The sequence below is a fragment of the Pragia fontium genome, assembly GCF_900638655.1.
Taxonomy (GTDB): Bacteria; Pseudomonadota; Gammaproteobacteria; order Enterobacterales; family Enterobacteriaceae; genus Pragia; species Pragia fontium.
Map to the genome: position 1 here is coordinate 173,015 of NZ_LR134531.1, position 57,671 is coordinate 230,685.

The following is a 57,671-nucleotide window of genomic DNA, read 5'->3' on the forward strand; positions in this document are numbered from 1 at the left end:
TCAATTTATTACATTCATCACTGTTACCTCTGCAAGGCGGCATCAACTTTCGCGATCAGGGGGGAAACCTCGCTCAGGATGGTCGTAAAGTTAAACCGGGCCTGTTATTGAGAGCGGGTGCTCTGGATCGATTAACCGTCGATGACTGCCATTATCTTAGTCAAATACCGCTAACCAATATTATTGATTACCGCGATGCCGACGAAGTAAAAGCAAAACCAGACGTAGTTTGGCAAGGGGTACAATATGACAATATTCCGGCTAATCCATTAACGGATGAAGTGAATGCTAACTTTGCCAAATTGACCGATGAGGCTCTGGCTTCATTTAACGCCGTTGATTTTATGAGTCGCTTATACAACCAGCTTCCTTTCAATAATCAGGCCTATCGTCATCTTACCCAAGTGATGCAGCAGCCGGGAGAAGGGGCACTGGTTCAGCACTGTGCGGTCGGTAAAGATAGAACCGGAATTGGTTCAGCCATTGCGCTGTTAGCTTTAGGGGCAAGTCGTGACACGGTGATTGAAGATTATATGCTGACGGAGACCACGCTGGCGCCTTATCGCACCGAGATCCTCAACCATATGTCAGCCCAACTGAGTGAACAGCACGGTATTGATAGCTTAAGCTATGTGATGTCGGCCAAAGAAACCTTTATCGGCACGGCGTTGAAGGCCATTGAACAACGTTACGGTAATACGGATAACTGGTTGGAACAAGAGTTTGGGCTAACGCCGGTGATTCGACAGCAAATGCAGAATAAGTATTTGGAAGGGTAGTTGGTTCTCATTAATCCTGTCTATTTAAAATCCGGCTAATGCCGGATTTTTTGTTATAGGAATGGCGGCATCGTGATGGGTGAATTTGATGGGAATATGGTGAAATAACTTAGCGAGACTAATTATCCTTGGAGTTTTGATGTAAAAATAACATAGTGACAGGCGTGGATATTACTATTATTAATGAAGAGTAAAAAGCGATAATTATTTTTATTAACGCGTTGTATTACTAACGTGTTAAATATGTGATTCAAGCGTTATTAATAACTGATTTTATTTGATCGAGTAAGTTATATAAGCTGGTTATGTTTTCTAGTTACATTATTTAATGAATTATATTCAATAGCTTGCTATTAATGTTAAATTTACCATTTCTTATAATTATATTGATTATTAAAATGTTACTTATCTTGTCTTTTCCACTTTTTCTAGTAAATATACGAGCTGTAATATATTAAGAATTAATATTAAATGTTCCTTGATTAATATTATTCATAATTTTTTAAAATCTTGAAGTTAATTATTGTGAAATAGGGATGTTGGGTATGGAAACGGGACTGTATTTTTCGTGCAAAGTTGGCGAATTATTGGAATCATCGGTTGATGTTATTAATTTTACTTTAGAAGAAGCCCTTTCAACCCTGTTTACTCTGCAAATTAAAGTGTCCAGCTTTGATGCGGATATCGATTTGGATGCCTTACTGCTACAACCCGCCTCTCTTACCGTCAGTGCTGATGGTGTTGGTCTGCGAATTATTAATGGAGTTATCTCAGAAGCCTTTCGAGGTGGCAGTGGCTTTAAGCGAACATATTATACCTTCACTATTCGCCCGGAGTTATGGTTATTAACCCTAACGCAGGATAACCGAATATTCCATCACAAGACCATTCCCGCCATTCTGGATGAACTACTGCAAAAACATCATATCCGAGCTGAGTCCAAATTAATTGATAGCCATAAATCTTGGGAGTACACCACCCAGCGCAATGAAACCGATTATGCCTTTTTTTGCCGTTTAGCCGCAGAAGAGGGAATTGTATTCTGGTTTGAAGAAGAGCAGTTATTCTACAGTGATAGTCGTACCGGCATGCTCGGTGGTGAAAAGTTGTTGTATAACGCCCATATTCAAAGCGCCAGCCGAGAGTCGGTGATTCACAATTTGGAATATGGCGCCAAAATGCAACCCAATGCGGTGCATTTGAAAGACTACAAATACTCACACCCGGCAGTGGGGCTGGATGCAAAAGTGAAGAGTCAGGGGGCTCGTCCATCTTATGCCATGTATGAGGGTTATGGCCGTTATGATGATGACGGTGTGGCGCAACAGTACGCCAAATACCGTTTGCAGGCGTATCAGGCTGACAGTTTATCTGGTTCGGCAGAAAGTAATTGTATTCAGTTAATGCCAGGTAAGATGTTTACGCTTTCTGAACATCCTACTCCATCCATGAACAGCAACTGGCAGGTAATTCGTATTGTTCATCATGGTAGTTTGCCGCAGGCAGTGGCCGATGAATCCCATGAGGGGGTACGAGTGGCCGTGCTGAGTAATCACTTCAGCTTTATTCCCGGTTCGGTGGACTGGCGCCCTCCGTTTATTGCTAAACCCATGGTATTTGGTAATGAGACAGCCACGGTAGTCGGCCCTGCTGGAGAAGAAATCTTTGTTAATGAACACGGTGAGGTAAAAGTCCACTTTCACTGGAATCAGTATGATCCTAAAGATGAAAATGCTTCTCTGTGGGTACGAGCGGGGCAGGCCTGGAACGGTGATGGTTTTGGGGTAATGGCCATTCCGCGTATTGGTCAGGAAGTTATTATTGCCTATCTGAACGGCGATATTGACCAGCCAATCATCGTCGGTACGGTATACAACGGCAAGAATGCCACTCCAATATCGCTGCCGGCGAAAAAGACGCAAACCACCATTAGGACTCGCACCCATAAAGGGGAAGGATTTAACGAATTGCGTTTTGAAGATGAGGCCAGTCAGGAAGAGATATACATCCATGCCCAAAAAGATATGAATACTGACGTGCTGAATAATCGAAGCACGCACGTGATCAACAATCACACCGAAAATGTGGATAACAATCAGTCGATGGCCGTCGGGGTTAATCAATTATTGCTGGTGGGTAACAACCAAACCAATGATATCGGCAGTAACCGCAAGACCACCATCGGCCATAACGACTCCCTAACAGTGAAAGCTAATCAGGCTGAAACTATAGCGCTGACTAAGGCCGAAAATATAGGCATAGCCAAAGCATTGAGTATTGGTGGCGCCTATCAGATTACCACTGGTGGAGCGATGAATACCTCGGTAGGGGGGATGCAGGCTTCCGAAATTGGCTTAACCAAATCTTTACTGGTCGGACAGAAGTACACGGCGGATATCGGTCAGGAAGTGAAGTGGACCATTGGTAACCGCAAAACCGAAACGGTGGGCAAGGTCTCCATTTATAACGCCGGAGAGCATCTGGAACTGGTCTGTGGTAAAGCCAAAATAGTGCTGACCAGCGACGGGGGTATTTACCTGAAGGGTGAACATATTGAACTGCAGGCCAATAGTGGTCTGAAAGGAGATGCCAATCTGGTGCAGTGGAATTGCAGTGCAACACAAAGCCCACCGGAAGCGTCTACAGAGAGTGACAGCAAGGATGCATAACAGCAAGGAGTTGCAAAGATGAGTGGTAAGCCAGCGGCCCGTCAAGGTGATGCAACACTAACAGGTGGCCCTATTGTTCAGGGTTCTGCCAGTGTATTAATTGGTACCCCCAGTGGTGTGGCCTGCTCTACCTGTCCCGGTGGTATGGCGGTAGGTAACCCGGTCAACCCATCTCTGGGAGCTAAGATACTGAGCGGCGAAACCGATATCGCCTTACTTTGCCCGATGCCGTTTGTGCTGTCGCGCAGTTATAGCAGTTATCAAACCGATACGCCGGGACCGGTAGGCATGTTTGGCCCTGGCTGGCAGGCGGCTTCCAACGTAAGCTTGCTGGTTATGGATGACGCATTGATACTCAATGATAATGGCGGTCGCAGTCTGCATTTCGAGCCTCTGGCTCCCGGTGAAGTCAGCTACAGTCGTAGTGAAGACCTGTGGCTAGTTCGTGGTGGGATAGAGTGCTTGCCCAACGACCATCCGTTAGCCACCTTATGGCTGGCATTACCTCTGACCTCACGCCTTTGTACTCATACTTATTTCGTTAGTAACAATGCTATTGGGCCGTGGTGGATACTGAATTATGTTATGACAGCTCCTCAAGAAGGGGATGTTTTACCCCCAATGCTACCGGCTCGCCGTTATCTGTTGGCTATTGTCGACCGCTTTGGTCAGCAGTTAACTTATAGGCGAGACTCTGAAGGGCTGTTTGCTGGTGAGATAACCGAAGTGATGGATGGTGCTGGTCGTCATTATCACCTTGAGCTCATAGATTTAATCAAAGATGATGAACACTTTTCTGATATGACAGCGGTTGGTTGGGGAACCGATAAATATATTCGCCTTAGCGCGGTTTATCTGACCAAAGACCCGCTCTATCCAGATGTCCCAGTCACACCGCTGGTTCGCTATGAATATACCTCCCGCGGTGAACTGGCTGCTGTCTACGACCGGGCGGGTTGTTTAACGCGTCGATTTGAATACCATCCTGAGCTGTTAGGGAGAATAACTTCCCATCAATACATCGGACGTCCTGCCAGTTTTTATGAGTATGATAATCAAGGCCGGGTAATTACCCAGACCAACCTTCAGGGGCTTAACTATCAGTTTAGCTATCAGCCAAACCAGACGATAGTGACCGACAGTTTAGAACGTCAGCAGGTTTACCATTTTGAGGGGGAGCGGGGGCTCAGACGTCTGGTGAAACTGGAGCAGGCCGACGGTAGTATCACTTCCAGCGAATATGACGGCAGCGGCAGACTGAAAGCGCAAATCGATGCGCTGGGGCGTAAAACTGAATTTGATATAGATGTGGCCAGCGGCAGGCTTCTGGGTCTAACCGCTCCAGACGGGGCGGTAACTCGCTTTAGCTATAACCGACAGAGGCAGTTAACCTCGACGATTCACCCTAATAGCAGTCGCACCACCAGTGAATATGATGTATTTGGCAGACTGGTATCCGCCACTGACTTATTGGGCAATACTTCTCGCTATCACTATCAGGATGAGAGTAGTGAATTGCTGGAGATGACTGAAGATGCGCGGGGTGGGCAACAATGGTTAAGCTGGACACCTCATGGGCAGGTTTCGGCCTATATCGACTGTTCGGGCTATCAGATTAAATACCATTATGACCGTTGGGGGCAGATAACGGAGATAGCGCGGGAAGAAGGGATGGTTAGCTGGCGTCATTACAATGCACGCGGCTGGCTGATAGCCAGCGAAAACGCTAATCATGAACAGACACGTTATGAGTATAATGCAGCGGGTGATCTGATTACCATCGTCCATCCGGATGGTAGTCATGAAACCATGGTACGGAGTGAACTTGGTCAGCCGCTGGAAACGGTAAAAGGCGGACTGATGCAGCAGTACCGTTACGATGCGGCAGGAAGGCTGGAATTGCTGGTCAATGAAAACGGTGCTGAAACCCACTTTAGTTATGATGTGATGAATCGTTTGACTACCGAAAAGGGTTTTGACGGACGAACTCAGCACTATCACTACAATGCTGTTGGTGAGCTGGTTCAGAGCAAGGATGAAGGACTCGCTACTCACTGGTACTATGACCTAGCCGGGCGACTGATACGTCGCCAGCATCCTCACTCTGTCAGTGAAATACCGAATGATGAGCAGTGGGATTATGATCAAAGTGGTCAACTGCTTTCTGCTCGCCATATCAGTGAAGGCTACTCGGTCAGCATCAATTATCTGAGGGATAAAGCCGGTAACATTATCGAAGAGCTTCAGCAGGTTCAAAAGCCAGATGGTAAAACTCTCTGGCAGTATAAAGTGAACCATCAGTATGACCCTCGGGGATTCAGGCATGAGACGCTGTTGGAAGGTTTACCGTCGTTACGTTGGCAAACTTACGGGCCAGGACATTTGTTGGGAGTTGCACTGGGCGATCGGCATCTGATTGAATTTAGCCGTGACCGGCTACACCGGGAGAGCGAGCGCCGGTTCGGAGAGGTTCAGCTTCATACTGACTATGACACACTGGGGAGGTTGGCTCGCTTTGAGATGAATGAGCAGCCTCTGCATCCGATGAATCGGGAGCATCATTATGACCTGCGCGGTCAAATGACCGGTATCACTCTGCCGGAGGGGGCATTGCATTATCGCTATGATGAGGTCGGGCGGTTAACTGAAGCACAACGAAGTGGCCCAGAAGGTTTCGCCTATCGCCAGAACTGGCGGTTTGATCTAGCTGGTAACCGTTTATCATCAGAACTGCCGGAGTCTACTGAGACGGATATGGGCCATAATATCAGCCGGATGGGTAACCGTATTACACAAGATGAGCACTATCATTATCACTATGACCGCTACGGCAATCTGATTGAGAAGCACCATAAATTGAATTCGGGCGAAGTGCATCACTTTGCCTACGATCGCCAACATCGGCTGGTTCGCTACACCCGTCTTCAGGATAATCAGAGTATATGTCAGGCTCACTATTTATATGACCCAATGGGGCGTCGAGTGGGTAAACAGGTTATCCGACAACATGAGGAACCGGAAACCGTTTGGTACGGTTGGGACGGTGATCGGATAGTCTTGACAGAAAGTAACGACAAGCGGGTTTATACCGTGTATTACCCGCAAAGCTTTGTGCCATTGCTACGAATTGAAGGTGACAGTCCATCTCCAGTGATATCACTGGCACAAAAGCTGGAGCAGCAGTCTGATATTGTTTTCCCAACAGAATTGAATACCCAATTTAATCAGATAGAGCAGCAACTGAGAGCAAGTGCATTAACAGCGGATAATCAGCGCTGGCTGCAACAGTTGTCCTTTGAACCAGAATATTTAACCTCATTACTTGATCCGTTACCTGTGGTGCCTGATACCGTGCATTTATATCACTGTGACCATCTGGGAACACCAATTGCATTAATGACGCCTAAGGGGGAAGTTGAGTGGCAGGCTGAGTTGGATGCTTGGGGAAATATGCTGAGTCAGCATAGTATTCGGAAGCTGAATCAACCCATTCGCTTACAGGGGCAGCAGCAGGATGAAGAGTCGGGATTATACTATAACCGTTACCGATATTATGACCCGCGGATGGGGCGATATATTAGTCAGGACCCGATTGGGTTGATGGGTGGGATGCATAAATATAATTATCCATTGAATCCTATTCAGTTTATTGATCCTATGGGGCTTGTAGGTATTATTAGTGGACCCTATAAGGCGGCTATAGATAGTTATCAAACTGGAGTGGCTTTCAAAATATTAAGTGATACTGAAAGCGATATGAAAAGATTGAATTTAAAAAGTACGGATAACTTTTTTCACTGTATGGGATTTTGTCGGGTATCTAAAAATATAGACGCAAAAAATAGTGGAGCGCGAGGTTTAGGTGTAATGAAAGAAACTCGCGATTATATATTAGGTAGGGTAGGGCTTTACGGTGATAAACGAAAACGCTCTCATGAGGAAATGATACAGGATAATATTAGCGATTTAGCTGTAAATGAGTTTGGGCTCTCTTGTCCTCAAGATATAAAATGTTCCGATCGTTGTAAAAGCTATATCAATGAAAACCATACTGAAACAATAAAGATCTTAGAAAAAGAAGGATATCTATAATGATTAAGTGGTTATTTTTCAGCATGTCAATAATGCTATTGAGTGGATGCGATAATACGGAAAAGGTATATTCTTCGTTTTCAGAAATTTTGCCGGAAGATAGTATAAGAAGCTGGTTGCCAGACTTTTTTCCTAAAAGCTCAACGGATATAATTTTTGCATCTAATATAGATTTAAATACTTTCCATATTTATTTTTCTTCAACCGATCAAAGTATGATTGAGTTACATAAAGTTTCAAAAGAAACGGTAATTTCTGAAGATGGTATTCTTTTTTTGAAGCAACAGGATGGGAATATTGTTTCAGCAGTGTGTATGATGACTGACCATAATCTCTTTGGCGATAAGAGTTTGGAATATTACTTAATGGGTAAGTTAAATAGTAAAGATAGATATTATTTGATGAATATTAATATTAAACAATACGAAAGATTCTGTTAGTGATAATTAAATAAAAAGCCCGCTATAAAACGCAGGCTTGTCCTAACTTTATCGTATGTTATTTGGCAAGAAACACTAGGCCTGTAACAAAATACGCAGCATACGGCGCAGCGGTTCTGCGGCACCCCACAGCAACTGATCGCCGACGGTGAAGGCTGACAGGTATTCCGGGCCCATATTGAGCTTACGTAAACGGCCTACCGGCGTAGACAGGGTGCCGGTTACCGCGGCTGGAGTCAGTTCACGCATTGAGATTTCGCGGTCGTTTGGTACCACTTTCACCCATTCGTTGTTTTCAGCCAGCATGCTTTCAATATCGGCCAACGGTATGTCTTTCTTCAGCTTCAGGGTAAATGCTTGGCTGTGGCAGCGCAGGGCCCCAACGCGTACGCATAAACCATCAACCGGAATTGGGCTGGAGGTATTCAGAATCTTGTTGGTTTCTGCCTGACCTTTCCACTCTTCGCGGCTTTGGCCATTTTCCAGCTGCTTATCAATCCATGGAATTAAACTGCCGGCTAACGGTACACCGAAGTTATCTGTTGGTAATGTGCCGCTGCGCATTAGCGAAGTGACTTTACGTTCGATATCCAGAATGGCTGACGCTGGATCTTGCAGCTCTTTAGCAACATTGGCATGTAGCATGCCCATTTGAACCAGCAGCTCACGCATATGACGAGCACCGCCGCCGGAAGCCGCCTGATAAGTAGAAACGGAAGCCCACTCAATCAGATCGTTAGCGAACAGTCCGCCAAGGGACATCAGCATCAGGCTAACGGTACAGTTACCGCCGACAAAGGTTTTGATTCCCTTATTCAGGCCTTGATGAATAACGTTATGGTTAACCGGATCGAGAATAATGATCGCATCATCTTTCATGCGTAAAGTCGATGCCGCATCAATCCAGTAGCCATTCCAGCCGGTTGCACGCAGTTTAGGATAGACTTCACTGGTATAGTCCCCGCCCTGGCAGGTGATAATGATATCCAACGCTCGCAGAGCATCGATATCATTAGCATCCTGTAGCGTGCCGCTTTGGCCGGCAAATGAAGGCGCAGCCTGACCTGTTTGTGAAGTAGAAAAAAATACCGGGCGAATGGCGTCAAAATCACGTTCTTCAATCATTCTTTGCATCAGAACGGAGCCGACCATACCGCGCCAGCCAACAAAACCGACGTTTTTCATATTGCTATCCTAACTTTGCAGTAATCAATGTGAATGCTTTTATCGATATTCATTATCGATATGAGTGTAAGCGTATTTGCTGTCTTGCCTTTTTACTGAATTATCATGAGCACGACTCCCTCCACATTACAAAATGTATCAGAGGGTGCAAGTAAAATTATTCGATATATAAAAATTATTCAGCAGTAAAACTTATAATCGCTCAATTGCTGGGGGAAGAAGCCCGTTTAATTACTGGCTCTGCGGGCAAATAACAGCAGTGTGCCCACCATAATAAACATCGAACCAAAGATACGGTTAAGCAGCTTCATTTGATGAGGCTGGCGTATCCATTTGGCAATACTGCTGGCTAGCGTGGCGTAACCAATCATCACAATAATATCGACCACAATGCTGGTGGTGCCCAGTATCAGGTACTGAATGGCCTGTGGTTGATGGGGCACGATAAACTGTGGGAATAACGCTGCCAGAAACACAATGCTTTTAGGATTGGTCAGATTTACCAACACCGCGCGTTTAAAGCGTCCACTGCTTGGTAAAGCCTTGGATACCGCATTCAGATCCAGCGCGCCAGCCACCCGCCATTGCTGAATCCCCAGCCAGATCAGATAGGCCGCACCCAGCCATTTTAGAATATCAAATGCCAAAACCGAGCTGGAAAGTAACGTCCCCAAACCAATACCGACCAGAACAATATGTGCTGCCAGCCCCACCTGTAAACCGGCGATTGCCGGAATTGTGCCGCGAAAGCCATAAGTGATACCGGTACTCATCGTATTAATGGCCCCGGAACCGGGAGACAGGCTAAGAATAATCGTTGTCACTAAATAGGTTAGCCACCATTCAATGGTCAAAATAATTCTCCCTGAGCTTGGCCGTTCGGCGGTAAGATTTAGCGATATAGATATCTCGCCTGCCACTATTTTTATCTGATGTATTGGCTTAAGTCACTAGGGGCAAGGGATTATATTTTCTGCGGCAGATTCTGGACGTATCCGGCCAGTATTGATGATGGCAGAGGCTTTTTCAGCGCTGGATTCATTATTCCGCAATATTTTATTGATAAATTTTGCTCAATAGGTGATAAACAGCTATCGGCATAGGATGTGTGAGTCCATGACAATAGATTGTTCATCATTTAAAAACGACTGGTTAAGCCGCGAGAAACATTTCTCCTCTTTTACAAATGGACCTTTATTGAATTTCTGGCAACAGCGTCAGGAATGTCACTTTGAAGGTGCTGATGGTGTACCCATAAAATATGTCAAGTTCACCTCATCGGCGCATCAGCGCGCCATTGTGGTGGTTACCGGCCGCACTGAAGGGTATATCAAGTATCAGGAGTTGGCCTACGATCTGTTCCGCTGTGGCTACGATATTTGGATTTTGGATCACCGCGGCCAAGGGTTTTCAGGGCGCATACTGGAAGACAGCCAGCGTGGTCACGTTGAGAAGTTTGATGATTACGTTGATGATTTTGAATTCTTTTGGCTGAATATCTTCGTTCAGCAAAACTACCAGAAAGCCTTTTTGCTGGCCCATTCAATGGGTGGGGCGATTGCGGCGTTGTTTTTGGCCAGACATCCTCAGTCGGTTTTGGCGGCAGCGCTTTGTTCACCCATGCTGGGCATTGCCTTGCCTATGCCAACTTGGCTAGCCAGAAAAATTACCGATTTGACCGAACGCTGGCAAAGTGCCAGAGAGTATTATGCCGTCGGCACCGGGCGTTGGCTGCCGTTGCCTTATGCGGTGAATTTATTGACTCACAGTAAAGCACGCTATCGTTTGTTCTCTCGCCACTACTCGGATAAACCAGAGATTAGGCTGGGAGGACCGACCTATCATTGGGTTAGAGAGTCGATGATGGCCGGGGAACGGGCTATTCAGCTTGCACCTCAAATCACCACACCGTTAATTCTGTTGCAGGCCAGTCAGGATCGGTTGGTAGATAATGCGGCTCATGCCGCATTCTGCCAAGCGTTGGCCGATGCAGGCCACCCTTGTGAAGGGGGCGTACCGAAAATGATTAAGGGTGCGCGCCATGAGATTTTGTTTGAACATGATGTACTGAGAACTGAAGCATTGATCGATATATTGAGCTTTTTTGCCCAATATTAATCCGTTTTTTGTCGGTACAATTGATTTTATTTTTAGATAAAGGCGAGTTATTCACCATGTATCCTATAGTTGCATCCGATCTGGATGGCACGCTGTTACAAACAGACCACACCCTGTCTCCATTTGCCAAAGATACGCTTAAGTTGATAGCGAAGCATGGCGTCAATTTTATTTTTGCGACCGGTCGCCACCATATTGACGTTGGCCAGATTCGTGATGGTTTAGGGATTGATTCTTATATGATCACCTCTAATGGCGCCAGAGTGCATAACGCTAAGGGCGAACTGCTTTTCAGTCATAATCTGGATGAGAATATTGCCTATGAGCTTTACCATATCGTCAATGACAGCCCGGATATTGAAACTCACGTTTACCGCAATGATGACTGGCTGACGAACCGAGAAAGCGAAGACCTGAAGAATTTCCATCAGGAGTCAGACTTCAGCTATCAACTGTTTGAGGCTCATTCAATGGCGACGGATGGTATCTGTAAGGTGTTTTACACCTGTACCGATCACCAGAAGTTACTGCGTCTGGAAGAGAAGATTAATGCGCGTTGGGGAAATCAGGTACACGTGACTTTCTCCCTCGACTATTGCCTGGAAGTGATGGGCGCTGGAGTATCTAAAGGGCGGGCGCTACAGGATGTTTCCGGTATTTTGGGCTATGGCCTAAAAGATTGCATTACCTTCGGTGACGGTATGAATGATGTTGAAATGTTATCCATGGCGGGTAAGGGCTGCATTATGCAAAATGCTTCACCGCGACTGAAGAAAACTCTGCCTGAGCTGGAAGTGATCGGCAGTAACGTTGATGATGCGGTGATGCATTATTTGCGGAAGATGTATTTGTAGTTTTTTGAGTGGGTTAAAGCAGCCGTGTTACGGCGGCTGGGATAGCTGACAAAGTGGTTTAATTTGATGTCGGTGTACATTTCGTCCGTAGGAAGAGCGTCGGAATATGAGTTTTCCCTCACGGCCGAGGGGGATGTTTTTCGGTTTAACGGGCGTCAGGCCCAGAATTCTTACGGGCCTCCGGCTGGCAAGCCAGCTACGACCCCAACAGAATCCTCTCCTTCCGTTTAAGTTTCGCAAACTAACGAATTCAAACTTTAGGGTTTATCATTAATCTGAAGCCACCGTATTACTGAACTGCTCTACATTTCTTGGACGAACATCACGGTGTTTCCTGCTGGATCGCTGATTTGCGCAAGCTTTATGAATCCCAGGTCCTGTGTTTCGCTAGCGGTAACACCAGCGTCTTGACAAACTGCCCTCTGTGTTTCGATATTGTGGACGCCGCAAACTACAAATGATTTACCTGCAAGGCTTGGGTCAGGAGCAACCGAAACTTGAATCCAAGCATTTTCTGCCAACTGCCATTCGGCGATTCCCTCATCAGGTGTAACATCTGGCTTGCGCCCAAGCCATTTGGCGTACCATTCAACGGCTCCGTCGAAATCATTCACATGAAGAACGGAGACTACACTCGTAAAGTTGTTATTCGACATTTCCCTATTCTCTTTATCAAATTAAAATATCCGTTTTTGAACTTGTAGGCTCAAAATTATTGTTAGCTCAAATAGTAAACACAAAAAATTTAATTTCAATTTCCAATTGAAAAAAATTTACCAATGTAAAAAAGTTGAAACTATTCGGTGTTTTTCAAGGTAGTTGTCCGATTTTCCCGTTTTATGCTGCTGCCTGAACCTGCACGATTTCCCTATTTGGATTCAGACTACGGTCATTGACTGTAATGACGAATCTCATTACGAGGAAGGGGAATAAAAATAATGGCAAATGTTAACTTTCGTAGCGATGATGGAATAAAAATAATATTGCATATAGTTATTTAACCGCCTACGTGAACTGCACCCCAAAAGTTGGACACCTAACTGAGTAAGGTGCAGTTTTTTATGAGTAAGTGTCATCAGTGATTAGTCTGCGCTAAATTTCTCCGCATAGGTTTCACTGTTAATCCATTGGTGATCTTGTTCCCAAGTAAAGCGCCACTGGCGTACCGGGCCGGCCATAACGTTGAGGTAGTAGCTGTTATAGCCAGCGATGGTTGCAACCGGGTGGTAGCCTTTCGGGACTTTAACCACGTCTTTGTTGTACACCGCCATGCTTTCGTCCAGTGAGCGATCGTCAGTATAGACGCGTTGTAAGCAGAACCCCTGTTGTGGATCCAGTCGGTGATAATACGTTTCTTCCAGATAGCTCTCATGAGGCAGATTATCGCTGTCATGTTTGTGGCTGGGATAAGAGCTGGTGCAGCCTTCATTGGTATACACTTCAACCACCAACAGGCTGTCCGCCGGTTTGTCATCCGGTAGAATGTTGTGGACATAGCGTTGGTTATTGCCATGGCCGCGCTGTTCGGCATCAATATCTTGCGGTGAGATGAGGCGGGTTGGATAGCTACCTTTTCCCGGCGCCTGACAAACGGCCAGTTCCAGAGAAGTATGGGCAACGATAGTGATGCTTTCTCCTGCGGTGACATAGACCGCATAAGGCTTGGTGCGCTCAAATGGGCTCATGCGTTGGCCGATTTGTTGATAGCTCTGGGTTGGGGTGCTGATTGTGGCTTTACCGGCTACCAGCACCAGACAACGTTCATCAGTGGATGGTGGTAGCTCCAGCGTGGCCTGTGCGGCAAGCTCATAAACATCAAAACCAATGTACTTCCAGCCGGCATTCTCTACCGTGATATGTTGGGTACGGCCTTTATCATCAGGCGAGTGGTAACGCGACAATAATCGGGACATCGTACGCTTCTCCTTATTTCGATACCGTACTGCCGGGCAGTACGGTCGAGTAAATAGTAAGTGGCATCCTGACAGTCCGTACATAAGGCCGTCGCTTAGAGCAGGCCAGCGTTACGGGCGAACTGATGCAGGTTGTTATAACCCAGCGTGGCGTAAGTAAGTGGATGTGCGATGGCCGGATCTTGCTCGGCTTCAACCACTAACCAGCCTTTATAATTCTGGTTTTTCAGCGAGTGAAACACTGAAGGGAAATCAACGCAGCCATCACCGGGTACGGTAAACACCCCGCTCAGTACCGCATCGAGGAAGCTGGTTTTGCGGTTACGTACATCCTGCAATACGTCTTTACGTACGTCTTTGCAATGAACATGATTAATTCGGCTGGCCCATTGACGGGCAACGGCGGCGGGATCGGCTCCGGCATAGGTTAAGTGCCCAGCATCCAGTAACAAACCAACTTCTGGCCCGGTATGCTTCATCAGATTGTCGATATCTTCCGCGCTTTCAATCACGGTTCCCATATGGTGATGATAGGCTACTTGAATCCCTTGTTGTTGGGTATAGCGGGCAAATTCAGTCAGTTTACGGCCATATTCTTGCCACTGGTCGGCAGGAAAACGCGGACGTAGATGTACCGGTTTGCTTTGATCACCGTGAATACAGTCGGTTACTTCGGCGAAAACCATAACTTTTGCACCAAGATCGCGCAGCAGGGTTAAATGGCTTTGGGCGGCTTCAATTTCTTCTTCCACTGAACGGGTCAGCAGTTCGCCGGAATACCAGCCGGAAACCAGCTTAAGGTTATGTTCAGCCAGAATAGGGCCCAGTACTTCAGATTTTCGTGGGAACTTATTGCCCAGTTCAAATCCGACAAAACCGGCCTGCTTACCTTCACTGAGGCAGGTTTCCAGCGGGGTTTCAGCGCCCAGTGAAGGAAGGTCATCATTGGTCCAGGTGAGTGGGTTAATACCGAGTTGTACAGTCATGATTGTTCTCCATCAATAATGATAAATACTTGGATAATGCTTAACCGCGCTGTTGCCACAGGTCTATCAGCTGTAAATAGTTGCTCTTAATTTGTTGAATGAGGGTGCAATCGTCGATTTCACCTTTCAACCATTTCTGCGACGGCTTAGCAAACAGAGTACGTCCAACGGCAAATCCTTTGATCAGTGGATAACCGGCTGCGGCATTGAATCCGGCTTTCAGATCCTCCAGCGGTGCATCCAATCCCAGAATCACCACGCCCCGGCAGTGAGGGTCGCGTTGGGATATCAGGTCGGTCAGGATTGACCAGCTATGGGCGCTGAGCGGCGGTAGTTTCCACCAGTCCGGCTTCACGCCCAGATTATAAAAACGTTGAATAGCGCGCAGATAAAGCTCATCGGTACGCTGCATATCGGCGGGTAAAATTACTTCCAACAGCAGTTCGTGGCCGGACTTACAGCATGCCCGATAGACTTCCTGAACTTTCTTTTCTTGCTCCAAACGCAAAGGGTGGGAATCTTCCGGGTGGAAGAACACTAAACATTTCACTACATGCTCAAGCGGCCAATCGATCAGCTGTGAACCGATATCGCCATGTTCCAGAGTGAGCGGGCGTGAACCGGGTAATTCAATTGGCCGGCCAATCCACCAACCTTCGCCGGTAATGTCGTTGAGTACCGCTTGTCCGAAGGTGCTGTCACACAACAGTCCGGCTTTTCCCTGTAGGCCCGATTGCTGTATTGCCTCGCGGCTGGACTGTAAAATAAGCTGTTTTAGGGTACTAATTTGTTGCGTATCCGCTCCGCAGGTGAGTGCCATATCTTCCATTTGGCTGCGGTGATCGAACGCCATTACGCAGAGTTCATCCCAGTTTGCACGCCGCGTGGTGACGCGGTGCAGATGGTTAAGCTCTTCATCCAGATCGGGACGAGGGACGCTTTCAGCTCTGGCCAGATAATTATCCAATTCTGTTTTGCTAGGCATGGCTGGGGCGCAGCCGTGGCGGGAAACCACCAGAGCGCCACAGGCGTTGGCATAGGCGCAGGTTTTTTCCCAACCTTCGCCACTCAGGTAGCCGCGTAGCAGGCCTGACATAAAGGCATCCCCTGCACCCAGAACGTTTAAAACATCAACCTGAACGCCCTGAATGGTTATGCCTTTATCCAGATGATCCGGAATGTCGCCGGTAAATACCGAGCAGCCCAGCGAACCGCGTTTACACACCAGCTCAGCTCGCGTTAACTGACGAACCTGACGCAGGGCTTCCAGAGTATCGGTAGAGCCGCCGGCAATATGAAACTCCTCTTCGGTGCCGACAATCAGATCGAATAGCCCTAATACCTCTTGAAGCTGATGAGTGACCTGCGGTGAGGGAATAAATCGGGTTTCACCGTCTCCCAGCGATGTTAGTCCCCATAACACCGGGCGATAATCAATATCCAGAGCGGTTTTCACCCCGTTACGGCGCGCATAGCTGAGAGCCGTTAGCACCGCGTCTCGCGTATCAGGGTGGGAGAGATGCGTACCGGTAACCGCCAGACAGCGGGCGGAGGCAATATACTCTTCACTAAAATCATCTTTATGAATGGCCATATCGGCGCAATTATCGCGATAGAAAATCAGCGGAAAGGTTTCGCGATCTTTGATGCCCAATAAAACCAGAGCGGTTAAGCGTTCTTTGTCGGTAATCAGATGGCTGGTGTCGCAGCCAACGCTTTGCAGTTCTTCCCGTAAGAATCGGCCCATATGTTCATCGCCGACTCTGGCCAGCATGGATGAGCGCAGCCCTTGCCGAGCAGTACCGTAAGCCACGTTACCGGAAGAACCGCCAAGATATTTAGCAAAGCTTCCCATATCTTCCAGTCGAGCACCAATTTGTTGACCATAGAGATCAACCGCCACTCGGCCCATACAAATAACATCAAATTTTTTTTCCATGGTGTTCATCGTTCTTTTGTCTCCACCGCTGAGGTTGAGGGACAGGGCCGCGGTGATATCACCGCAGACCGTGTGATTAACGGATTTCGCTGACTTTTACCCAACGTTCTTCGGCGTGGGACAGGGCGATAGCGTCCAATATGCGTGAAACTTTCCAGCCCTCTTCAAAGTCAGGCCAGATTGGTGTATTGGTTGCGATACCGTTAATCAGGTCTCGTACTTCAACCGCTTTCTGATCGTTGAAACCGATACCGTGTCCTGCGCCACCGCAGAACCAGGCGTAGTCTGGATGTTCAGGGCCAACCAGAATGGTCTGAAAACCTTGTCGATTGGCCGGGGCATCGTGGCGGTAGAGTTTGAGTTCAGCCATCCGCTCCTGAGTAAAGCTCAGGGTGCCTTTGGTGCCGGTAATCACCCAAGTGAGTCCCATTTTGCGTCCGCAGGCGATACGTGATGTTTCAATCACACCCATCGCACCATTACTGAAGCGGATAAGTGCACTGGCCTGATCTTCGTTTTCAACCTCAACCATTTTGCTGGAACCGGCTTGCTCCGGGCGTGATTTCACCACGGTTTGCAGGTCACCGCAGACGGTAGAGATATCGCTCACCAGATACTGAGCCATGTTGACGATATGAGCGGCCAGATCACCAAGGGCGCCTAAACCGGCGGTGTTTTTAAAACAGTGCCAGTGAATTGGTTCCAGTGGGTCAGCCATATAGTCTTCGTTATGGGTGCCGTAGAAGTGTACGATCTCACCGATTTCGCCGTTGCTGATAATCTCTTTAGCCAAACTGGCAGTGGGGTTTTTCATATAGTTGAAGCCAACCATAGTTTGAACACCGGCCTGTTTCGCCGCATCTACCATCTCTCTGGCATCGGCTGCAGTCAGCGCCAGAGGCTTTTCCGAGTAAACGTGTTTACCGTGGCGGATCGCTTCTAACGCCATTTCTTTGTGCAGATAGTTAGGGGAACAGATATCGACGACATGGATGTTAGGATCGGCAACTAGCTCTCGCCAGTCGCCGGTTGAACGGTTAAAGCCAAATGCCTGCGCGCGTTCGGCGGCAAGCTGCGGGTTTACCTCTGCAACCATGTCTCGAATGAGTTTACCTTTCAGGGGGAAGACGGTTGGCGTTTGGGCATAGGCGATAGCGTGGGCGCGTCCAATATAGCCGGTTCCGATTAAACCTATATGAATCTCTTTCATATCGACTCCTTGATCATAAGAATCTGAATAATGCCGTTATCTATGAATGAATATTATGGAATAAATATTTCATTATCTATGGTTTTGGAAATATAAATTTCGATTTGTGATCTGAATGGAGTTTTTGAATATTGGGCTTAATGCATTGAGTGACGAAGCGTTTCCTGCGATTAGCTTTGACCGCGGCGGGATCGCTGATACAAGGGGAGTAGTTCGGGGATGTCACCGGAAAAAATGGTTTTTATCTGACACAGTAAAAGTTCTGCGGTCGCAATGGCATCACTTAGCGCATCATGGGCAGGATAATCCGGCAACCCGTAGCGTTGACGAACCTGTTGCAGATTATATTCTTGAGCGGATTGCCGATTAGCCATCAGCGATTTTTCCAGCATAAAGGTATCCAGCCAAACTATCGGTAGCACGGGCAAATGGTTAGCGAGCAGTAGCTGCTGGATAAACCGTTGTTCTATCACCGCACAATGGGCGACAACGATTTTTCCTTGCGCCTGTTGCAACAGGTTAAGCAGGGCGGCTTGAGTTTGTACGCCATGAATCAGCTTTTCCGGCACGATATGGTTAATGCAGGCAGTTTTCTGCCTGACGGAATGCGGCTGGGCCAGATATTGATGGCTGGCGCTGCGTAACAAAATACGCTGTTGATGAATGGTAACGGTACCGATGCTGAGTATCTTATCTTTGAGGGGATCCAGCCCCGAGGTTTCAAAGTCGATAACTAATAGATCTTGCTGGTCTAACGGTATATCGGCCTGCGGTAGCGGGCAGGAAAGATACTCCTGCACTTCTGCCGGCCATGAGGGAAGCGGTCGCAATTTTAGACGCTTTTTCTCCAGCGCTTTTAACGGATCAAATAGTCGATGAAACATTATTGCAGCACGCCTTTAGCGCCGTATCGCTGCATAATGGCTTCTTGCGTTCTGGCGATAATACGGAAGGCATCTTTCAAATGGTTCCGCTCAAACTGAGTCAGGCTATCTGGCGCAATATGATTGCTGACGGGTTGGCTGGCTTTCAGGGATTGTAATTGATGGGTGAACCTCACGTTGTTAATAAAATCAAACGCCTTAAGCAGCTCTTTGTGGGTGGCATGACTAATGATTTGATGTTCTGCCGAATATTGGAGCCGATCGGCAGTGCCGGGCAGCAGCGTACCGGCATCAAGGGCATACAGGCGCGACAGCTCAACAATTAAATTGACCGCCTGTTTTTTAATATTGAATACGCTGAGATTATCGCCATTTTTAACCAGAACGAACTGACGGAACATACCCAGAGGTGGGCTGACTCGTAGGCTATTGGCCGCCAAAATACGCAGAAAGCGTCCGTTATTTTTCAATAGTGGCGTAATGCTCTGTTGTAATGAATGAAACAGCGGTTTAGCACCGTATAGAAAACGCAGATCGAGAAAAATCGAAGCGTTTAGTAGCGATTCGGGGTCGGAATGAATAATCCACTGTTGGTACTGTTGTTGCCACTGGGTCAGTGACTGACACCAGCGTGGATTGGTTGCCATAATATGTCCGGGGCAGAGGGGATAGCCGCACTCGGCCAAACCATAGCAAACATAGTCGGCTAACTGGCGAAAATAGCTGATTTCTTCTGCTTGCGGTGTTCGCTCAAGAATTAACGCATTATCCTGATCGGAATTCAGATGGATTTCATGGCGCGCTTGCGAGCCAGCGACAAACCAGGCATAAGCGCAAGGGGCTGGGCCAAATTGCCGTTCGGCCAGTTGTAGTAACCGTTTATTAAAGGCATCGGCAATCAGCGTCATCATCTGCTGTAACTGGCGTGGATGGATGGCTGATTCCACCAACGATTCAAACACCGCTTGGCGTTGTAGCGTTAGGGCTTTGAGTCCCGCCAAATTCTCCTGCCGGTAAATCCGACTAATCAAGTAGATCGCCTGTACGCTATTTTTTACCACCAGACTGGTGGCGGTCACCACACCTACCACCTGTTTATCGCGGGTGACGGGCAAGCTGCGAACATTGTGCTGCATCATCATCTCAACCGCGGTTAACACCGAAGCGTGGTATTCAATGGTCACCGGATTGACGGTCATGACGGTGCTAACCGGCGAGTCCAGCGCGACGCCGGTCGCCACTACCCGCTTAGTCAGGTCGCGATCGGTAATAATTCCCAATAGTTTTTGACCGTCCATGATCAGCGCAGAAGAGCGATGTTGCTCCACCATCTGTTGTGCGGTTTGTCTGATGGTGACCGTTGGCGCCACAATCGCCATTTGGCTATTGAGCACGCTGGAGACTTGCTTGAGATAGACAATATCATCGTTGAACGCCGTCGGTGTTAGTATGGCGCTAGCCAGGCGGTTACCTTCATGATGGGCAAAATGCGCACGCAGTTCGGCGGAATTTTCCATGACTGATATCAGGGTTGCTTTGGGAATACAGTACAGCAAACTGTTTTCTATGGCGGTGACCTGATATTGCTCCCCATCGGTAGCGGAACGCATTAACTGACTAAAGCCAAAGATATCGCCGGTTGCCAATCGAGCCCGTAGGCTGTTATCGGCGGTGTGTCGTTGTTCAACGGCGCCGGTTCTGACCAGATACAGACCGTAGCCGATTAATTGTTCTGGCGGAAGTTGCTCGCCGGTTGTGAGGTAGACGATTTCAATATGCCCGGCAATGGTATTCAGTAAGGCTTCCGGCAGCTTATCAAAGGGATCTTTTTGCGCCAGAAACGTTTGGATCATCGGGAATAATGAGGGATCTGTCATTGTTTAGTTTCGCTTTTGCTAATGGCGATCCTCTATTTGCGAGGATCGCCCTATCTTACGGTTAAATCTCTTCGGTTGTGCTCTGCTGTAATTCGGGCCGTTTCATCAGTTCTTTACCCATACTGTAGAAAACATAGGCCAAAATAATCGCGGCACAGACGTAGTAGCCATACATCACATACTGGGGCGCATCCTGAGCCAGGAATACATACATAGAAATTGACCCCAGAACAATTAATAGCGCTACGGGCCAGACCAATCCCCACGGCGTAATGTCCACTTGTTTAGTGTATTCGGCTTCGTAAGGAGTATTGGCCGGGAAGAAGTAGCCAATCGTCAGCATAAATACCACGTTCAGCACAAACAAGATGCCGACCAAATGGAAGAAATGGATATCAACCTTGATAATAAAGTTACAGATGATGTAAGCGGTCATACCAAACAGGAGCCCTAGCTTAGCGGCAATGGCCGGTACACGTTTGGTCATTAGACCCACCATCACCACGCTTAAAATAGGCGCGTTAAAGATTCCCTGTAACTGTTGGATAAGGTAGAACAATCCATCTGGTGCGTTGGCCACTAGCGGCGCAACTAACATGGTGACCAATGCCAGACCCAGCCCTAAATATTTACCGACGGCGACGGTTTGTGCTTCGGTTGCATCTGGTTTTAACCGCTTGCGGTAAATATTGACGGTAAACAGGGTTACGGAGGAGTTGAGGCCACCGCTAAACGTGGAGAATACGGCTCCAACCACCACTGCGGCAAAGAAGCCGACCAGAAACTCCGGCAGTACCAGCTGAACCAGACGTGGATAGGCATTATCCGGATTATCCAGATGTCCCTGAAAAATATGGAAGGCGATAATGCCGGGTAAAATGATAATGGTAGGAATAATCAGCTTAAACAGTGCGCAGAGCATGACGCCCTTTTGCCCTTCCGCCAGATTTTTAGCCGCCAGCGATTTCTGTACAATCGACTGGTTGGTACACCAGAAGAACATGTTGGAGATAATCACTCCGGTAAACAGGGTTGAGAAAGGCACCAGCGATTCTTCATCACCTATTGAGTTAAATTTGTCCGGATTAGCCTGATAAACGTCGCTTAATCCGGCCCAAATATCACCGTTGCCAACGTAGGCTAAAGCAAACAAAGTGACCATCAGACCGCCGATAATCAGGCCAGCACCATTGATGGTATCGGCAATGGCAATCGCCTTAATCCCACCTAGAATGGCGTAGACTGCGCCTAACCCGCCGACGCCCCACACCATAATCCAGAGCGCGGTGGTTTTATCGATTTGGAATACATGCGATACCTGAAACAGGCTTTCCAGTGCGATAGCGCCGGTATATAGCACGATGGGCAGCAGTGAGATCACGTACATCCCAAGGAACAGGATTGAGGTGATCATCAGTGTATCTCTATCAAAGCGGCGTTCGAGAAACTCCGGAATATTCGAGATACCCAGTTTGAGATATTTGGGCAGGAAATAGAGACCAAAAGCGACGATAGCGATGGCGGCCATCACTTCCCATGCCATAACGATAAAGCCGGTTCTGAAGGCTAAACCGTTAAGACCGACCAGATGCTCGGTAGACAGGTTCATCAGCAGCATTGAGCCGCCGATAAAAACGCCGGTCAGGGTGCGACCACCGAGGAAATAGCCCTCGGTAGAGTCGGTCAGATGGGCATGACGTGTTTTATACCAAGCGATGCCAGCTACCAGCAGGGTAAAACCAGCAAACGAAAGAAATGCTAACATAGGGGTACTCCATTCGGTTTATCATCTCTACCGCTCGGCAGATATATGATATGTCCGTGTTAATAAGGTACGTGTGTTGAGCGTGGTATTTAGCTTATAACGCAACGCATTTACCGCTTTTCATTGATTCCAGTGCCTTATCTGCCAGATAAAGCGCGCGTTCACCGTCGATGCCGGAGCATTCTGGACTCGCTCGCCCAGCCAGAACATCAATAAAGTGTTGCCACTCTGCCGCATAAGCTGCGCTATAGCGTTGGAGGAAGAAGTGTTCTGGTTTTGCCGCAGTACAGCCGGCCTGATCCCACTGTTCTACGCTGTTTTCTTTAATATTAGTGGCGGTCAGAACGCCTTTTTCACCATGAAGCTCAAGGCGCTGGTCATAGCCATAGCCGGAACGTCGACTGTTCACAATGGTGGCCATGGCGCCGGAAGGGAATTTGATGACGATAAATGCGGTATCAATATCGCCAGCCTGACCAATGGCGGGATCGACCAGATTGCTGCCCTGCGCAAATATGGATTCAGGCTCTTCACCGATGATAAAACGCGCCATATCAAAGTCATGGATAGTCATATCGCGGAACATACCGCCGGAGACGCGGACATACTCTGCCGGAGGAGGGGAAGGATCGCGGGAAATAATCAGCAGCGATTCGGCTTTGCCGATATTCCCAGCTTGTGCCAGCGTTTTGACTTGTCTGAATTGAGGGTCATAACGGCGATTAAAGCCAATGAACAAGGGGACTTTTTGTTGTTCGACGACTTTCAAACAGTGACGAACTCGGTCGATATCCAGATGAACCGGCTTTTCACAGAAAATCGCTTTGTTATGTTTGGCGGCCAGTTCAATTAGATCGGCATGGGTATCCGTTGCTGACGCAATCAGTACCGCATGTACTTGTGGGTCGTTCATGGCCGATTCAACATCCTGAACCTTAGCCTGATATTTTTCTGCCAGCTCAGCAGCGGCACTCTGGTTTGGATCAATAACAGAGTAAATCCGGCTTTCTTTATGAGCGGCAATATTCACGGCATGAACCTGACCAATTCGCCCGGCGCCAAATAATGCAATGTTAAACATAAATATTCCTCGATATACCAGTATCCTATAAAAATTGTTATCAAACCGTGAGTTAGAGAAAACTCCCTTTCTCTTTGGCCTGACCCCCGTCGCATTTTTACGACGTTTTCTTTTCGCGTGTTATCCACCGAATTCATAGCTCTTAATAAAACATTTATTTCAATAAAGTTAAAAATGAAAGTTATGTTTTTGTAGCTTGGTTAACATTTTCATAAGAAAACGAGATGAAAATGATAATGGCATCACGAAAATTCGCGCGTGCCTGCCGTTTTTTAGTAGGCTGGTACTGAATTTGTGGTTAAAAAGCCAGGGGTTTTAATAAAAGTGAGAGGGTTACATTATATGAAATGTTTATTTCGATTTGTTCAGCGGCGGATAAAAAAGCCCTTCAGGAGCGATTTCCTGAAGGGCGATTGATAGTGGCATATGGCTTAATATTGCCGAGCCTGAGTTTTCACCATCCGTTGAATTTCTTTAGCGGCCTGTTCAATTTCCGGTTTATCGGCGAGCTGAGCGGTGCCGGTTCGCCACCATGCGTCATAGCCATGGGTCATGGTTTTCGGCAAGACTTTAATATCAATCAATGCCGGTTCCGGACAGGCCTGAGCCGCTGCCAGCGCGGCTAATAGCGAGTCTTTATCATTGGCTCGCCAGGCTTTACAGCCATAGCTTTCGGCATTTTTAGCAAAGTCTACCTTAACCAGCGGGCCGTTCATCAAACCGGTGCTGGGGTTTCGATGTCGATTCTCGGTACCAAAGCTGCCCATACCCTGACTCATTTGCAAATTATTGATACAGCCAAAGCCAGCATTATCAAACAGCAAAATGATAACTTTAATGCCTTCCTGAACCGCGGTTTGTAGTTCGGAATGGAGCATCATATAGGCGCCATCACCCACCAAGCTATACACCGGCTGTTTTGGGCTGGCGAGCTTCGCACCAACTGCCGCTGCGACTTCGTAACCCATACAGGAGTAGCCATATTCCAGATGATAGGTATCAGGTTCTCGAGGGTTCCAAAGCCGTTGTAGATCGCCGGGAAGTGAGCCTGAGGCGCCGACAACAATGGCATTGCTTTCTAAATGCGCATCCAACAGGCCAAGGGCTTCGGTCTGAGTGAGATGGGTCTGTAGCGTTTGCCGATATTCATCAAGCTTATCGTCCAGATGACCTGAAATTTCCGGTACTAATCCTGGCGCATCACTGATAGCGAATAAACGCTGCCGTTCCTGATGCCAGTCGTGGCGGGCCTGTTCAATTTCAGTTTGCCACTGGCTACGATAAGATTGTGCAGCTAACCGCTGACTTAATGCCTGTAGCGCTGATTTGGCATCGGCCACCACCGGCACTGCATCTAATTTGCAGGCGTCAAAAGGTGCAACGTTCAGCGTCAGAAATTCGACGTCCGGATGTTGGAATAACGATTTAGATGCCGTGGTAAAATCGGTGAAGCGGGTTCCTACGCCAATAATCAAATCGGCTTCTTTCGCCAGTTGATTGGCTGACAAGCAGCCGGTAACACCAATTCCACCGCAGTTTAATGGATGCTCAGCAATCACTGCGCTTTTTCCCGCCTGAGTTTCAGCAAACGGAATATTAAATTGCTCAGCAAACTGCCGGAAAGCCTCGTGGGCTTCAGAATAGCGCACGCCACCGCCGCAAATCAGTAACGGACGTTTTTTGCGGCTAATCAGATTGATGGCATCATCGAGCATCGCTTCGCTGGCCGGACGTCGTTCTATCCGATGTACTCGTTTGGCGAAAAAGCTCTCTGGAAAATCCCAGACTTCACCTTGTACATCCTGCGGTAAGCAGAGCGTAACGGCGCCGGTGTCTGCCGGATCGGTCAGCACGCGCATTGCGTTGATGGCCGCACTCATCAGTTGCTCCGGTCGGGTGATCCTATCCCAGTAGCGGCTAACCGGTTTAAAGCAGTCGTTGGTGCTGATAGAGCTGTCGTAGTATTGCTCCACCTGCTGTAAGACTGGGTCAGGTTGACGGCAGGCATAGACATCCCCCGGCAGTAAAAGCAGCGGGATGCGATTTGCGGTAGCCGTGGCTGCCGCAGTGATCATATTGGCGGCGCCCGGGCCGACGGAAGAGGTCACAGCATAGATTTTTTTACGCTTGTGCTGCTTGGCAAAACCGATGGCAATATGTGCCATCCCTTGTTCATTACACCCTTGATGGACAATCAGGTGACCGGGATTTTGCTCCAGCGCCTGACCAAGACCAACCACATTGCCATGGCCGAAAATGGTCATTACACCCTGTATAAAAGGCTGCTCTTTTCCGTCAACGCTCACATATTGCTGGTTAAGAAATGCAACCAGAGCCTGTGCTGTTGTCATTCGTTGAGTCATCATTACTACAACTCCCGTCTTCAGTTATTCAAGGGTTGGCATGACAAAACTGCTGGTGTGCTGCTCAAGGCGTACGCTTGCTGGCCAGCGGCTGGTGACGGTCTTCATACGAGTATAGAAACGTACTCCATCGCCACCGTGGACATTTAATGGACCAAAAATGGACCGCTTCCAGCCGCCAAAACTATGGAATGCCATTGGCACCGGAATAGGAATATTAATGCCGATCATGCCAGCCTGTACATCCTCGCTAAATTGGCGTGCGGTTTCACCATCGCGGGTAAAAATCGCGGTACCATTGCCATACTGATGCTGATTAATCAGATTTAGGGCAGTGTTATAGTCAGGCACTCTGACAATGGATAACACTGGACCAAAGATCTCTTCCTGATAGATCGTCATATCTGGCGTAACGTTATCAAACAACGTTGGGCCAACAAAATAACCCTGCTCATGGCCTTTAACCGTGTAGTGACGGCCATCAACTTTTAGGGCTGCGCCTTGCGCTACACCACTTTGGATATAGTCACAGATCTTGGCTTTATGCTGGGAGGATATCACTGGACCCATATCGTTTTCTGGATTTTGTACCAGCCCCGGCCCTACACGCATGTTAGCGATATGCTGCTCCAGACGCTTAACCAGCTTGTCTGCATTATCATCACCTACTGCTAAGACTACGGATAGCGCCATACAGCGTTCGCCGGCAGCGCCATATGCCGCGCCCATAATCGCGCTGGTCGCCATTTCCATATCGGCATCTGGCATCAAGATACAGTGGTTTTTGGCTCCGCCTAACGCCTGACAGCGTTTACCGTGTGCGGAAGCGGTTTGATAGATATATTCGGCGATAGGGGTGGAACCAACAAAACTCACGGCCTGCACCTGCGGGTGGGTTAACAGGACATCTACGGCTTCTTTATCACCGTTGATCACGTTAAACACGCCGTTTGGTAGTCCGGCTTCTTTGAGTAGGGCTGCCAGCTCAAGGGCCAGAGAGGGATCTTTTTCCGACGGTTTAAGTATAAACGTATTCCCGGTAGCCAAAGAAATTGGGAACATCCACATAGGAACCATCGCCGGAAAGTTAAACGGTGTAATACCGGCACAAACGCCGAGAGGTTGCATTAGAGAATGACTATCAACGCCGGTACCGACGTTGGCGGAGTGCTCGCCTTTTTGCAGATGAGGAATGCCGCAGGCAAATTCAACAACTTCTAACCCTCGGGTTAACTCTCCAACGGCGTCCGAATAAACTTTGCCGTGCTCTTCAACAATGACTTTGGCTAATCGATCGAGGTTAGTTTCCAGCAGTGCTTTGAATTTAAACATCACTCTGGCTCGTTTCAATGGAGAGGCTTTGGCCCAACCAGGAAAGGCGAGTGACGCTGCGGAAATGGCTTGTTCTACTTCCGATGCGGTACTCATCACCACCTGACGGATCTGAGTACCAGTGGCAGGGTTATAGACCGGGCTGAAGCGCTGACTGCTACTGGCGGTGATTTGCCCGTTAACATAGTTTTGTATGGTTTCCATTCTGTACCTCTGTTCACTTATTTATCAGTAGGATCTCTGGGGAGATGAATAGATATGAAATATACATTTCATTTTGGTGAAATATAAAATAAAAGTTAATTATTGTGATCGGTTTAATGTTTTATTTTTTTGGCTCTCTTGGCCGAAAACGTGAAACATAGGTAAATAGAATGGCGGGATGTTCAGATAATCAGCAGCGAATCAATTATTTCATTTTCTGGCTTAATGGGAGCGAAAAGATTTCAAAACGGTGAAAGAAGGCACTACAATCATACAACGCTAACTATTTTGGAGCAGACAATGGCGGTTGCGACCACGCTGAATGAATTACAGGAAAAAATTCGAGCTCGCTATGGCGATCTCAGTAAACGGCTACAGCAGGTAGCCCGTTATGTATTGGATAATACCAATAGCGTGGCTTTTGATACCGTTGCGGTGATCGCCAAAGAGGCGTCTGTTCCGCCATCGACCTTAATTCGTTTTGCCAATGCATTTGATTTCAGCGGATTTAATGAAATGAAACAGTTGTTTCGTATGCATTTGGTTGAGGAAACGGTTAGCTATACCGATCGCGCCCGTTTATTCCGTGAAATGGAAACGGAATCAGCGCCAGAAAGTCCCGTGGATATTCTTCAGGAATTTGCCCGCTCCAATTCCCAAGCGATGCAACAGCTTGCCGCTCGCGTAGCAGCGGATGATTTGCAAAAGGCGGTAGACTTGCTGGCGGAGGCCGACAATATTTATATTGTTGGGTTAAGGCGCTCATTCTGCGTTGCCACCTATCTGAGCTATGCTCTAAGCCATTTGGAATGTCGCCCTTTCTTGGTGACTGGTTTAGGTGGCATGTTCCGTGAACAGCTGAATCGCGTTGGGCCGAAAGATATTGTGGTATCCATTAGTTTCTCCCCCTATGCTGAAGAAACGGTGATGGTTAGTGAAATGGCTGCTCAGGCGGGAGCACGACAAATCGTGATTACCGATAGCCAGATCAGTCCGTTGGCCAGCTTTAGCGATGTCTGTTTTGTGGTTAAAGAGGCGCAGGTTGATGCGTTTCGTTCTTTATCCGCGACGCTGTGTTTGGTGCAGTCGTTAACCGTGGCGTTGGCTTATCGTCAGGGGAATTGTGGGGAATAGGGTGGGGTGGTTTAAATAGCTAAGGTTTGTTATTTGGACGTCATGTTATTCAGTTAGGTTTAACTGCAGCGGAAGTTTCGTCCACCATTAGTACCGTGAATAAATCAACGTGGGAGCACGTGGCCGAGCAAAGGCGCTAAGGCGAGCGCCTCTGCACACCGCGCCTTCGCCCCCGAATTCAGGTCGCCTATGGCGACTACCCTTCGCCTTCGTTCGGGTTAACGCACCGGCGCTGATTCTCTCCCGGAGAAGCAGCGCCTCGCCCAGCCTCCATGCTGGGCGTGCTCCCTCTCTCAGTTGTCGGCTGAATTCCAGCGCTTAATAGAAAGGGTAAAAGATAAAGCTAACTCGTGACACTTTATTGACTGAGCGGCATTACATTGTTTGCTACGGTTTTTTACAGCTTGGTTCCATGCCATAAACGTAGACCTCGCTGATTTCGCGGTCATAGCCGGGATAGAAGCCTTTTGGCATGCCGAGTACAATCTGTTTACCGCGGTTGGAATGAACCAGCAGTTCATGAGTTTGCGGGTTAATTGCCACGCCTTCGATTTCACCATAGTCTTTGAAATCAGTGAAGGCTCTCTCCAGCACCACTGGGGCATTAGTACTGTTTTTATCAATCTTCACCCGATAAAGATTATCGACTTCTTTATTGTCCGCAGTACCGTCATCGGCGGTTAGATAGATATCCCCCTGATAGGCAACAATACCTTGAATCCACTGAGGTACCGGCTGTAGGTGTACTTTTCTTTTGTATTGACCGTTATCGAGATCGTATTCATACAGATAACGTCCGCTCTCTTCACCTACCCAGGATGCCATCCAAATGCTGTTATTCACTTTATCAACGGTGATGGCGGAGACTTCCTGCTGACCAGATTCTGGATTAAACGGGAAGGTTCTTTTTAGCTTCAGGGTATCGGCATCATGTACTGCGATTTGAATATCTTTGCCGACGCCGTCCATAAACCATTCGGCGGAAACATAGATTTCATTGTTATAAACGTCAATATCACCAATATGGTTAGCTGGGATCTTGTAGCCTTCAAACGGGGTTTTATTGGTGGCTAACAGATTACCCTGCATATCGTACTTTGATAGGGTGCTGCTGCCGGAGACGTAGTAAAACTTGCTATCGGTAGTAATGCCTTGGCGGCCGTCAACTTCAAAGGTTTTCTTTAACTGGTAATGATATTTGGGAAGCGCATTACTGTAAGGGGCTTCACAATGGCTATTAGCGGCAAGGGTTGGTAACGAGCAGATGGTCAGGGCGATCAGCAGAGCCAGTGATTTATTCTTTTTCATGTCATGGTTTTCCACAATAGCGTGATAAAAATGCAGTATCAGATTTAAAGCATTGAACGTAACAATCATGCAGACATAAACATTAGACGTCGGGGGAACCGAATTAGGCAGCGTAATGCTTAAGCGCTACGCTGCCGGATGGATTATTTATGCTGCCCCTCTTTTTGCAGGAACTGCACGGCCATATCCGGGAAGTCGGAGAACAGACCGTCAACCTTCGCTTGGTTATACATAATGTCCAGTAGCTGGTTCATGCTGGTCGCATAGGCGGGTAGGGCATCCGCGCGCAGGGTATAAGGGTGAACAACCATACCGCTGTTATGGGCATCTTTGGTCATTGAAGAAAGTTTTACGTCACCGGGTTTAGAGGCTTTAACATCCAGCAACATCGGATATTGAGGACCAATACCGTCCGCATATTTAGCGATTTCTTTCATGGCGCCCGGCTGGAACATCCAGTCATAGCTGTAATTCACCAGCTTACCTTCCGCATTTGGTTCAAAGGTTTCTTGCCAGTCGGTGAAGGCAATAAGCTGAACCAGTTTCAGGTCAACGCCTGCTTTTGGCATCAGCTCGGTTTTAATGCGTTTCAGTTCGTTGAAGTCAAAGCATTGAAGATAAACGTTATCGCTTTTCTTGGTATAACCATACTTTTTCAATACATCGAGGGTTTTCACCGAAATATCTTTGCCTTCGCTGCGGTGGAACCACGGTGCTTTAATTTCTGGATAAATACCGATGTTTTTACCGGTGGAGTGGTTTAAACCCTGAATAAACTCAATTTCTTCTTCGAAGGTATGAATACGGAAATCAGATTTGCCCATCGGGAAACGCCCCGGATAAGACTGCACTTTTTTACCGTCTTTAATATCAAAGCCTTCGGTAAATTTTAAGGATTTCACTTCATCCAACGTAAAGTCGATGGCGTAATAGCGGCCATCTTTGCGGGCACGGTCAGGAAAGCGCTCGGCCACGTCGGTCACGCGGTCCAGATAATGATCGTGTAATACAACCAGATGGTCATCTTTGGTCATGACCAGATCTTGCTCAAGAAAATCGGCACCTTGCTGATAGGCCATCGCTTTCGACGGTAAAGTATGTTCAGGCAGATAGCCGCTGGCGCCGCGGTGAGCAATAACAATTTTGTCGGTCTTATGGTTCTTTTCGGTGGCATCGGCGGCTGAAGCAAGAGACATACTCAGTACGATTCCTGTTAGTAGCGTTTTAAAACCTATTTTCATAAGTTTTTTCTCCATATTTTAATGACATAGGTAAGAATATAGGTAGGGGGAGAACACCAGAGACCCCGCTACTTATGCAGCGCGTTTTTCAGTGTATGGCTTATTTTTTTATTAGTATCAGTTGAATAACTGGTGGTGATAATACCCGCGGAAGATGACATTTTTGTGACGTCCGCGGGTATTGTTTTGAACTACTTATTTTAAGTTGCACCAGGCTGCTGCCGATAGTGCAACGATAATCTGATTATGCTGAGTGTTTAGCCAGCATTTCAGCTTTATGTTTGTTTTCGCTGATCATAGTCAGTACCAGCAGCACAACTGCCAGGCAGCTACCGCCGATCATTACCATAAAGCCGCCATCCCAACCGAAGAAGTCAACGGTATAACCTACGATGGCGCTAGCGGCAACAGAACCGCCCAGATAACCGAACAGACCGGTGAAGCCCGCAGCAGTACCAGCGGCTTTCTTCGGAGCCAGTTCCAGAGCGTGCAGACCGATTAACATAACCGGACCATAGATTAGGAAGCCGATAACGGTCATACAAGCCATATCGATGCCAGGGTTGCCGGCTGGGTTCATCCAGTAAACGACAGTGGCGATAGTAACCAGAACCATAAAGAACACACCGGTTGCACCACGGTTGCCTTTAAAGACTTTATCCGACATCCAACCACACAGTAATGTACCCGGAATACCTGCATACTCGTACAGGAAGTAGGCCCAGGATGATTTATCCAGTGCGAAATGCTTAACTTCTTTCAGATAAGTTGGTGACCAGTCCAGAATACCGTAACGCAGTAAATAGACGAATACGTTAGCGATGGCGATATACCACAACAGTTTATTAGGGAAGACATACTTCATGAAAATTTCTTTTGCAGTCAGTTCTTCTTCCGCTTCTTCGGAGTAATCCGGTGGGTAGTCATTTTTATACTCTTCAATCGGTGGTAAACCACAAGATTGAGGGGTATCACGCATTAGAGCGAAGGCAATAATCGCGATGACAATGGCGCCCAGAGCTGGCATGTAGAACGCCGCTTTCCAGTCGTTAAACCAAGCCATACCCAACAGGAATAATAAAGGAGGAATACCACCGCCGACGTTATGAGCACAGTTCCAAATTGAGACGATACCACCGCGCTCTTTCTGGGACCACCAGTGCACCATAGTACGACCACATGGAGGCCAACCCATACCCTGGAACCAACCACAGGCGAACAGCAGGACAAACATCACCATAATGCTGGAGGTTGCCCATGGAACAAAGCCCATAACCAACATGACCAGCGCGGCTAAGATCAGGCCCGCCGGTAAGAATACTCTTGGGTTAGAACGGTCTGATACCGAACCCATGATGAATTTAGAGAAACCATAAGCAATTGAGATGCCTGACAGGGCAAAGCCCAGATCGCCGCGGCTGAAACCTTGTTCGACCAAATAAGGCATTGCCAAAGCAAAGTTCTTACGAACCAGATAGTACGCCGCATAGCCGAAGAAGATCCCCATGAAAATCTGCCAACGCAGTTTGCGATAGGTGGGATCTATCTTATCCTTAGGGAGTCGCGCAATATGTGCCGCGGGTTTAAATATACTTAACATTATGCCTCCACTGGCAGTGATTCATCTCTATATTTTCGTATGAGTATGTTTTTAGAGTGAGTCGCCATAAATACGCTCACATTTTTTCTTTATCGCTCACTATATTATCTGTTTATTGCCAGATGATATGTGACCTGACGCGAATTATACGATTTTTTTACTTTCGTGGCGCGGAATGTATCATTTCTATAACTTTTTTGGGCGCTAATTTACATATTTGATGTGATGCGCATCACGAAAATGTTCTTTTTTGAGCGTTTATCTTTTTATTGTGCTCGAATTTGCTCCTTATCAAACAATTCCCCTGCAATGTGTGCGTAAATAGCAGTATGAGAATTTTCTGAATTGACAGAATAAGACCGGGAGCAAAAGTCAATGAGCGGTTTTTCCTCGAACGAGACGGATGTCATCATCATTGGTGGTGGAGCGACAGGTGCTGGCGTTGCCAGAGACTGCGCCCGTCGTGGATTACGTACCGTTTTGCTTGAACGTTATGATATTGCCACCGGCGCGACCGGCCGCAATCATGGCTTATTGCATAGCGGTGCTCGGTATGCGGTTACGGATGCGGAATCGGCCCGTGAGTGTATAGAAGAAAACAAAATTTTAAAACGCATCGCCCGTCACTGCGTAGAGCCGACCAATGGTCTGTTTCTGACCCTGCCGGAAGATGATATGTCATTTCAGGCAACGTTTATTCAAGCCTGTCAGGCTGCGGGCATTGACGCCAAGGCTCTGGATCCCAAAGAAGCATTACGCTTAGAGCCGTCAGCTAACCCAGATATGTTGGGGGCGGTACAGGTTCCCGACGGTACCGTCGATCCATTCCGCCTGACCGCGGCCAATATGTTGGATGCGCGTGAACACGGTGCAGAAGTGTTGACCTACCATGAGGTCATTGGCCTGATTCGTCATAACGATCGCGTAACCGGTGTGAAGGTTTTTGACCATTACCAGAAAGAAACCAAAGATATTTATGGCTCCATTGTGGTGAATGCTGGGGGAATATGGGGGCAGCATATTGCCGAATACGCCGATTTACGCGTTCGTATGTTCCCGGCCAAAGGTGCGCTACTTATTATGGGGCACCGAATCAACAATATGGTGATTAACCGCTGCCGCAAGCCGGCGGACGCCGATATTCTGGTGCCGGGAGATACCATTTCATTAATTGGCACAACCTCAACGCGAATTCCTTACGACCAAATTGACAATATGATTGTTACGCCGGAAGAGGTGGATGTTCTGATTCGTGAAGGTACCAAGCTGTCACCGAGAATGGCTCACACTCGAATTCTACGCGCCTATGCCGGGGTTCGTCCGCTGGTGGCCAGTGATGATGATCCGTCAGGACGTAACGTGAGTCGCGGTATTGTCTTACTGGATCACGCTGTGCGCGATGGTCTGGAAGGGTTTGTGACCATTACCGGTGGCAAGCTAATGACCTACCGCCTGATGGCTGAATGGGCCACTGATAAAGTGTGTGAAAAGCTGGGGCACAGCGGAAAATGTACCACCGCAGAAGAAGCGCTACCGGGTTCACGCCATTCTGCCGAAGAGACGCTGCGTAAGGTGGTTTCCCTGCCGTCGACTATTCGAGGTTCTGCGGTTTATCGCCACGGCGATCGGGCAACTCAACTGATGGCGAATGGGCGTTTAGATAACAGTTTAGTGTGTGAATGCGAAGCGGTCACCGCTGGTGAAGTGCGTTATGCGGTTGAATCCTTAACCGTCAATAATCTGATTGATTTGCGTCGCCGTACCCGCGTTGGGATGGGGACCTGTCAGGGTGAGCTGTGTGCTTGCCGCGCCGCTGGCTTATTGAATCGCTTCAAAATTTCATCTCCTCAGCAGTCGTTGACTCAGCTTTCCACTTTTCTGAATGAGCGTTGGAAAGGCGTTAGGCCAATCGCCTGGGGAGATGCGCTGCGTGAAAGTGAGTTTACCAGTTGGGTTTATCTGGGGCTGTGTGGGATAGATGCATCGTCCGTGACGGAGAAAAATGATGAAATTTGATGTCGCTATTATTGGCGGTGGTTTAGCCGGTTTGACCTGTGGTATTCAACTGGCTGAGCAGGGCAAACGCTGCGCTATTATTAGTGCCGGGCAAAGTGCCCTGCATTTTTCGTCCGGTTCACTGGATTTTTTAAGCTATAGGCCGGATGGCTCAGCGATCGATAACCCTTTGGATGCGCTGGCTGAACTGGCAAAACATTCGCCAGAACATCCCTATTCGCTGTTAGGTGCCGAATGCGTGAAGCAGATGGCGGGGCAGGCTGAGCGCTTGTTGCAGGATTGCGGTTTACACTTTAACGGTAGTATTGATCATAACCATTTGCGGGTTACGCCGCTGGGCACATTACGCGCGACTTGGTTGAGTCCGGTTGAGGTACCAACGGCGGCGATTAATCGCCCGCTACCGTGGAAGCGCATTGCTGTTGTCGGTATTGAGGGTTTTCTGGATTTTCAGCCACAGTTAGCGGCGGGTTCATTGGCTGAACAGGGCATTGAGGTTACCACTGATTATCTGCATGTTCCGGCTCTCGATCGTTTGCGTAATAATCCCAGTGAGTTTCGCGCCACTAATATTTCTCGCGTATTGGATCTGCCGGAAAATACCGAACTGTTAGCTGAAGAGTTAGTTCGTTTGGCTGATGATGTTGATGCGGTGATTTTACCGGCGTGTATTGGCTTGGAAAACGCGAAGTCCGTATCGCTATTATGCGCCAGAGTTGGTAAGCCGGTGATGTTAGTGCCAACGTTACCGCCATCTTTGCTGGGTATTCGTATGCATCAGGCGTTGCGTCGTCGCTTCCAACAGCTTGGTGGTCAGTTTATGCCGGGTGATTCAGTGCTGCGCGCAGAGATAGACGGGCAGTGCGTTAAGAAAATATATACCCGTAATCATACCGATATTCCGGTGGTGGCGGATCAGGTGGTGCTAGCCAGCGGCAGCTTCTTTAGCAATGGTTTAATTGCCGAGTTTGACCGAATTTATGAGCCAGTTTTTGGCTTGGACGTATTAGATGCCAGTCAACGAGGCGACTGGACTCAGGAAAATATGTTCTCTCCTCAGCCTTACCTGCGTTTTGGTGTTAAAACCGATCAAACCCTACGTGGTACGGTTGATGGTAAGCCACTTAGTAACCTTTATATTATTGGCGCGGTATTAGGGGGTTATGACCCGTTACAGCAGGGATGCGGTGCCGGTGTGTCTCTGGTCACTGCGCAATATGTCGCACAACAGATTCTCGCTTTGGCGGAGGTGGCAGCATGAGCCTGACATCGGATAACAGCTTTGAAAGCTGCATTAAATGTACCGTTTGTACCACTTATTGCCCGGTAGCCAAGGTGAATCCTAACTATCCGGGGCCGAAACAGGCTGGGCCGGACGGTGAGCGTTTACGTTTGAAGGATCCTGCCTTATTTGATGAGGCATTGAAGTACTGCACTAACTGCAAGCGCTGTGAAGTTGCCTGCCCATCCGACGTGAAAATTGGCGATATTATCCAGCGGGCGCGTATTAACTACAGTAAACCTAAGTTTAAGCTGCGGGACGCTATTCTGAGTAATACCGACTTGATGGGCTCGCTGTCTACTCCGTTTGCCCCCGTCGTGAATGCGGCCGTTGGTTTGAAGCCGGTTAAAAAGCTGTTGGACAGCGCACTAAAAATCGACCACCGCCGTCAGTTGCCAAAATACTCTTTTGGCACTTTCCGTCATTGGTACCGTAAGCAGGCAGCGGAACAACAGAAGTTTGATGAACAGATTGCGTTTTTTCACGGCTGCTTTGTTAACTACAACCATCCGCAACTGGGGAAAGATTTAGTTCGCGTATTCAATAATATGGGAATTGGCGTTCAACTGTTGAAGCGAGAAAAGTGCTGCGGTGTGCCACTAATTGCCAATGGTTTTATCGATCAGGCTAAAAAGCAGGCCAGAGTAAACGCGGATTCGCTAGTTGATGCGGTGATTGGCAAAGGCATGCCGGTGGTAGCCACCTCGTCAACCTGTACCTTTACCCTGCGGGATGAATATCCGCACCTGTTGGGTATCGATACCACGCCAGTGCGTGAGCAGGTTGAGCTGGCGACACGCTATCTTTATCGTTTGCTGTCTGAGGGTAGGGAACTGAAGCTGAAGCATACGCCAATGCGCATTGCCTATCATACGCCTTGCCATATGGAGAAGATGGGGTGGACCGCATACACGCTGGCATTATTGGAGCGTATTCCCGGCGTTGAGTTGATAGTGCTTGAATCTCAGTGCTGCGGTATTGCCGGTACGTATGGCTTTAAAAAAGAGAATTATGAAACCTCGCAGGGCATTGGCGCTTCGCTATTCCGCCAAATTGAAGAGAGCGGCGTGGACTTTGTGGTGACCGATTGTGAAACCTGTAAATGGCAGATCGAAATGTCCACCAGTAAACGTTGTGAGCATCCAATCACGTTATTGGCGCAGGCATTGGCTGATGAGGATTGATGATTGGGTTACAGGTATGAGTTTGTGATGAATAAGGGCGATCGTTTGATCGCCTTAAGATTTCTAGTATAGCGTTTCAAGTTGGATTCAGTAGTTACTACTTGTCCTGCGTCCGGCTAATTTGCAAGAATATTTCTCTTTAGTGCTCAGATAGAAGATCATCCATACTCAGCCACAGAGTGCGTCGGGCCTAGCCGGGCTACGGGCACTCCGGCTGGCAAGCCAGCTACGACCCCCACGCCCGTCTCTCCCGTCGATTGAGTGTATTAGAATTTTCTCATTAATCTAAGGGCGATCGTTTGATCGCCCTCTTTTTATATTTTTATGATGAAGTTAAGAATCTTATTGCTTAATTTTCAGAGAGCTGATGAATTTATCCACCGCTTTTTCTGCGTCAGCCTGCTGGTCAATTGGGTAGGTAATCTGCATGGTTAGTAGCTGATCATCAATTTGGCCTAACAGCGTAGATGAGAAGTTCTTTTTACCATCAATCTTGATGGCAGTATCCAGACGCTGTAATTGTTGACCGCTGGCTTCTACGTTGGTTTTTTTGATCACGACCAGTTCGCTATCGCGCATTTTTTGTTGGTCTTCCATGCGGGTAAGCAGGTTTTCCAGAGAATCACCCGGCATGGAGCTGCTAATAACAATCAGCATTTTCTGTGCATTATTATCGGCGTAGACCGCCATATTGGTGGTTTGAGAGGTATTTTTACCGCTCTGATCCTGTAGACCATCTGGTACGGTAAAGCTGACTTTTCCACCCAATGCGCTGATTTGTTGAGCGGACTGTTCTGTGGAAGCACTATTTCCTGCTGGAGTCGATTGCTCTTTACCACCGTCACAGGCGGCAAGGCTAGCGGCGAACAGGCACAGACCTATAATCTTAACTATCTTCTGCATGGTACTTCCTTAAATTGATAAGCTGACGCTTTGGGATGAAATGAACGGGATAAAAATATCACTTCTATGGCTATCTCGCCAAATAATCTGCCAATTTTATCCGTGCAACAGCTTTGGCGAGGCGTTGGTTTGAACCAAACGCTTAAGCAAAACATTCAATAAAATGCCATACATTGGCAGGAAGAACAGGGCACAGATAATCAGTTTGAAAGCATAGTCTACCAGCGCGATTTCTACCCAGTTTTCGGCCATAAAGGCGTTAGTGCTGTTATAGAAAGCGATAGAGAAGAAGGCAATAGTGTCACTTAAGTTACCGAATACCGCCGATACGCTGGGCGCGATCCACCAGGTTTTTAACTGACGGAAACGATTGAACACATAAATATCTAAAATCTGACCCAATACGTAAGCCATAAAGCTGGCAATGGCAATTCTGGCCACCACCAAATTGAAGCTATAAATCGACTGATAGCCTTGCCATGAACCATCATAGAATAAGGTGGATAATAGATAAGAGATAGCCAGCGCCGGGATCATCACCACCAGAATAATTCTACGCGCCAACGGAGCGCCAAACACCCGAACGGTCAGGTCAGTGGTGAGAAAAATAAATGGGAACGTGAATGCGCCCCAAGTGGTATGGAAACCGAAAATACTGATCGGTAGCTGCACCAGATAGTTGCTGGACGCAATGATCAGAATATGGAAAAACGATAGCCAAATTAGCGCACGCAGACGCTGCTGAGGTGAAAATTCAAACATTTTTTTGACCTTTTTAGTTGAGTATTAACACTCTGTTGGGGTGAGGGAACCCAACCTATGCATGGATAAAATAGTTTATACGCCCAATAAAGCGAACGGCAAATGATACTCAGTTGTGGTATTAATGCAATCCTTGACTGTTTTTTATTCGTTATCGGTTCCAAGGTGCGGAAACGTTTTTTATTAACTTGGCTTGCACTGATAACCCATCGTATTAAACTAGTGCGGTTAGTAATCGCCCCTATTCTATTGATTTGAGATTTTCATGACTGATTTATTTACCCATCCGGATAAAACCCTTGATGCGTTAGGGCTACGCTGCCCTGAGCCGGTAATGATGGTGCGCAAAGCGGTACGCCATATGGAAGCCGGACAAACCTTGCTGATAGTGGCTGACGATCCTGCGACGACGCGTGATATTCCGGGTTTCTGTCGGTTTATGGATCACGAATTGCTCGGTGCAGACACCGAGCAATTACCGTATCGGTATTTAATTCGTAAGGGCAGTGCCTAGCGCTAGCCAGGTTGTTTCACTCTGAGAGTGGTGGGTCAAATATGTAATGACCTGACAATCATAAAGTGACCGAGGAAGTAACCGACAGCGATAATGGCGTTGGCCGCCTGAAAAGGCTGGCGATAGCGATTGGTCAGCCAAATCATGGCGGTAACCAATAGCAGTGTGCTACCAACCAATTGGCTAAAGCTCATATCGCTGGGCTGAGTAAGATAGCCTTCCGCAGCAACCCATACCATCAAGACTGTCATGGCGATATAAGTGGCGACCGGCCAACGCATATCCTCCAGACGATTCCACAGTAGCAGAATCACGGCAAGTCCAACCACAAACAGTATGACAATCAGCGGCCAGTAAAAACTCAGCTTTAGCGGACTGGCAAAATACAGCGTGTAGAGTAAGTGGGAAATAAATAGCGCACCCACGGTATATAGCATCCGTTCCTGAGGGAGCATTTGGACAATATCGCTCACCAAGCTGGCTAACAGACCCAATATAATCAAATAGCTAAAGGTGGTCAGCTCCGGAGCCTGCCATGCCCACAATAACATCAACAGCATGGTGACGGGTTTAAATACCCAACATTGCCATTTAGGACCACGGTAAGCGGAGTCGATATATATCCAGCCTGAGAAAATCACGGCTAAAAATGGCCAACTCATAGTTCTTCCCTCGGTTATCTTTCTGCCATGTTGTTATGACTAAGTTTAGGGCGCTTACGCGGTTTATGGCTTATTTTTTTGTTGCCAGGCGATCAGCTCAAATACGCCAAAGACAAAAATCTTAAACTCCTGCCAACCGCTGATTTTAGGCCCATCTTTAGGCAAGGTTGATTTCAACATCATTAATTGCAAGCCGTGCATAAAAAACATAAAGGCCATGGCGACATGCATAAAGTACTTTAACGGGCTGGGAAACGGCTGAAATAAATTCAGCAGGAGGAATCCCCATACGCCAAGCATTAACAGGCGACCCAGATTAATAAAGATTTGTTTAAGCATCATCATCTTCCTGTTGTTCCAATACGCTCAGTGACTGGCGATGGTATAGGCGATAGGCAACCTGCCCGGCGGTTTTCTCACGATGTAAACGCCAGTTGGTTGGTACGTCTAGATTGCTGTGCTCAGTTTCCGCTTCGAGATAAATCCAGGCCTCATCAGCCAGCCAGCCCTGTTTTTCCAGTAAGGCGATGGTGTCGGGTAACAGACCGCAGCGAAAAGGCGGATCGAGAAATACCACATTAAATGCGCTGCCCGGTTGAGCCAACCAGTTAAGGGCGTTGGTATGTACGACCTGTCCTTTGTCTGAATTAAGCAGTGCCAGATTTTTTTGTAATTGCTGAGCGATAGACTTTTCGGCTTCTAGTAACACCGTTTCTCCGGCATAGCGGGAAAGTGCTTCAAATCCTAGTGAGCCACTACCGGCAAAACAGTCGAGACATTTAGCATCATAAAGTACCGGAGCCAGCCAGTTAAACAGGGTTTCACGTACCCGGTCGGTGGTTGGACGTAGGCCGGGACTATCCGGCACCGGTAGCTTTCTGCCTCGCCATTGTCCGCCAATAATCCGTATCTGTCCGGCTTTGTGTGGCTGTGGTTTTTTACTCATACGCTCTGCTATTGGTTAACGGTATGTGAAGAATCTATCGCTATTATAGCGGCAGCCGGTCAATTTAAAAATCGGCTTTAGCCAAAAGGGCGGTGAATGATGTTTGGCAGGAATGGATGCCACCGAGGATTAACTCTTATTTATCTTATTGAGGGAGTAAGGATTGCATGATTTTAATCCGATGGATGTTAAAATATCAGGCTTCAGAGATAACAGTGATTCAAATAGCGAATTGATATCTATCATTCCTTGATGAGTGTTAGACTTAAGCTATCTGTAAGTGTGCGTAATACTAGGGTGGAGGTTGTTGTTACAACTATGGCAAAAAATAAAAAACGCGGTTTATTTTCCTGGTTAGGCTTTAACCGTCAGGATGAAGAGGTTAAGCAACAGGAAGAATTAACCCAAGAAATTGAACAGCAACAGTCTGATGATTTATTACCTGCTTCAGAACCGGTTACCGATGCCATTTCTGAGCATACCGATCGCGCTAATGCTGATGCCGCCGCCACTGATACCGATGTTACGCCAGAACTCCATTTGGAACAGACGGCGGAAGCCGGTGCGCCAGAGGAAACTTATGACGATCCGTTAACGCCGTTGGTTGAGCCTCGTGAACAGGCTTTTCAGGTTATTGAGACGCAGGCTGCTAAACAGCAGGTTGCACTGACCGCGACAGATGATGAAGTGGAAACGGCTCGCGAACAGAATGAACAGGCTGAATACGATGATACTGATGTGGTTGATGAGCCGGTTTTCAATCAGACCGAATCATTAGATGAAGAAATCGATGAAGCTCTGGCCGCTGAGGCCCAGCGAACCGATGCTGAAGACCCCGAGCAGATTATCGAGGAAGAAGAGCAACAAGCGTTAGAGGACTCTTTTGAACAGCAAGAGCAGGAAAGACCAACCAAAGAAGGCTTCTTTGCTCGCTTAAAACGCAGCCTGTTAAAAACTAAACAGAATCTGGGTTCTGGCTTTATCAGTCTGTTTCGCGGTAAGCGAATTGATGATGATTTGTTCGAAGAACTGGAAGAACAACTCTTGATCGCCGACGTTGGCGTCAATACCACTAGTAAAATCATCGCTTCTTTGACTGAACACGCCAGCCGCCGCGATCTTAAGGATGCGGAATCGCTGTATGGCAAGCTAAAAGAAGAGATGGCAGATATTCTGCAAAAAGTTGAGCAACCGCTGGATGTCACCGGCCATAAGCCGTTTGTTATTTTAATGGTTGGGGTTAACGGTGTAGGTAAAACCACCACTATTGGTAAGTTGGCTCGTCAGTTTCAGGCTGAAGGCAAATCTGTCATGCTGGCCGCAGGTGATACTTTCCGCGCCGCAGCAGTAGAGCAATTACAGGTCTGGGGACAGCGTAATAAAATCCCGGTGGTGGCACAGCATACTGGCGCAGATTCAGCCTCGGTCATTTTTGATGCCATTCAGGCGGCGCAGTCCCGCGGCGTTGACGTATTAATTGCTGATACAGCCGGGCGGTTACAGAATAAATCGCACCTGATGGAAGAGTTGAAGAAAATTGTGCGGGTGATGAAAAAGCTGGATGAGAATGCACCACACGAAATTATGCTGACGATTGACGCCAGTACCGGTCAAAATGCTATCAGCCAGACTAAACTATTTGATGAAGCCATTGGCTTGACGGGAATTACCTTAACTAAGCTGGACGGTACCGCAAAAGGCGGGGTGATTTTCTCCGTTGCTGACCAGTTTGGTATACCTATTCGTTATATTGGGGTAGGGGAAGGTATTGAGGATTTACGGCCTTTCCAAGCCGATGATTTTATAGAAGCGCTTTTCGCCCGAGAGGATTAAAACGATGATTCGTTTTGAACAAGTCAGCAAAGCTTATTTAGGCGGCCAGCAGGCATTGCAGGGGGTTAACTTCCATCTGCAACAGGCTGAAATGGCTTTCTTAACCGGTCATTCCGGTGCCGGTAAGAGTACGTTACTTAAGCTGATTTGTGGTATTGAACGCCCCAGCGATGGCCACATCTGGTTTTCCGGCCACGATGTCAGCCGCCTGAAGCATGCTGAAGTGCCTTTTCTACGCCGCCAGATCGGTATGATTTTTCAGGATCATAATCTGTTGGCCGACCGCACGGTGTATGACAATGTTTCATTGCCGATGATTATCTGTGGCGCCAGTCCAGAAGAGATCCGTCGTCGTGCTTCCGCCGCGTTAGATAAAGTCGGGCTACTGGATAAAGCCAAGTGTTTCCCAGTACAGCTTTCCGGCGGTGAGCAACAGCGAGTAGGTATTGCCCGGGCGGTAGTGAATAAACCTTCGGTATTATTGGCGGATGAGCCTACCGGGAATTTGGACGATGAACTGTCGGCCGGTATTCTCCGGTTGTTTGAGGAGTTTAACCGAGTCGGAGTGACGGTTTTGATGGCCACCCATGATAGCGGGCTAATTGCCAGTCGTTCTTACCGAGTGCTGACGCTTTCCCATGGTCGTTTAAGCGGGGGGGATGCCGATGCGCGGTACTAATCGTCAGGTAAAAAAAGCTTCATCTGCGGGGAATAAAACCAATATACCGTCTCGCAATACCGGAGGATGGCGCGAACAGTGGCGCTACGCCTGGCAAAATACCTTTGTTGATATGCTGCGTCAGCCGCTGGCGACATTTTTGACGATTATGGTGATTGCCATTTCGTTGACGCTGCCGAGCCTGTGCTATTTGGTATGGAAGAATGTGAATCAGGCTGCAACCCAGTGGTACCCAACGCCGCAAATTACCATTTATCTGGATAAGAAACTGGATGAGTCGGCGGCAGCAGGCGTTATCACTCAGATTAACGGGTTGAGTGGCGTTGAGAAGGTTAACTATATTTCCCGTGATAATGCCTTGAATGAATTCCGGGAGTGGTCAGGCTTTGGTAGTGCGCTGGATATGCTTAGCGATAATCCGCTGCCAGCGTTGGCGATTGTTTCCCCTAAAGCGGATGCTCTTAGTTCGGATGCCTTGGTAAAACTGCGGGAAGAAATACGCCAGATTCAGGGCGTGAACGATGTGAAGACCGATGATAGCTGGTTCTCTCGTTTATCGGCGTTAACCAAACTGGTCGGCAATATCGCCGGTACGATTGCGGTATTAATGATAGTTGCCGTGTTTTTGGTGATTGGTAACAGTGTTCGACTGAATATTTTCAGCCGTCGCGATACCATCAGTATCATGAAATTGATCGGCGCTACCGACGGATTTATTCTACGGCCGTTCCTGAATGGCGGGATGTTACTGGGATTATTGGGTGCCGTATTGTCGCTGATTATGTCTCAGGCGTTGGTTTGGTCGCTGGATTCCGCTGTGGCGGAAACGGCAAAGGTGTTTGGCACACTGTTTTCCATCAAGGGCCTAAGCTGGGATGAAAGCCTGTTACTGCTGGTGGTTTCAGCCATGATTGGTTGGGTGGCGGCATGGTTGGCAACGGTGCGACATTTACGCCAATTTACACCAAGATAAATTAATTTTGTTATACTATAAAAGTTGTGCTACGTGATGAGATGCTGTTATGGTTTGGGTTGTGCCGGATAGTTTGAAAGAGATAAACATCGTCTGCATTATCTGATGACATACAGCACAAAATGACTCAATCAGAGGGAACTTATGGTTGAGATTCAAGTCTAAAAACGAGTAAGCAACAACGGCAAGGTAGAGCCCTTTACGTTTGGTTCCGGTGGATTATCCGGGTAAACAGTATCAAAATTACCAATAATTGATTTCTCTATGAGAGGGTTTGAATGACTAAAGAAATGCGAACTTTGGCTCTGGTTCCCCAAGGTAGTTTGGAGGCCTATATCAGGGCTGCCAATACCTATCCGATGTTAACTGCGGATGAGGAACGCGATCTGGCTGAACGGCTGCATTATGACGGCGATCTGGCGGCAGCGAAAAAGCTGATTCTGTCCCATCTGCGTTTTGTTGTTCACGTCGCTCGTAACTATTCAGGCTATGGATTACCTCAGGCTGATCTGATCCAGGAAGGTAACATTGGCCTGATGAAAGCGGTTCGTCGTTTTAATCCGGAAGTTGGCGTTCGTCTGGTTTCCTTTGCGGTTCACTGGATTAAAGCTGAAATTCATGAATACGTATTGCGCAATTGGCGCATCGTAAAGATTGCTACCACTAAAGCTCAGCGTAAGCTGTTCTTTAATCTGCGTAAGTCTAAGCAGCGTTTAGGCTGGTTTAGTCAGGATGAAGTTGAACTGGTTGCCCGTGAGCTGGGGGTTTCAAGTAAAGATGTACTTGAAATGGAATCCCGCATGGCGGCACAGGACATGGCTTTTGATATTTCTCCTGATGAAGACAATGAAAACAGCGCTGTGGCTCCAGCGATGTTCCTGGAAGATAAAACGTCTGATTTTGCTGAAAGCATTGAAGATGAAAACTGGGACAACGACGCAGCAGATAAGCTGACTCAGGCTCTGAGCGGCTTGGACGATCGTAGTCAGCATATTATACGTGCTCGCTGGCTCAATAATGATGAGACAAAAGCAACATTACAGGAACTCGCTGACTGTTATGGTGTGTCTGCCGAGCGTGTACGTCAGCTTGAAAAGAACGCCATGAAAAAACTGCGTGTGGCGATTGAAGCATAATCGAGCTTTGATGCTGAGTTGAGAAAAGGTGGCTTAATTAAGCCGCCTTTTTTATTGCCTGAAAATGGTGTATTCAGATCTATACCTGATATTCAAAATACCGCTATAATAGTTGAGTGTTTTACTATGGTATGGCGAGATTATGGAACAGTTCGGCACAATTAGCATCGATGATGCTTTTAAGCGTTTACAACAGGGCGAGGTATCATTAGTCGATATTCGCGATGCCCACAGCTTTCAGTCAGGCCATGTACCTGAAGCGATACACCTGACAGACTCTACCCTGAATGGGTTTATGCAGCAGACCGACTTCAGTCATCCTATTTTGGTGATGTGTTATCACGGCATCAGTAGCCGAGGGGCTGCCCAGTACTTGGTTAATCAGGGGTTTGAAGAAGTATATAGCGTTGAAGGTGGCTTTGAGTCCTGGCAGCGTCATTATCCGCAGAATATCATCACGTCTTAGTCTTACTGGTTTTTAAGGCTATTGGGCGATTACCCGATAGCCAACTCAACCTCCATCCAGCCTACATCTTTCATTTCTACCGGATTTACTTGAGTCTATCTATGATTAGAGGCGGCGTTATTAAGATAACCTCTAATAGGATAAGGTTTAATGTGATAAATTATGCCGGTATCAATAAGTTTATTGCGTAACTAATGCTTCAATGGCTGACATATCACTGGATGATATATTGTCAGACTGGCTATTCTTTACCTAAATTGTTGGGTTAATCTTTAAGTGAGTGTAGATGCTTCAGTTAATTGCTTTCTCTAATCCTCGTATGGCTCAGGCCTTTGTTGACTATATGGCGACCCTTAACGTCGATATTGAAATGCGTCACCAGCACGATCAGGTGGAGCTATGGTTAGCTGATGAAAGTGCGGAACCTATGGTTCGTCAGGAACTGGAGCAGTTTATTCATAATCCTACCGATCCGCGCTATTTGGCAGCCAGTTGGCAGTCAGGGGATCTGGATGCCAATATTACCTATCATCGTTCTGATACCCTATCGACACTGCGCCAACAGGCTGGCCCGTTGACGTTTGCGGTTATTGCTATCTGTGTTGTTGTTTATATCTTGATGCAGATTTTTGGCGATGAAACTTTACTGAACTTACTTGCCTATCCGGCGGACAGCAGCCAATATATTCAGGTATGGCGCTGGGTTAGCCATGCTTTTTTACATTTTTCTCTGTTACATATTCTCTTTAATTTGGTGTGGTGGTGGTATCTTGGTGGGCCGTTGGAAAAACGCCTTGGTACTGGAAAATTATTAGAGATAACGCTGCTATCGGCTATTTTATCCGGATATGGACAAGCGGTATTTAGCGGCCATTTGTTCGGTGGTTTGTCCGGTGTGGTCTATGCATTAATGGGATATTGCTGGTTGTCCGGTGAGCGTGCGCCGGAGCGTGGCGTCTTTATGCAGCGTTCATTAATGGTATTTGCCATCGTATGGTTAATTGCAGGCTACTTCGATATGTTTGGTATTTCGGTAGCCAATGCCGCCCATGTGGGTGGATTAGCCGTCGGTTTGGCTTTGGCATGGTGGGATACCCGAGCTTCTAAAAGGTATTAATAAACAATAACAAAGGGCGCGTCAGGATAAACGCGTTTAGGGTCTCGATGTGAAACAAACTCAACGACATGAGTCTATTATTGATCTGGTGCGTAAGCATGGCTATGTCAGTACCGAAGAGCTGGTAGAACATTTTAGCGTTAGTCCGCAGACGATTCGTCGCGATTTGAATGAGTTAGCCGATCAAAACAAAATTCAACGTCATCACGGCGGGGCCGCTTTACCTTCAAGTTCCGCGGTGAATGCCGCCTATCACGATCGTAAAGTGATGTGGTTGGCCGAGAAAGCCCGTATTGCTGAGCGCGTAGCCGCTCATATTCCAGACGGCGCCACTTTGTTTATTGATATCGGTACTACGCCAGAAGCCGTGGCTCACGCGCTGCTCAACCATAAAAACTTACGGGTGGTGACCAATAACCTGAATGTGGCGACCTTATTGACCGGTAAACCCGACTTCCGTTTGATTCTAGCCGGTGGTGAAGTGCGCTCTCGTGATGGCGGTATTATTGGCGAAGCGACGTTGGATTTCATTTCCCAGTTTCGTTTGGATTACGGCATTCTGGGCATTAGCGGTATTGATATGGACGGTAGCCTGCTGGAGTTTGATTACCATGAGGTACGTACCAAGCGGGCAATCATTGAGAATTCACGTAGCGTGATGTTGGTAACCGACCACTCCAAATTTGGCCGTAATGCGATGGTCAACTTAGGCAATATGGGGCTGATTGATTATCTGTTTACCGATGAAGAGCCGCCAGCCAGCGTAATGAGTATTATCAAACAGTACGATGTGAAGCTGGAACTCTGCTAATTAAGCTATCAGCAGGTAGCCCCTATTTTTTACGGGTTATCTGCTGATTTTCCCTCCTGTTTTTTATCTCTAATCCACTTTTTTACCTCAACCACTGCCTTACGGCGGTTCTTTGCTGTGATATAGACCATCAATAACCTTGTACTTTATGGCAGGTATGTCTATAGGTAACTTATCGGTCAAATAATAATCTTCTATAAAGCAGCAAATTACCCTTTAATTTATTGTGGTTTTAATGTTATCTGGATCACGCGAAAATGTTTTTATTTGGTTAATTGCTAGCTAAGCTGATTGCTTTTGTCTACAATAATGCTCGAAATCGAACATTATGAGCTCTTGCGAGCATAAAGAGGTAATAGAATGGAAACCAAAGACCTAATAGTTATCGGCGGTGGAATCAATGGTGCAGGTATTGCAGCTGATGCTGCCGGACGTGGGCTTTCCGTTCTACTGTTGGAAGCCCGGGATTTAGCCTGCGCAACCTCCTCGGCTAGTTCGAAGTTGATTCATGGTGGATTACGCTATCTGGAGCATTATGAGTTCCGTCTGGTCAGTGAAGCATTGGCCGAGCGGGAAGTGCTGCTGCGCTTAGCGCCACATATTGCGTTCCCATTACGCTTCCGCTTGCCTCACCAGCCGCATTTACGTCCGGCATGGATGATTCGTGCTGGTTTGTTCCTGTACGATCATTTGGGCAAACGAACCAGTCTGCCATCCAGTAACGGTCTGAAGTTTGGCCCGGACTCGGTGTTAAAATCGGAGTTGACCCGTGGCTTTGAATATTCTGACTGTTGGGTGGATGATGCCCGCTTGGTCGTTCTGAACGCTCAGGAAGTGGTTGAGCGCGGTGGTGAAGTACGTACCCGTACCAAAGTGACCCGCGCCTGGCGTGAAGAGGGTATCTGGGTAGTGGAAGCTTATGATGAAACCACCGGTGAAACCCTGACTTGGCGTGCCAAAGGCTTAGTGAATGCGACCGGCCCATGGGTGAAACAGTTCTATGATGATGGCCTACAGCTAAAATCACCACGCGGTATTCGCTTGATTAAAGGCAGCCATATTGTGGTACCAAAAGTACACAATCAGCCACAAGCGTATATTTTACAGAATGAAGATAACCGTATTGTTTTTGTTATCCCATGGTTGGGTGAGTTCTCCATTATCGGTACGACCGACGTGGAATATCATGGCGACCCGCATGATGTGAAGATTGACGATAATGAAGTGAATTACCTGCTGAAAGTGTATAACGATCACTTTAAAAAGCAGCTGAACAAAGATGATATTGTCTGGACCTATTCTGGCGTTCGCCCACTGTGTGATGATGAGTCTGATTCTGCTCAGGCGGTAACTCGTGATTATACTTTGGAAGTTGCTGATGACGCTGGCAAAGCACCGTTGCTATCAGTATTCGGCGGTAAATTGACGACCTATCGTAAGCTGGCTGAACACGCGATGGAGAAGTTAGCTCATTATTATCCGGGTATCGGCCCAGCATGGACCAAAAACGGTGTACTGCCTGGTGGTGATATGGGTACCGATCGCAATAGCTATGCGGCTCAGCTGCGCCGTAAGCACGATTGGTTACCTGATACGCTGGCTATTCACTATGCCCAGACTTATGGTTCACGTACCGAAATGCTGCTGGAAAACAAAAACAGTTTGGCTGATTTGGGTGAAGACTTCGGTCATGACCTGTATGAAGCCGAGCTGGAATATCTGGTAGCTAAAGAATGGGCTCTGGAGCTGGACGATGTGATTTGGCGTCGTACCAAGTTAGGTATGTGGCTGAGTGAAGAACAGCAGCAGCGCGTCGCAGCTTGGTTAAAAGATGTCGCGGGTAGAAAAACTCGGTTTGCTGAATAAGCAAGTTAGGTAGCAGTGTTGCTATAATCTGACACTTTCTCTGCTTTTAAAACGCCCGATGTATTTCATCGGGCGTTTTGTATTTTAGCGCCAGCAGGCGCATTATTAATATCGACTGCTCATTCATCCTCTTTCTCTCCCGATTCCTCTCTACCGGTCGTGTCTGCAATCATTTCATTGTTAACATTTCATTCACCCGCTCAGCCAGTATTTACCTTTGCTTTCATACATTTTTTACTACCTTAATTATGACCTGAAAGATTGAGTATTGATTTCAGATTTGGCCAATGATTAGTTGTGGCTGTGGTTCTTTTATTCACTTTTCTGGCATAAGAGGAAGAGATTTTCACCTAGGCTTTTGTGTTAGGGAGAATAGAAATGTATAGCTAGTTGAGTTGCATTCTAATTGATTTTATCAATGAACTTAAAATGGATATTGAGAAGGTGATGAGTTGGCAGGATGTTTAAAATAGTGTTACTAAATAGAATTCTCAGTCTGGTGTTTTTAATGTAAACACAAAAAATTAATCTTATTTGAGTGTTTTTTAATATGAAATTACGAGTGAAATTTTTTTATATATTTAGCGTGATATTTTTTACTGTGTATTTAATTCCATGAGTTATTATTTTTTTTATTAACTATTTATGATGTTACTTATTTATTTTATTTTGTTTTTTTTGTGGTTTGCATTAAATTTCAATTGGTTATTTTTATTTTTTTGCAGAGTGATACTAGGGTTGCCGATAAATACCTAAAAATGGTAATAGAACTTAACGATCGATTAATAAATTATAATAGTCATTAACTATCATATCGATTTAATTGATCGGTTAAAACAATTATCATTTTTTCGAGTATCTTGCCTAAAATAAACCTGTTAATAGAAAAGGGGCTTTCATCTTTTAGCTAAATAAATAGTCTCCTAAAAAATAATTTTATAAATAAACTTATTTCCAGAATGATTAATGGAATGTGGTCTGCTGGATTGCGATTCTAACAGGACTCTGGCATATCGATATACGCTGAAAATGATGCTTTGAACGTCATGTCAGTTATTAACAATGGATGATTTTTCATTCTTTTAATTATTAAAAGAAAAATCGCTGATGGCTTTTATTAAGACGACGCACTCTGGGATAGAAATATTATGTTTATATTACCTGATAAAAACTCAGTAAGAAAAGTACTGAGTGTTCTGCTGTTTTCCTTATTTACCTGTGTGGCTACGGCTAATGACAAAACGCCTGCGGTAATATTCCAGCAGGCGATTAACGATGATCTTACCGGTTATCACAGTGATGCACGTCAGAAATATGATGTGCTGAAAGGGACTGAGATATCAAAGGACATTGCCGTACCTTCTGCTGTTAATCTGGCTGCGTTGGGGCGTTATGGAGAGGCTCAGCGAGCATTTAATTTACTGCAGCAAGACGGTAACAGACGTGAACAAGATTATGCCCACTTGTGGGATTTATGGTTAACCGCCAGAACCTATCAGGGAGGTGGAGGTAAGGCGGCACTACAACGAAAGCTGACTGACAAGGTTGCAAATTATAAGTGGTCTTCTGCATATGAGTCGGCCATCGCAGATATTTATGCCGGGAAAAGTAGCGCAAAGGAAATATTTCAGCTGATCGACGGTATCACTTTCAACCGGGTAGAGGAAAAAGCTGATGCGGTAACCCAGACGGTATTCTTTATGGGGGGATATTACCAATACGTAATAAACCAGCCACAGCAAGCCATGGAATTATATCAGCGCTATGTATCGCATTTGAATAATGATTCGCTGGAACGGAGTCTGATTCAGAAAGAGCTGCTGTTCCTGAGTACACCTAAATAATTTTTTAAAGGAATAAGCCTGTCTTTTTATCGAAGGGACTGGGGGGGAAGAGATGAATACAGTATATCGTTTGGTCTGGAATGTGAGCCTAGGAATATGGACCGCAGTCAGTGAATTTGCTAAAGCAAAAGGGAAAGGAAAAAGCGCATTACGGTTGGCAAAATCTGCGGTAATTAGCGCATTATCTGTTGCCATGATGTCCACATCTGCATGGGCTTATGTCGTCGGAGGTGGTTCAAGCGTTGATAGTAAGGCCGTGGCTATTGGAACAGGAGCCAACGCAGCTAACTACACGCTTGTATCGGGTGTTGGTGCTGGAAATAAAGAGATTAATGGTAAAAATGTTTCAGCCGTAGCGATAGGCAATAACGCTAAGGCCGTTGGTGCTTCTGTTGCTATTGGCGATAACGCCACTACTGCTGACCTTCTCTCTACTGCCGTAGGGGCCTATTCTAAGGCGGGAATGGGGGGATCTGCTTTTGGGGTTGCCTCTCTTGCGACGGGAAGAGACTCAGTGGCTTTTGGTTATGCCACTGAAGCATCGGGCAGCGGATCTCAGGCAATTGGCGTGTCCTCCAAAGCGACAGCAAGCAATGCTCTGGCAATTGGTGCTGGTGCTAACGCCGCTGGCGAATCTAGCCTTTCTCTTGGTTACACCTCTAAAGCTAGTGGCATAAATGGAGTTGCTATCGGTTCAGGGGCTGTATCCAGTGCATTACGTGCTGTAGCTATCGGCTCCGGGTCTAAATCCAGTGCAGCAAATGCTGTGGCGATCGGCACGAGTGCTGTGGCCAACAATGAAAACGATATTGCCCTAGGCACCGGTTCGTTAACCGAGAAAGCGGTAGCGACTAAAGATGTGACGTTGAACGGCCTCCATTATATTTTTGCTGGCGGTGGGCCAACCAGCACGGCCAGCGTGGGCAGCGTGGGGAATGAGCGTACCATTACTAATGTGGCAGCGGGTCGCCTGTCGGCCAGCAGTACCGATGCGGTGAATGGCTCCCAGCTGTTTGCTACCAACAGTGCGGTAACGAATATCTACAACACCGGTACTAAGTACTTTCATGCCAATTCTACCGGAGCTGATTCTCAGGCGAGTGGTCAGGATGCGGTGGCTATCGGTACGGGTGCAGTGGCCAACAATACTAATGATATCGCTTTGGGCGCAGGTTCGTTAACCGCGGCCGCAGTAGCGACTAAAAACGTGACGCTGAACGGCACCAGCTATATATTTGCCGGAACAACGCCCGGAAGCACCGTCAGCGTGGGCAGTTTGGGGAATGAGCGTACCATCACCAATGTGGCAGCGGGTCGCCTGTCGGCCAGCAGTACTGATGCAGTGAATGGCTCCCAGCTGTTTGCTACCAACAGTGCGGTAACGAATATTTACAACACTGGCACCAAGTACTTCCATGCCAATTCTACCGGAGCTGACTCTCAGGCTCTTGGACAGGATGCGGTGGCTATCGGTACGGGTGCGGTGGCCAACAATACTAATGATATCGCTTTGGGCACAGGTTCGTTAACCGCGGCCGCAGTAGCGACTAAAGGCGTTAAACTGAATGATGTTGATTATGTGTTTGCCGGAGCAACACCAACCAGCACCGTGAGTGTGGGCAGTGTGGGTAAGGAACGCACCATCACCAATGTGGCGGCGGGTCGTCTATCGGCCAGCAGTACCGATGCGGTGAATGGCTCCCAGTTGTACGCCACCAACAGTGCCGTGACCAATATTAAGAACACCGGTACCAAGTACTTCCATGCCAATTCTACCGGAGCTGATTCTCAGGCGAGTGGTCAGGATGCAGTGGCGATCGGTATGGGTGCAGTGGCCAACAATACTAATGATATCGCTTTGGGCGCAGGTTCGTTAACCGCGGCCGCAGTAGCGACTAAAAACGTGACGCTGAACGGCACCAGCTATATATTTGCCGGAACAACGCCCGGAAGCACCGTCAGCGTGGGCAGTTTGGGGAATGAGCGTACCATCACCAATGTGGCGGCGGGTCGCCTGTCGGCCAGCAGTACTGATGCGGTGAATGGCTCCCAGCTGTTTGCTACCAACAGTGCGGTAACGAATATTTACAACACTGGCACCAAGTACTTCCATGCCAATTCTACCGGAGCTGATTCTCAGGCGAGTGGTCAGGATGCGGTGGCTATCGGTACGGGTGCGGTGGCCAACAATATTAATGATATCGCTTTGGGGGCAGGTTCGTTAACCGCGGCCGCGGTAGCGACTAAAGGCGTTAAACTGAATGATGTTGATTATGTGTTTGCCGGAGCAACACCAACCAGCACCGTGAGTGTGGGCAGTGTGGGTAAGGAACGCACCATCACCAATGTGGCGGCGGGGCGTTTGTCGGGCAGTAGTACCGATGCGGTGAATGGCTCCCAGTTGTACGCCACCAACAGTGCCGTGACCAATATTAAGAACACCGGTACCAAGTACTTCCATGCCAATTCCACCGGCACCGATTCTCAGGCTCTTGGCCTGGATGCAGTGGCTATCGGCATGGGTGCGGTGGCTAACCATGCCAACGATATTGCCCTGGGTGCCGGCTCGTTAACCGCAGCAACGGTAGGAACCACCGGGATTAAGTTGAATGACGTTGATTATGAGTTTGCCGGAGCAACACCAACCAGCACCCTAAGTGTGGGTAGTGTGGGTAAGGAACGTACCATCACCAATGTGGCGGCGGGTCGTTTGTCGGGCAGTAGTACCGATGCGGTGAATGGCTCTCAGTTGTACGCCACCAACAGTGCCGTGACCAATATTAAGAACACCGGTACCAAGTACTTCCATGCCAATTCCACCGGCACCGATTCTCAGGCTCTTGGTCAGGATGCAGTGGCTATCGGCATGGGTGCGGTGGCTAACCATGCCAACGATATCGCTTTGGGGGCAGGTTCGTTAACCGCGGCCGCGGTAGCGACTAAAGGCGTTAAACTGAATGATGTTGATTATGTGTTTGCCGGAGCAACACCAACCAGCACCGTGAGTGTGGGTAGTTTAGGCAATGAACGCACCATCACCAATGTGGCGGCGGGTCGTCTATCGGCCAGCAGTACTGATGCGGTGAATGGCTCTCAGTTGTACGCCACCAACAGTGCCGTGACCAATATTAAGAACACCGGTACCAAGTACTTCCATGCCAATTCCACCGGCACCGATTCTCAGGCTCTTGGCCTGGATGCAGTGGCTATCGGCATGGGGGCGGTGGCTAACCATGTCAACGATATTGCCCTGGGTGCCGGCTCGTTAACCGCGGCAACGGTAGGAACCACCGGGATTAAGTTGAATGACGTTGATTATGAGTTTGCCGGAGCAACGCCAACCAGCACCCTAAGTGTGGGTAGTGTGGGTAAGGAACGTACCATCACCAATGTGGCGGCGGGTCGTTTGTCAGCCAGCAGTACTGATGCGGTGAATGGCTCTCAGTTGTACGCCACCAACAGCGCGATAGAGAATATTGCCAATACGGGTACCAAGTACTTCCATGCCAATTCCACCGGTACTGATTCTCAGGCTCTTGGCCTGGATGCAGTGGCTATCGGTATGGGGGCGGTGGCTAACCATGCCAACGATATTGCCCTGGGTGCCGGCTCGTTAACCGCGGCAGCGGTAGGAACCACCGGGATTAAGTTGAATGACGTTGATTATGTGTTTGCCGGAGCAACGCCAACCAGCACCCTAAGTGTGGGTAGTGTGGGTAAGGAACGTACCATCACCAATGTGGCGGCGGGTCGTTTGTCAGCCAGCAGTACTGATGCGGTGAATGGCTCTCAGTTGTACGCCACCAACAGCGCGATAGAGAATATTGCCAATACGGGTACCAAGTACTTCCATGCCAATTCCACCGGTACTGATTCTCAGGCTCTTGGCCTGGATGCAGTGGCTATCGGTATGGGGGCGGTGGCTAACCATGCCAACGATATTGCCCTGGGTGCCGGCTCGTTAACCGCGGCAGCGGTAGGAACCACCGGGATTAAGTTGAATGACGTTGATTATGTGTTTGCCGGAGCAACGCCAACCAGCACCGTGAGTGTGGGTAGTTTAGGCAATGAACGCACCATCACCAATGTGGCGGCGGGTCGTTTGTCGGGCAGTAGTACTGATGCAGTGAATGGCTCTCAGTTGTACGCCACCAACAGTGCCGTGACCAATATTAAGAACACCGGTACCAAGTACTTCCATGCCAATTCCACCGGCACCGATTCTCAGGCTCTTGGCCTGGATGCAGTGGCTATCGGCATGGGGGCGGTGGCTAACCATGTCAACGATATTGCCCTGGGTGCCGGCTCGTTAACCGCGGCAACGGTAGGAACCACCGGGATTAAGTTGAATGACGTTGATTATGAGTTTGCCGGAGCAACGCCAACCAGCACCCTAAGTGTGGGTAGTGTGGGTAAGGAACGTACCATCACCAATGTGGCGGCGGGTCGTTTGTCAGCCAGCAGTACTGATGCGGTGAATGGCTCTCAGTTGTACGCCACCAACAGTGCGATAGAGAATATTGCCAATACGGGTACCAAGTACTTCCATGCCAATTCCACCGGTACTGATTCTCAGGCTCTTGGCCTGGATGCAGTGGCTATCGGCATGGGGGCGGTGGCTAACCATGCCAACGATATTGCCCTGGGTGCCGGCTCGTTAACCGCGGCAGCGGTAGGAACCACCGGGATTAAGTTGAATGACGTTGATTATGTGTTTGCCGGAGCAACGCCAACCAGCACCGTGAGTGTGGGTAGTTTAGGCAATGAACGCACCATCACCAATGTGGCGGCGGGTCGTTTGTCGGGCAGTAGTACCGATGCGGTGAATGGCTCCCAGCTATTTGCTACCAATAGCGCGGTCACAAATATTTATAAGGATGTGGGAAACCTGAAACAGGATGCTCTGTTATGGGATCCGCTGCTTAATGCATTCAGTGCTAGTCACGGTAGCAGTACGGTAAATAAAATTACCAACGTGGCGGAGGGTGAACTCAGTAAAACCAGTACCGATGCGGTGAATGGTAGTCAACTTTATGCGACCAATCAAAAAGTAGAGAGTATCGATAACCGTGTGACAAATATTGAAAACAACGTAGTACCTACCATGCGCTACCTGAAGGTTAACTCGACGGGAGCAAATGCCGTGGCTAGCGGAACGGATGCTATCGCTCTGGGACAGGGAGCGGTCGCCTCAGGGGATAATGCTATCGCTACCGGTAATGGAGCACAGGCGTCTGGAAATGGTGCGATTGCCACTGGTAACAATGCAAGTGCATCAGGTACCGGCAGCGTAGCTATTGGCGACAACGCTACTGTGACAGCCAATAACTCCGTGGCGTTAGGAGCAGGTTCAGTCGCGGATCGAGATAATTCCGTTTCTGTGGGCTCATCAGGTAATGAACGGCAAATTACTAACGTTGCTGCCGGTACCGAAGATACGGATGCGGTTAACGTAGCCCAGTTGAAACAGGTATCGGGGGATGTGACCAATATTAGCAACGATGTGACCAATATCAGTAACGGTAAAGACGGTATGTTCCAAGTGAACAATACCAGTAACTACGCCAAACCTGTGGTGACCGGAAGTGATGCGGTAGCGGGCGGAGCTGGTTCATCGGCCTCGGGTAGTAATAGTATGGCAGTTGGAACTAAGTCTTCTGCTTCAGGTGAGAGCAGCGTTGCACTAGGTAATCACTCATCAGC

The 57,671-nt window shown here is 47.8% G+C and carries 42 protein-coding genes (2 of these 42 running past the window's edge); 21 read left to right on the forward strand and 21 right to left on the reverse strand.

The window, feature by feature from the left end:
- The 4 genes from EL341_RS00665 to EL341_RS00680 form a co-directional block, all read left to right on the forward strand.
- On the forward strand, window positions 1–779 hold the 3' portion of the coding sequence (locus EL341_RS00665; protein ID WP_126466777.1) for a tyrosine-protein phosphatase. 10 nt of this gene lie to the left of the window's left edge; 779 of the gene's 789 nt are visible here — the last part of the coding sequence; its start codon lies beyond the left edge, outside the window; its stop codon occupies window positions 777–779.
- A 545-nt stretch (window positions 780–1,324) separates the two neighbouring features.
- Window positions 1,325–3,448 (forward strand): type VI secretion system Vgr family protein, encoded by a 2,124-nt coding sequence (locus tag EL341_RS00670; RefSeq protein ID WP_074823863.1) that lies wholly within the window; start codon window positions 1,325–1,327, stop codon window positions 3,446–3,448.
- Window positions 3,449–3,466: 18 nt separating this feature from the next.
- Window positions 3,467–7,540, forward strand: a complete 4,074-nt coding sequence (locus EL341_RS00675; protein ID WP_074823867.1) for an RHS repeat-associated core domain-containing protein — start codon at window positions 3,467–3,469, stop codon at window positions 7,538–7,540.
- Window positions 7,540–7,980, forward strand: a complete 441-nt coding sequence (locus EL341_RS00680; protein ID WP_074823870.1) for a YbbD family protein — start codon at window positions 7,540–7,542, stop codon at window positions 7,978–7,980. Before EL341_RS00675 ends, EL341_RS00680 begins: the two co-directional genes overlap by 1 nt.
- A 75-nt stretch (window positions 7,981–8,055) precedes the next feature.
- Here the strand turns inward: EL341_RS00680 and asd are convergent, their stop codons facing one another.
- Together asd and rhtB are read right to left on the reverse strand one after the other, a co-directional pair.
- Window positions 8,056–9,165 (reverse strand): aspartate-semialdehyde dehydrogenase, encoded by a 1,110-nt coding sequence (asd, locus tag EL341_RS00685; RefSeq protein ID WP_047779598.1) that lies wholly within the window; start codon window positions 9,163–9,165, stop codon window positions 8,056–8,058.
- Window positions 9,166–9,392: 227 nt separating this feature from the next.
- Window positions 9,393–10,019 (reverse strand): homoserine/homoserine lactone efflux protein, encoded by a 627-nt coding sequence (rhtB, locus tag EL341_RS00690; protein ID WP_074823874.1) that lies wholly within the window; start codon window positions 10,017–10,019, stop codon window positions 9,393–9,395.
- 262 nt (window positions 10,020–10,281) lie between these two features.
- On the opposite strand from rhtB, the gene pldB reads away from it, so the two are divergent.
- The gene (pldB, locus tag EL341_RS00695) at window positions 10,282–11,283 is read left to right on the forward strand and encodes a lysophospholipase L2 (protein ID WP_126466779.1); all 1,002 of its coding nucleotides are present in this window, start codon (window positions 10,282–10,284) and stop codon (window positions 11,281–11,283) included.
- Between the two features lie 56 nt (window positions 11,284–11,339).
- Window positions 11,340–12,137, forward strand: coding sequence for a sugar/pyridoxal phosphate phosphatase YigL (gene yigL / locus EL341_RS00700; protein WP_126466781.1), 798 nt, complete (start codon window positions 11,340–11,342; stop codon window positions 12,135–12,137).
- A gap of 302 nt (window positions 12,138–12,439) precedes the next feature.
- Here yigL and EL341_RS00705 read toward each other — a convergent pair whose 3' ends face one another.
- From EL341_RS00705 to EL341_RS00755, 11 genes are all read right to left on the reverse strand, one after another.
- Window positions 12,440–12,793, reverse strand: coding sequence for a VOC family protein (locus tag EL341_RS00705; protein ID WP_074823881.1), 354 nt, complete (start codon window positions 12,791–12,793; stop codon window positions 12,440–12,442).
- Window positions 12,794–13,219: 426 nt separating this feature from the next.
- Window positions 13,220–14,050, reverse strand: a complete 831-nt coding sequence (gene iolB, locus EL341_RS00710; RefSeq protein WP_074823884.1) for a 5-deoxy-glucuronate isomerase — start codon at window positions 14,048–14,050, stop codon at window positions 13,220–13,222.
- A gap of 95 nt (window positions 14,051–14,145) precedes the next feature.
- Complete coding sequence (gene iolE / locus EL341_RS00715; RefSeq protein WP_074823887.1) at window positions 14,146–15,036, reverse strand: myo-inosose-2 dehydratase; 891 nt, start codon at window positions 15,034–15,036, stop codon at window positions 14,146–14,148.
- A 40-nt stretch (window positions 15,037–15,076) separates the two neighbouring features.
- The gene (locus EL341_RS00720) at window positions 15,077–16,975 is read right to left on the reverse strand and encodes a bifunctional 5-dehydro-2-deoxygluconokinase/5-dehydro-2-deoxyphosphogluconate aldolase (protein ID WP_373876101.1); all 1,899 of its coding nucleotides are present in this window, start codon (window positions 16,973–16,975) and stop codon (window positions 15,077–15,079) included.
- Between the two features lie 76 nt (window positions 16,976–17,051).
- Window positions 17,052–18,185: a Gfo/Idh/MocA family protein gene (locus EL341_RS00725; protein ID WP_047779605.1), complete on the reverse strand. Its 1,134-nt coding sequence runs from the start codon at window positions 18,183–18,185 to the stop codon at window positions 17,052–17,054.
- A 170-nt stretch (window positions 18,186–18,355) separates the two neighbouring features.
- The gene (locus tag EL341_RS00730) at window positions 18,356–19,069 is read right to left on the reverse strand and encodes an exonuclease domain-containing protein (RefSeq protein ID WP_114986054.1); all 714 of its coding nucleotides are present in this window, start codon (window positions 19,067–19,069) and stop codon (window positions 18,356–18,358) included.
- Window positions 19,069–20,946, reverse strand: a complete 1,878-nt coding sequence (locus tag EL341_RS00735; protein ID WP_074823895.1) for a DUF294 nucleotidyltransferase-like domain-containing protein — start codon at window positions 20,944–20,946, stop codon at window positions 19,069–19,071. Before EL341_RS00735 ends, EL341_RS00730 begins: the two co-directional genes overlap by 1 nt.
- A gap of 61 nt (window positions 20,947–21,007) precedes the next feature.
- Entirely contained in the window at window positions 21,008–22,711 is a 1,704-nt protein-coding gene (locus EL341_RS00740; RefSeq protein ID WP_126466783.1) for a solute:sodium symporter family transporter, read from the reverse strand.
- 94 nt (window positions 22,712–22,805) lie between these two features.
- Complete coding sequence (gene iolG, locus EL341_RS00745; protein ID WP_114986055.1) at window positions 22,806–23,792, reverse strand: inositol 2-dehydrogenase; 987 nt, start codon at window positions 23,790–23,792, stop codon at window positions 22,806–22,808.
- A gap of 431 nt (window positions 23,793–24,223) precedes the next feature.
- Entirely contained in the window at window positions 24,224–26,158 is a 1,935-nt protein-coding gene (iolD, locus tag EL341_RS00750) for a 3D-(3,5/4)-trihydroxycyclohexane-1,2-dione acylhydrolase (decyclizing) (RefSeq protein ID WP_047779610.1), read from the reverse strand.
- A 21-nt stretch (window positions 26,159–26,179) separates the two neighbouring features.
- A complete protein-coding gene (locus EL341_RS00755) occupies window positions 26,180–27,691 on the reverse strand; it encodes a CoA-acylating methylmalonate-semialdehyde dehydrogenase (protein ID WP_047779611.1) in 1,512 nt (503 codons plus the stop codon).
- Window positions 27,692–27,991: 300 nt separating this feature from the next.
- Between EL341_RS00755 and EL341_RS00760 the strand changes: the two genes are divergently transcribed.
- Entirely contained in the window at window positions 27,992–28,825 is an 834-nt protein-coding gene (locus EL341_RS00760; protein WP_047779612.1) for a MurR/RpiR family transcriptional regulator, read from the forward strand.
- Between the two features lie 387 nt (window positions 28,826–29,212).
- On the opposite strand, the gene EL341_RS00765 is transcribed toward EL341_RS00760, so the two are convergent.
- The 3 genes from EL341_RS00765 to glpT all read right to left on the reverse strand — a co-directional run bounded on the left by EL341_RS00765 (window position 29,213) and on the right by glpT (window position 32,974).
- Window positions 29,213–30,133 (reverse strand): hypothetical protein, encoded by a 921-nt coding sequence (locus tag EL341_RS00765; RefSeq protein WP_197723514.1) that lies wholly within the window; start codon window positions 30,131–30,133, stop codon window positions 29,213–29,215.
- 143 nt (window positions 30,134–30,276) lie between these two features.
- Complete coding sequence (gene glpQ, locus EL341_RS00770; RefSeq protein ID WP_074823904.1) at window positions 30,277–31,374, reverse strand: glycerophosphodiester phosphodiesterase; 1,098 nt, start codon at window positions 31,372–31,374, stop codon at window positions 30,277–30,279.
- Between the two features lie 244 nt (window positions 31,375–31,618).
- Entirely contained in the window at window positions 31,619–32,974 is a 1,356-nt protein-coding gene (gene glpT, locus EL341_RS00775) for a glycerol-3-phosphate transporter (protein WP_074823907.1), read from the reverse strand.
- A gap of 375 nt (window positions 32,975–33,349) precedes the next feature.
- On the opposite strand from glpT, the gene glpA reads away from it, so the two are divergent.
- From glpA to glpC, 3 genes are read left to right on the forward strand one after another with little or no spacing between them, the layout of a single operon-like run.
- Window positions 33,350–34,990 carry an anaerobic glycerol-3-phosphate dehydrogenase subunit A gene (gene glpA / locus EL341_RS00780; RefSeq protein ID WP_047779614.1) on the forward strand — a complete coding sequence of 547 codons (1,641 nt, stop codon included), beginning with the start codon at window positions 33,350–33,352 and terminating at the stop codon, window positions 34,988–34,990.
- Window positions 34,980–36,251 (forward strand): glycerol-3-phosphate dehydrogenase subunit GlpB, encoded by a 1,272-nt coding sequence (gene glpB / locus EL341_RS00785; protein WP_047779615.1) that lies wholly within the window; start codon window positions 34,980–34,982, stop codon window positions 36,249–36,251. Before glpA ends, glpB begins: the two co-directional genes overlap by 11 nt.
- Complete coding sequence (gene glpC, locus EL341_RS00790) at window positions 36,248–37,456, forward strand: anaerobic glycerol-3-phosphate dehydrogenase subunit GlpC (RefSeq protein ID WP_047779616.1); 1,209 nt, start codon at window positions 36,248–36,250, stop codon at window positions 37,454–37,456. Before glpB ends, glpC begins: the two co-directional genes overlap by 4 nt.
- A 342-nt stretch (window positions 37,457–37,798) precedes the next feature.
- On the opposite strand, the gene EL341_RS00795 is transcribed toward glpC, so the two are convergent.
- Window positions 37,799–38,359: a DcrB-related protein gene (locus EL341_RS00795; RefSeq protein ID WP_047779617.1), complete on the reverse strand. Its 561-nt coding sequence runs from the start codon at window positions 38,357–38,359 to the stop codon at window positions 37,799–37,801.
- A gap of 96 nt (window positions 38,360–38,455) precedes the next feature.
- On the reverse strand, window positions 38,456–39,121 hold the full coding sequence (locus EL341_RS00800; RefSeq protein WP_074823917.1) for a 7-cyano-7-deazaguanine/7-aminomethyl-7-deazaguanine transporter: 666 nt from the start codon (window positions 39,119–39,121) through the stop codon (window positions 38,456–38,458).
- Window positions 39,122–39,386: 265 nt separating this feature from the next.
- Between EL341_RS00800 and tusA the strand changes: the two genes are divergently transcribed.
- Window positions 39,387–39,635 (forward strand): sulfurtransferase TusA, encoded by a 249-nt coding sequence (gene tusA, locus EL341_RS00805; protein WP_047779619.1) that lies wholly within the window; start codon window positions 39,387–39,389, stop codon window positions 39,633–39,635.
- Between the two features lie 35 nt (window positions 39,636–39,670).
- On the opposite strand, the gene EL341_RS00810 is transcribed toward tusA, so the two are convergent.
- The 3 genes from EL341_RS00810 to rsmD all read right to left on the reverse strand — a co-directional run bounded on the left by EL341_RS00810 (window position 39,671) and on the right by rsmD (window position 41,243).
- Window positions 39,671–40,297 carry a lysoplasmalogenase gene (locus EL341_RS00810; protein ID WP_126466785.1) on the reverse strand — a complete coding sequence of 209 codons (627 nt, stop codon included), beginning with the start codon at window positions 40,295–40,297 and terminating at the stop codon, window positions 39,671–39,673.
- A gap of 63 nt (window positions 40,298–40,360) precedes the next feature.
- Window positions 40,361–40,624: a DUF1145 family protein gene (locus EL341_RS00815; RefSeq protein ID WP_047782438.1), complete on the reverse strand. Its 264-nt coding sequence runs from the start codon at window positions 40,622–40,624 to the stop codon at window positions 40,361–40,363.
- A gap of 4 nt (window positions 40,625–40,628) precedes the next feature.
- On the reverse strand, window positions 40,629–41,243 hold the full coding sequence (gene rsmD, locus EL341_RS00820; RefSeq protein WP_126466787.1) for a 16S rRNA (guanine(966)-N(2))-methyltransferase: 615 nt from the start codon (window positions 41,241–41,243) through the stop codon (window positions 40,629–40,631).
- 318 nt (window positions 41,244–41,561) lie between these two features.
- On the opposite strand from rsmD, the gene ftsY reads away from it, so the two are divergent.
- From ftsY to EL341_RS00870, 10 genes are all read left to right on the forward strand, one after another.
- On the forward strand, window positions 41,562–43,076 hold the full coding sequence (gene ftsY / locus EL341_RS00825) for a signal recognition particle-docking protein FtsY (RefSeq protein WP_126466789.1): 1,515 nt from the start codon (window positions 41,562–41,564) through the stop codon (window positions 43,074–43,076).
- Window positions 43,077–43,080: 4 nt separating this feature from the next.
- Window positions 43,081–43,755: a cell division ATP-binding protein FtsE gene (gene ftsE / locus EL341_RS00830; protein WP_047779623.1), complete on the forward strand. Its 675-nt coding sequence runs from the start codon at window positions 43,081–43,083 to the stop codon at window positions 43,753–43,755.
- A complete protein-coding gene (ftsX, locus tag EL341_RS00835; RefSeq protein ID WP_126466791.1) occupies window positions 43,742–44,728 on the forward strand; it encodes a permease-like cell division protein FtsX in 987 nt (328 codons plus the stop codon). Before ftsE ends, ftsX begins: the two co-directional genes overlap by 14 nt.
- Before the next feature lie 278 nt (window positions 44,729–45,006).
- On the forward strand, window positions 45,007–45,864 hold the full coding sequence (gene rpoH / locus EL341_RS00840) for an RNA polymerase sigma factor RpoH (RefSeq protein ID WP_047779624.1): 858 nt from the start codon (window positions 45,007–45,009) through the stop codon (window positions 45,862–45,864).
- A 142-nt stretch (window positions 45,865–46,006) separates the two neighbouring features.
- The gene (gene glpE / locus EL341_RS00845) at window positions 46,007–46,330 is read left to right on the forward strand and encodes a thiosulfate sulfurtransferase GlpE (RefSeq protein ID WP_047779625.1); all 324 of its coding nucleotides are present in this window, start codon (window positions 46,007–46,009) and stop codon (window positions 46,328–46,330) included.
- Between the two features lie 286 nt (window positions 46,331–46,616).
- A complete protein-coding gene (gene glpG / locus EL341_RS00850) occupies window positions 46,617–47,447 on the forward strand; it encodes a rhomboid family intramembrane serine protease GlpG (protein WP_047779626.1) in 831 nt (276 codons plus the stop codon).
- Window positions 47,448–47,496: 49 nt separating this feature from the next.
- The gene (locus EL341_RS00855) at window positions 47,497–48,258 is read left to right on the forward strand and encodes a DeoR/GlpR family transcriptional regulator (protein ID WP_047779627.1); all 762 of its coding nucleotides are present in this window, start codon (window positions 47,497–47,499) and stop codon (window positions 48,256–48,258) included.
- Between the two features lie 360 nt (window positions 48,259–48,618).
- Window positions 48,619–50,124 (forward strand): glycerol-3-phosphate dehydrogenase, encoded by a 1,506-nt coding sequence (glpD, locus tag EL341_RS00860; protein ID WP_047779628.1) that lies wholly within the window; start codon window positions 48,619–48,621, stop codon window positions 50,122–50,124.
- A 1,148-nt stretch (window positions 50,125–51,272) separates the two neighbouring features.
- A complete protein-coding gene (locus tag EL341_RS00865) occupies window positions 51,273–51,968 on the forward strand; it encodes a hypothetical protein (RefSeq protein ID WP_074823937.1) in 696 nt (231 codons plus the stop codon).
- Between the two features lie 52 nt (window positions 51,969–52,020).
- A protein-coding gene (locus EL341_RS00870; protein ID WP_126466793.1) for a YadA-like family protein crosses the window boundary here: on the forward strand, window positions 52,021–57,671 show its 5' portion. It continues 460 nt past the right edge of the window; the window shows 5,651 of its 6,111 coding nt (coding positions 1–5,651); it begins with the start codon at window positions 52,021–52,023; its stop codon lies off the right edge, out of view.

Excerpts from the sequence above, each read along its gene's own strand:
- ftsE (WP_047779623.1), top strand. The coding sequence starts at position 43,081 with ATGATTCGTTTTGAACAAGTCAGCAAAGCTTATTTAGGCGGCCAGCAG.
- iolB (WP_074823884.1), bottom strand. The coding sequence starts at position 14,050 with ATGTCCCGATTATTGTCGCGTTACCACTCGCCTGATGATAAAGGCCGT.
- glpQ (WP_074823904.1), bottom strand. The coding sequence starts at position 31,374 with ATGAAAATAGGTTTTAAAACGCTACTAACAGGAATCGTACTGAGTATG.
- EL341_RS00675 (WP_074823867.1), top strand. The coding sequence starts at position 3,467 with ATGAGTGGTAAGCCAGCGGCCCGTCAAGGTGATGCAACACTAACAGGT.
- iolD (WP_047779610.1), bottom strand. The coding sequence starts at position 26,158 with ATGATGACTCAACGAATGACAACAGCACAGGCTCTGGTTGCATTTCTT.
- EL341_RS00755 (WP_047779611.1), bottom strand. The coding sequence starts at position 27,691 with ATGGAAACCATACAAAACTATGTTAACGGGCAAATCACCGCCAGTAGC.
- pldB (WP_126466779.1), top strand. The coding sequence starts at position 10,282 with ATGACAATAGATTGTTCATCATTTAAAAACGACTGGTTAAGCCGCGAG.
- ftsY (WP_126466789.1), top strand. The coding sequence starts at position 41,562 with ATGGCAAAAAATAAAAAACGCGGTTTATTTTCCTGGTTAGGCTTTAAC.
- EL341_RS00865 (WP_074823937.1), top strand. The coding sequence starts at position 51,273 with ATGTTTATATTACCTGATAAAAACTCAGTAAGAAAAGTACTGAGTGTT.
- EL341_RS00720 (WP_373876101.1), bottom strand. The coding sequence starts at position 16,975 with ATGGAAAAAAAATTTGATGTTATTTGTATGGGCCGAGTGGCGGTTGAT.
- EL341_RS00765 (WP_197723514.1), bottom strand. The coding sequence starts at position 30,133 with ATGAAAAAGAATAAATCACTGGCTCTGCTGATCGCCCTGACCATCTGC.
- glpT (WP_074823907.1), bottom strand. The coding sequence starts at position 32,974 with ATGTTAAGTATATTTAAACCCGCGGCACATATTGCGCGACTCCCTAAG.
- glpG (WP_047779626.1), top strand. The coding sequence starts at position 46,617 with ATGCTTCAGTTAATTGCTTTCTCTAATCCTCGTATGGCTCAGGCCTTT.
- glpA (WP_047779614.1), top strand. The coding sequence starts at position 33,350 with ATGAGCGGTTTTTCCTCGAACGAGACGGATGTCATCATCATTGGTGGT.
- EL341_RS00760 (WP_047779612.1), top strand. The coding sequence starts at position 27,992 with ATGGCGGTTGCGACCACGCTGAATGAATTACAGGAAAAAATTCGAGCT.
- asd (WP_047779598.1), bottom strand. The coding sequence starts at position 9,165 with ATGAAAAACGTCGGTTTTGTTGGCTGGCGCGGTATGGTCGGCTCCGTT.
- glpD (WP_047779628.1), top strand. The coding sequence starts at position 48,619 with ATGGAAACCAAAGACCTAATAGTTATCGGCGGTGGAATCAATGGTGCA.
- EL341_RS00735 (WP_074823895.1), bottom strand. The coding sequence starts at position 20,946 with ATGACAGATCCCTCATTATTCCCGATGATCCAAACGTTTCTGGCGCAA.
- EL341_RS00795 (WP_047779617.1), bottom strand. The coding sequence starts at position 38,359 with ATGCAGAAGATAGTTAAGATTATAGGTCTGTGCCTGTTCGCCGCTAGC.
- EL341_RS00725 (WP_047779605.1), bottom strand. The coding sequence starts at position 18,185 with ATGAAAGAGATTCATATAGGTTTAATCGGAACCGGCTATATTGGACGC.
- EL341_RS00740 (WP_126466783.1), bottom strand. The coding sequence starts at position 22,711 with ATGTTAGCATTTCTTTCGTTTGCTGGTTTTACCCTGCTGGTAGCTGGC.
- EL341_RS00670 (WP_074823863.1), top strand. The coding sequence starts at position 1,325 with ATGGAAACGGGACTGTATTTTTCGTGCAAAGTTGGCGAATTATTGGAA.
- iolG (WP_114986055.1), bottom strand. The coding sequence starts at position 23,792 with ATGTTTAACATTGCATTATTTGGCGCCGGGCGAATTGGTCAGGTTCAT.
- tusA (WP_047779619.1), top strand. The coding sequence starts at position 39,387 with ATGACTGATTTATTTACCCATCCGGATAAAACCCTTGATGCGTTAGGG.
- glpE (WP_047779625.1), top strand. The coding sequence starts at position 46,007 with ATGGAACAGTTCGGCACAATTAGCATCGATGATGCTTTTAAGCGTTTA.
- rsmD (WP_126466787.1), bottom strand. The coding sequence starts at position 41,243 with ATGAGTAAAAAACCACAGCCACACAAAGCCGGACAGATACGGATTATT.
- glpC (WP_047779616.1), top strand. The coding sequence starts at position 36,248 with ATGAGCCTGACATCGGATAACAGCTTTGAAAGCTGCATTAAATGTACC.
- yigL (WP_126466781.1), top strand. The coding sequence starts at position 11,340 with ATGTATCCTATAGTTGCATCCGATCTGGATGGCACGCTGTTACAAACA.
- EL341_RS00810 (WP_126466785.1), bottom strand. The coding sequence starts at position 40,297 with ATGAGTTGGCCATTTTTAGCCGTGATTTTCTCAGGCTGGATATATATC.
- EL341_RS00705 (WP_074823881.1), bottom strand. The coding sequence starts at position 12,793 with ATGTCGAATAACAACTTTACGAGTGTAGTCTCCGTTCTTCATGTGAAT.
- EL341_RS00730 (WP_114986054.1), bottom strand. The coding sequence starts at position 19,069 with ATGTTTCATCGACTATTTGATCCGTTAAAAGCGCTGGAGAAAAAGCGT.
- ftsX (WP_126466791.1), top strand. The coding sequence starts at position 43,742 with ATGCGCGGTACTAATCGTCAGGTAAAAAAAGCTTCATCTGCGGGGAAT.
- glpB (WP_047779615.1), top strand. The coding sequence starts at position 34,980 with ATGAAATTTGATGTCGCTATTATTGGCGGTGGTTTAGCCGGTTTGACC.
- EL341_RS00800 (WP_074823917.1), bottom strand. The coding sequence starts at position 39,121 with ATGTTTGAATTTTCACCTCAGCAGCGTCTGCGTGCGCTAATTTGGCTA.
- iolE (WP_074823887.1), bottom strand. The coding sequence starts at position 15,036 with ATGACTGTACAACTCGGTATTAACCCACTCACCTGGACCAATGATGAC.
- EL341_RS00680 (WP_074823870.1), top strand. The coding sequence starts at position 7,540 with ATGATTAAGTGGTTATTTTTCAGCATGTCAATAATGCTATTGAGTGGA.
- rpoH (WP_047779624.1), top strand. The coding sequence starts at position 45,007 with ATGACTAAAGAAATGCGAACTTTGGCTCTGGTTCCCCAAGGTAGTTTG.